This is a genomic window from Verrucomicrobiia bacterium (assembly GCA_035489575.1).
In the GTDB taxonomy this organism is placed as follows: Bacteria; Patescibacteriota; Saccharimonadia; order Saccharimonadales; family JAGQNK01; genus DATHJY01.
This window is the reverse complement of the sequence record DATHJY010000014.1, coordinates 57672-113071: the sequence shown is the minus strand read 5'-3', so window position 1 is coordinate 113071 and position 55400 is coordinate 57672. Positions and strand designations below refer to the sequence as shown.

66 protein-coding genes and 1 tRNA gene (2 of these 67 cut by a window edge) are annotated in these 55400 nt (G+C 51.9%); 43 read left to right on the top strand and 24 right to left on the bottom strand.

Annotated elements, in window-relative coordinates:
* Positions 1–7: the 5' end (the start) of a hypothetical protein gene (locus tag VK694_08215; GenBank protein ID HTE58694.1), read on the bottom strand. The gene continues 359 nt to the left of window position 1, outside the view; the window shows 7 of its 366 coding nt (coding positions 1–7); its start codon is at positions 5–7; its stop codon lies beyond the left edge, outside the window.
* 67 nt (positions 8–74) lie between these two features.
* The gene (locus VK694_08210) at positions 75–761 is read right to left on the bottom strand and encodes an IS1595 family transposase (protein HTE58693.1); all 687 of its coding nucleotides are present in this window, start codon (positions 759–761) and stop codon (positions 75–77) included.
* Positions 762–1886: 1125 nt separating this feature from the next.
* On the opposite strand from VK694_08210, the gene VK694_08205 reads away from it, so the two are divergent.
* Positions 1887–2201, top strand: coding sequence for a hypothetical protein (locus tag VK694_08205; protein HTE58692.1), 315 nt, complete (start codon positions 1887–1889; stop codon positions 2199–2201).
* 165 nt (positions 2202–2366) lie between these two features.
* Here VK694_08205 and VK694_08200 read toward each other — a convergent pair whose 3' ends face one another.
* Positions 2367–3203 carry an LssY C-terminal domain-containing protein gene (locus VK694_08200; GenBank protein HTE58691.1) on the bottom strand — a complete coding sequence of 279 codons (837 nt, stop codon included), beginning with the start codon at positions 3201–3203 and terminating at the stop codon, positions 2367–2369.
* A gap of 197 nt (positions 3204–3400) precedes the next feature.
* On the opposite strand from VK694_08200, the gene VK694_08195 reads away from it, so the two are divergent.
* The 6 genes from VK694_08195 to VK694_08170 all read left to right on the top strand — a co-directional run bounded on the left by VK694_08195 (position 3401) and on the right by VK694_08170 (position 7445).
* Complete coding sequence (locus VK694_08195) at positions 3401–3862, top strand: hypothetical protein (GenBank protein ID HTE58690.1); 462 nt, start codon at positions 3401–3403, stop codon at positions 3860–3862.
* Positions 3863–3897: 35 nt separating this feature from the next.
* The gene (locus tag VK694_08190) at positions 3898–4356 is read left to right on the top strand and encodes a hypothetical protein (GenBank protein HTE58689.1); all 459 of its coding nucleotides are present in this window, start codon (positions 3898–3900) and stop codon (positions 4354–4356) included.
* Positions 4357–4896: 540 nt separating this feature from the next.
* Positions 4897–5115 carry a hypothetical protein gene (locus VK694_08185; GenBank protein HTE58688.1) on the top strand — a complete coding sequence of 73 codons (219 nt, stop codon included), beginning with the start codon at positions 4897–4899 and terminating at the stop codon, positions 5113–5115.
* A gap of 206 nt (positions 5116–5321) precedes the next feature.
* Positions 5322–6128, top strand: coding sequence for an A/G-specific adenine glycosylase (locus VK694_08180; protein ID HTE58687.1), 807 nt, complete (start codon positions 5322–5324; stop codon positions 6126–6128).
* A gap of 37 nt (positions 6129–6165) precedes the next feature.
* Positions 6166–6819: a hypothetical protein gene (locus VK694_08175; GenBank protein ID HTE58686.1), complete on the top strand. Its 654-nt coding sequence runs from the start codon at positions 6166–6168 to the stop codon at positions 6817–6819.
* Between the two features lie 2 nt (positions 6820–6821).
* Positions 6822–7445, top strand: coding sequence for a hypothetical protein (locus VK694_08170; GenBank protein HTE58685.1), 624 nt, complete (start codon positions 6822–6824; stop codon positions 7443–7445).
* Between the two features lie 6 nt (positions 7446–7451).
* Here the strand turns inward: VK694_08170 and VK694_08165 are convergent, their stop codons facing one another.
* A complete protein-coding gene (locus tag VK694_08165; protein ID HTE58684.1) occupies positions 7452–8339 on the bottom strand; it encodes a mechanosensitive ion channel family protein in 888 nt (295 codons plus the stop codon).
* Positions 8340–8522: 183 nt separating this feature from the next.
* On the opposite strand from VK694_08165, the gene VK694_08160 reads away from it, so the two are divergent.
* From VK694_08160 to VK694_08145, 4 genes are read left to right on the top strand one after another with little or no spacing between them, the layout of a single operon-like run.
* Positions 8523–9119, top strand: a complete 597-nt coding sequence (locus VK694_08160) for an L-threonylcarbamoyladenylate synthase (protein HTE58683.1) — start codon at positions 8523–8525, stop codon at positions 9117–9119.
* A gap of 36 nt (positions 9120–9155) precedes the next feature.
* Positions 9156–9488, top strand: coding sequence for a nucleoside triphosphate pyrophosphohydrolase family protein (locus VK694_08155; GenBank protein HTE58682.1), 333 nt, complete (start codon positions 9156–9158; stop codon positions 9486–9488).
* Positions 9485–9925: an NUDIX domain-containing protein gene (locus tag VK694_08150; protein HTE58681.1), complete on the top strand. Its 441-nt coding sequence runs from the start codon at positions 9485–9487 to the stop codon at positions 9923–9925. The genes VK694_08155 and VK694_08150 overlap by 4 nt, the downstream gene beginning before the upstream one ends.
* A 17-nt stretch (positions 9926–9942) precedes the next feature.
* Positions 9943–10305, top strand: a complete 363-nt coding sequence (locus VK694_08145) for a response regulator (protein HTE58680.1) — start codon at positions 9943–9945, stop codon at positions 10303–10305.
* Here the strand turns inward: VK694_08145 and VK694_08140 are convergent.
* Positions 10232–11701: a HAMP domain-containing sensor histidine kinase gene (locus VK694_08140; GenBank protein ID HTE58679.1), complete on the bottom strand. Its 1470-nt coding sequence runs from the start codon at positions 11699–11701 to the stop codon at positions 10232–10234. The two genes, VK694_08145 and VK694_08140, sit on opposite strands and share 74 nt — an antisense overlap.
* A gap of 75 nt (positions 11702–11776) precedes the next feature.
* Entirely contained in the window at positions 11777–13072 is a 1296-nt protein-coding gene (locus VK694_08135; protein ID HTE58678.1) for a Mur ligase domain-containing protein, read from the bottom strand.
* Positions 13073–13357: 285 nt separating this feature from the next.
* Between VK694_08135 and VK694_08130 the strand changes: the two genes are divergently transcribed.
* Positions 13358–13969 (top strand): hypothetical protein, encoded by a 612-nt coding sequence (locus tag VK694_08130; GenBank protein ID HTE58677.1) that lies wholly within the window; start codon positions 13358–13360, stop codon positions 13967–13969.
* Between the two features lie 658 nt (positions 13970–14627).
* Here the strand turns inward: VK694_08130 and VK694_08125 are convergent.
* Positions 14628–15266, bottom strand: a complete 639-nt coding sequence (locus tag VK694_08125; protein HTE58676.1) for a hypothetical protein — start codon at positions 15264–15266, stop codon at positions 14628–14630.
* Between the two features lie 218 nt (positions 15267–15484).
* Here VK694_08125 and VK694_08120 point away from each other — a divergent pair, with 218 nt between their 5' ends.
* The 4 genes from VK694_08120 (at position 15485) to VK694_08105 (ending at position 18304) form a co-directional block, all read left to right on the top strand.
* Positions 15485–15880 carry a hypothetical protein gene (locus tag VK694_08120; protein HTE58675.1) on the top strand — a complete coding sequence of 132 codons (396 nt, stop codon included), beginning with the start codon at positions 15485–15487 and terminating at the stop codon, positions 15878–15880.
* 233 nt (positions 15881–16113) lie between these two features.
* Positions 16114–16320, top strand: a complete 207-nt coding sequence (locus VK694_08115; protein ID HTE58674.1) for a hypothetical protein — start codon at positions 16114–16116, stop codon at positions 16318–16320.
* 98 nt (positions 16321–16418) lie between these two features.
* On the top strand, positions 16419–17186 hold the full coding sequence (locus VK694_08110) for an ABC transporter ATP-binding protein (protein ID HTE58673.1): 768 nt from the start codon (positions 16419–16421) through the stop codon (positions 17184–17186).
* Positions 17187–17188: 2 nt separating this feature from the next.
* Positions 17189–18304, top strand: a complete 1116-nt coding sequence (locus VK694_08105) for an ABC transporter permease (protein HTE58672.1) — start codon at positions 17189–17191, stop codon at positions 18302–18304.
* Positions 18305–18430: 126 nt separating this feature from the next.
* On the opposite strand, the gene crtI is transcribed toward VK694_08105, so the two are convergent.
* A complete protein-coding gene (gene crtI, locus VK694_08100) occupies positions 18431–19897 on the bottom strand; it encodes a phytoene desaturase family protein (GenBank protein ID HTE58671.1) in 1467 nt (488 codons plus the stop codon).
* A gap of 71 nt (positions 19898–19968) precedes the next feature.
* Between crtI and VK694_08095 the strand changes: the two genes are divergently transcribed.
* Together VK694_08095 and VK694_08090 are read left to right on the top strand one after the other, a co-directional pair.
* A complete protein-coding gene (locus VK694_08095; protein ID HTE58670.1) occupies positions 19969–20250 on the top strand; it encodes a hypothetical protein in 282 nt (93 codons plus the stop codon).
* 9 nt (positions 20251–20259) lie between these two features.
* Complete coding sequence (locus tag VK694_08090) at positions 20260–21213, top strand: tRNA-dihydrouridine synthase (protein ID HTE58669.1); 954 nt, start codon at positions 20260–20262, stop codon at positions 21211–21213.
* Positions 21214–21321: 108 nt separating this feature from the next.
* On the opposite strand, the gene VK694_08085 is transcribed toward VK694_08090, so the two are convergent.
* Entirely contained in the window at positions 21322–21978 is a 657-nt protein-coding gene (locus VK694_08085) for a hypothetical protein (GenBank protein HTE58668.1), read from the bottom strand.
* 127 nt (positions 21979–22105) lie between these two features.
* On the opposite strand from VK694_08085, the gene VK694_08080 reads away from it, so the two are divergent.
* The 3 genes from VK694_08080 (at position 22106) to VK694_08070 (ending at position 25669) form a co-directional block, all read left to right on the top strand.
* On the top strand, positions 22106–22684 hold the full coding sequence (locus VK694_08080) for a MauE/DoxX family redox-associated membrane protein (protein HTE58667.1): 579 nt from the start codon (positions 22106–22108) through the stop codon (positions 22682–22684).
* A gap of 545 nt (positions 22685–23229) precedes the next feature.
* A complete protein-coding gene (locus VK694_08075) occupies positions 23230–23814 on the top strand; it encodes a hypothetical protein (GenBank protein ID HTE58666.1) in 585 nt (194 codons plus the stop codon).
* An 88-nt stretch (positions 23815–23902) separates the two neighbouring features.
* Complete coding sequence (locus tag VK694_08070; protein ID HTE58665.1) at positions 23903–25669, top strand: hypothetical protein; 1767 nt, start codon at positions 23903–23905, stop codon at positions 25667–25669.
* Here the strand turns inward: VK694_08070 and VK694_08065 are convergent.
* Together VK694_08065 and VK694_08060 are read right to left on the bottom strand one after the other, a co-directional pair.
* Positions 25663–25842 carry a hypothetical protein gene (locus tag VK694_08065; protein HTE58664.1) on the bottom strand — a complete coding sequence of 60 codons (180 nt, stop codon included), beginning with the start codon at positions 25840–25842 and terminating at the stop codon, positions 25663–25665. The genes VK694_08070 and VK694_08065 overlap by 7 nt on opposite strands.
* Positions 25843–25869: 27 nt before the next feature.
* Positions 25870–26394 (bottom strand): PepSY domain-containing protein, encoded by a 525-nt coding sequence (locus VK694_08060; GenBank protein ID HTE58663.1) that lies wholly within the window; start codon positions 26392–26394, stop codon positions 25870–25872.
* 220 nt (positions 26395–26614) lie between these two features.
* Here VK694_08060 and VK694_08055 point away from each other — a divergent pair, with 220 nt between their 5' ends.
* A complete protein-coding gene (locus tag VK694_08055) occupies positions 26615–26929 on the top strand; it encodes a hypothetical protein (protein HTE58662.1) in 315 nt (104 codons plus the stop codon).
* A 278-nt stretch (positions 26930–27207) separates the two neighbouring features.
* Here the strand turns inward: VK694_08055 and VK694_08050 are convergent, their stop codons facing one another.
* From VK694_08050 to VK694_08030, 5 genes are all read right to left on the bottom strand, one after another.
* A complete protein-coding gene (locus VK694_08050; GenBank protein ID HTE58661.1) occupies positions 27208–27528 on the bottom strand; it encodes a hypothetical protein in 321 nt (106 codons plus the stop codon).
* A gap of 335 nt (positions 27529–27863) precedes the next feature.
* Complete coding sequence (locus tag VK694_08045) at positions 27864–28187, bottom strand: hypothetical protein (GenBank protein ID HTE58660.1); 324 nt, start codon at positions 28185–28187, stop codon at positions 27864–27866.
* Between the two features lie 45 nt (positions 28188–28232).
* On the bottom strand, positions 28233–29540 hold the full coding sequence (locus tag VK694_08040) for an ATP-binding protein (GenBank protein HTE58659.1): 1308 nt from the start codon (positions 29538–29540) through the stop codon (positions 28233–28235).
* Positions 29541–30356: 816 nt separating this feature from the next.
* A complete protein-coding gene (locus VK694_08035) occupies positions 30357–30545 on the bottom strand; it encodes a PLD nuclease N-terminal domain-containing protein (GenBank protein ID HTE58658.1) in 189 nt (62 codons plus the stop codon).
* Between the two features lie 199 nt (positions 30546–30744).
* Positions 30745–31359, bottom strand: a complete 615-nt coding sequence (locus VK694_08030; GenBank protein HTE58657.1) for a hypothetical protein — start codon at positions 31357–31359, stop codon at positions 30745–30747.
* A gap of 25 nt (positions 31360–31384) precedes the next feature.
* On the opposite strand from VK694_08030, the gene VK694_08025 reads away from it, so the two are divergent.
* Entirely contained in the window at positions 31385–31837 is a 453-nt protein-coding gene (locus tag VK694_08025; GenBank protein HTE58656.1) for a septum formation initiator family protein, read from the top strand.
* Positions 31838–31884: 47 nt separating this feature from the next.
* Here the strand turns inward: VK694_08025 and VK694_08020 are convergent, their stop codons facing one another.
* A complete protein-coding gene (locus VK694_08020; protein ID HTE58655.1) occupies positions 31885–32613 on the bottom strand; it encodes a hypothetical protein in 729 nt (242 codons plus the stop codon).
* A 278-nt stretch (positions 32614–32891) separates the two neighbouring features.
* Positions 32892–33233, bottom strand: a complete 342-nt coding sequence (locus tag VK694_08015; GenBank protein ID HTE58654.1) for a hypothetical protein — start codon at positions 33231–33233, stop codon at positions 32892–32894.
* A 263-nt stretch (positions 33234–33496) separates the two neighbouring features.
* Between VK694_08015 and VK694_08010 the strand changes: the two genes are divergently transcribed.
* From VK694_08010 to VK694_07995, 4 genes are all read left to right on the top strand, one after another.
* Positions 33497–33571: transfer RNA gene (locus tag VK694_08010), tRNA-Met, on the top strand.
* Positions 33572–34036: 465 nt separating this feature from the next.
* On the top strand, positions 34037–34297 hold the full coding sequence (locus tag VK694_08005; protein HTE58653.1) for a hypothetical protein: 261 nt from the start codon (positions 34037–34039) through the stop codon (positions 34295–34297).
* Between the two features lie 66 nt (positions 34298–34363).
* Entirely contained in the window at positions 34364–34549 is a 186-nt protein-coding gene (locus VK694_08000) for a methyltransferase domain-containing protein (GenBank protein HTE58652.1), read from the top strand.
* A 25-nt stretch (positions 34550–34574) separates the two neighbouring features.
* Positions 34575–34730 carry a hypothetical protein gene (locus tag VK694_07995; protein ID HTE58651.1) on the top strand — a complete coding sequence of 52 codons (156 nt, stop codon included), beginning with the start codon at positions 34575–34577 and terminating at the stop codon, positions 34728–34730.
* Between the two features lie 230 nt (positions 34731–34960).
* Here VK694_07995 and VK694_07990 read toward each other — a convergent pair whose 3' ends face one another.
* Entirely contained in the window at positions 34961–36199 is a 1239-nt protein-coding gene (locus tag VK694_07990; GenBank protein ID HTE58650.1) for an FAD-binding oxidoreductase, read from the bottom strand.
* Positions 36200–36407: 208 nt separating this feature from the next.
* Between VK694_07990 and VK694_07985 the strand changes: the two genes are divergently transcribed.
* Positions 36408–37301 carry an SDR family oxidoreductase gene (locus VK694_07985; protein HTE58649.1) on the top strand — a complete coding sequence of 298 codons (894 nt, stop codon included), beginning with the start codon at positions 36408–36410 and terminating at the stop codon, positions 37299–37301.
* A gap of 91 nt (positions 37302–37392) precedes the next feature.
* On the opposite strand, the gene VK694_07980 is transcribed toward VK694_07985, so the two are convergent.
* Entirely contained in the window at positions 37393–38088 is a 696-nt protein-coding gene (locus VK694_07980) for an NUDIX domain-containing protein (protein HTE58648.1), read from the bottom strand.
* Positions 38089–38222: 134 nt separating this feature from the next.
* Between VK694_07980 and VK694_07975 the strand changes: the two genes are divergently transcribed.
* The 3 genes from VK694_07975 to VK694_07965 all read left to right on the top strand — a co-directional run bounded on the left by VK694_07975 (position 38223) and on the right by VK694_07965 (position 41068).
* Entirely contained in the window at positions 38223–38651 is a 429-nt protein-coding gene (locus VK694_07975; GenBank protein ID HTE58647.1) for an NUDIX domain-containing protein, read from the top strand.
* Positions 38652–38726: 75 nt separating this feature from the next.
* A complete protein-coding gene (locus tag VK694_07970) occupies positions 38727–40496 on the top strand; it encodes an ABC transporter ATP-binding protein (protein HTE58646.1) in 1770 nt (589 codons plus the stop codon).
* Between the two features lie 239 nt (positions 40497–40735).
* Positions 40736–41068: a hypothetical protein gene (locus tag VK694_07965; GenBank protein ID HTE58645.1), complete on the top strand. Its 333-nt coding sequence runs from the start codon at positions 40736–40738 to the stop codon at positions 41066–41068.
* A 139-nt stretch (positions 41069–41207) separates the two neighbouring features.
* Here VK694_07965 and VK694_07960 read toward each other — a convergent pair whose 3' ends face one another.
* Complete coding sequence (locus VK694_07960; GenBank protein ID HTE58644.1) at positions 41208–43022, bottom strand: VCBS repeat-containing protein; 1815 nt, start codon at positions 43020–43022, stop codon at positions 41208–41210.
* A 237-nt stretch (positions 43023–43259) separates the two neighbouring features.
* Between VK694_07960 and VK694_07955 the strand changes: the two genes are divergently transcribed.
* A complete protein-coding gene (locus tag VK694_07955) occupies positions 43260–44147 on the top strand; it encodes a phosphotransferase (protein HTE58643.1) in 888 nt (295 codons plus the stop codon).
* 107 nt (positions 44148–44254) lie between these two features.
* A complete protein-coding gene (locus VK694_07950; GenBank protein HTE58642.1) occupies positions 44255–45544 on the top strand; it encodes a hypothetical protein in 1290 nt (429 codons plus the stop codon).
* Between the two features lie 5 nt (positions 45545–45549).
* Here VK694_07950 and VK694_07945 read toward each other — a convergent pair whose 3' ends face one another.
* On the bottom strand, positions 45550–46056 hold the full coding sequence (locus VK694_07945; protein ID HTE58641.1) for a hypothetical protein: 507 nt from the start codon (positions 46054–46056) through the stop codon (positions 45550–45552).
* Positions 46057–46366: 310 nt separating this feature from the next.
* Here VK694_07945 and VK694_07940 point away from each other — a divergent pair, with 310 nt between their 5' ends.
* Entirely contained in the window at positions 46367–46585 is a 219-nt protein-coding gene (locus tag VK694_07940; protein HTE58640.1) for a hypothetical protein, read from the top strand.
* Positions 46586–46607: 22 nt separating this feature from the next.
* Here VK694_07940 and VK694_07935 read toward each other — a convergent pair whose 3' ends face one another.
* On the bottom strand, positions 46608–47480 hold the full coding sequence (locus VK694_07935; protein ID HTE58639.1) for a DMT family transporter: 873 nt from the start codon (positions 47478–47480) through the stop codon (positions 46608–46610).
* 219 nt (positions 47481–47699) lie between these two features.
* Between VK694_07935 and VK694_07930 the strand changes: the two genes are divergently transcribed.
* The 5 genes from VK694_07930 (at position 47700) to VK694_07910 (ending at position 51213) form a co-directional block, all read left to right on the top strand.
* The gene (locus VK694_07930) at positions 47700–48266 is read left to right on the top strand and encodes a hypothetical protein (GenBank protein HTE58638.1); all 567 of its coding nucleotides are present in this window, start codon (positions 47700–47702) and stop codon (positions 48264–48266) included.
* Between the two features lie 17 nt (positions 48267–48283).
* Positions 48284–49153 (top strand): DMT family transporter, encoded by an 870-nt coding sequence (locus VK694_07925; protein ID HTE58637.1) that lies wholly within the window; start codon positions 48284–48286, stop codon positions 49151–49153.
* Between the two features lie 66 nt (positions 49154–49219).
* A complete protein-coding gene (locus tag VK694_07920) occupies positions 49220–50131 on the top strand; it encodes a hypothetical protein (GenBank protein ID HTE58636.1) in 912 nt (303 codons plus the stop codon).
* A gap of 144 nt (positions 50132–50275) precedes the next feature.
* Complete coding sequence (locus VK694_07915; protein HTE58635.1) at positions 50276–50704, top strand: DUF4430 domain-containing protein; 429 nt, start codon at positions 50276–50278, stop codon at positions 50702–50704.
* A complete protein-coding gene (locus VK694_07910; GenBank protein HTE58634.1) occupies positions 50704–51213 on the top strand; it encodes a DUF6580 family putative transport protein in 510 nt (169 codons plus the stop codon). Before VK694_07915 ends, VK694_07910 begins: the two co-directional genes overlap by 1 nt.
* An 8-nt stretch (positions 51214–51221) precedes the next feature.
* Here the strand turns inward: VK694_07910 and VK694_07905 are convergent, their stop codons facing one another.
* Positions 51222–52412 carry a hypothetical protein gene (locus tag VK694_07905; protein HTE58633.1) on the bottom strand — a complete coding sequence of 397 codons (1191 nt, stop codon included), beginning with the start codon at positions 52410–52412 and terminating at the stop codon, positions 51222–51224.
* A gap of 293 nt (positions 52413–52705) precedes the next feature.
* Between VK694_07905 and VK694_07900 the strand changes: the two genes are divergently transcribed.
* The 4 genes from VK694_07900 to VK694_07885 form a co-directional block, all read left to right on the top strand.
* Positions 52706–53110 carry a hypothetical protein gene (locus VK694_07900; GenBank protein ID HTE58632.1) on the top strand — a complete coding sequence of 135 codons (405 nt, stop codon included), beginning with the start codon at positions 52706–52708 and terminating at the stop codon, positions 53108–53110.
* A 292-nt stretch (positions 53111–53402) separates the two neighbouring features.
* Entirely contained in the window at positions 53403–54194 is a 792-nt protein-coding gene (locus VK694_07895; protein ID HTE58631.1) for a prephenate dehydrogenase/arogenate dehydrogenase family protein, read from the top strand.
* 67 nt (positions 54195–54261) lie between these two features.
* On the top strand, positions 54262–55236 hold the full coding sequence (locus VK694_07890) for an Ldh family oxidoreductase (protein ID HTE58630.1): 975 nt from the start codon (positions 54262–54264) through the stop codon (positions 55234–55236).
* 111 nt (positions 55237–55347) lie between these two features.
* Positions 55348–55400, top strand: partial view of a site-2 protease family protein gene (locus tag VK694_07885; GenBank protein ID HTE58629.1) — the beginning only. It continues 715 nt past the right edge of the window; only the first 53 of its 768 coding nucleotides appear in the window; it begins with the start codon at positions 55348–55350; the stop codon falls past the right edge of the window.

Sequence of the window (55400 nt, the reverse complement as noted above, 5' to 3'; positions counted from 1 at the left end):
TATTCATCGGTAACTGACCTTGTCATAATTATAGTATATACCAGACTATCCCTAGAAAGCCCATAGAGAACAGCCTATCTTTTGTCAATTCTACACATCAAAGCCCAAAACATATTCGCACGCTTGCGATTCGAATACCGCCAAGCATACTCATTGGCATAAGCCTGTACATACTTCGGCCCAATATGCCGATACACCCCCTTGATGCCCCGCTTAAAATGAGACCACACATTCTCGATATTCTGGGTGTAGCTATCCTCCCGGTAGTATTCACCCTTACCATGCTCAGTCCAGCGGTGCTGATACCCCATACGAGGCAGTGAGCGGTAGGCTATGTAGCCGTCAGTATGAATAAGTGTACCCTGTCTGACGTTGCGAGCGATCAGCGGATGCAACACCCTTGCTCCCGCTGCTTTAACGTGCCACACCTTTACTGCGCCTCCACGCTCCACCATGCCCACGACCACTTCACCTGTACGCCGTGCGTCAAAACCGTATCGCTTGCGAGCCGATGATCTTTTATAGGTATTAGCATGAAGGTATGTTTCGTCTATCTCAACCTCACCCGCCAACTGCTTATCTGGAGGCTGCATCAGACTGCGTATATCGTGCATCATCTTCCAGGCCGTAGGATAGCTGACGCCTACCTCGCGCTCAATCTGCTTAGCGCTTGTACCGGCCTTATTGGTGGCCATCAGGTATATAGCGAGGAACCAGCTCTTAAGTGGGACATGGGTGTTTTCAAAGATCGTGCCCTTCATCGGGCTAACCTGCCATGAGCACCTCTGGCAAGCATAGGTTTTGCGGCCTTTAACCCGAGTGTGCTTAGTTGAGCGATCACACTGTATGCAGAATATTCCGTGAGGGTAAAGGTAGTTAACCAACCAATCCAAACAGGAGTCATCAGTAGGAAAGTCGGACATCAAGTCCGCTATTGTATACTTCATTGGCCTAGACAGCTTTTGTTGTGTATATTCTAACACTTTACAGGGGTGGGTGCAACTCTTTTGAGAGCATTTCTAAAAAACCCTGCTAGAGTAGAAGCAGTTGCAACACTACTAAACCCCCCTCCCATATGGTGCTGGGGGATTTTACTTGCTACACTATTTCACGTAGCACCTGTGCAAGAGACTCTCCGGAGTCTCTTTACCTTTCTAGACCATCCGGAGCTGGTACTCTAGGATTGTTTACTCCCTATAGCAACCACCCCTAGTTATTGATATAATCCCTCTTGTCTAGACGTTCTTAACACATCGGGACTTTTTTTATTCCATAAAAATGGGCAGCCATTTGCTATCAATTGGAATAAACCCCGTTGAGAAGGTCTAGACAGCCAGCGATGGCTGTCCTTTTTATTTAAGGGGTTTATTTTTTATGAAGCGCTTCCCGTTATTTATACGTGTATTGGTATGGATTGGTATCCGGACTCCTTGTTGTGGAGCGGCTTTTGGGCATGGGTATAATCACGACTACTGCTCTAGGTGTGGGGGGCGATTCTTAGCCAATCCTGGCGGGCCCAGATAGGTCCTAATAAAACATTAGCACGGGACACAAGTCCTGTTCGACGTGTTTTGGGATTGAGGGAGGTTTATAGGTGCCAGTGGGAAGTATTGCAATTTTGTGGTTTTTATAGTATAAATATACAGTCTTTTTGGATAGCCAAAGGGACGTTTTTTGACAAACAGACAGGTATTTACTAGGTAAGATATGGGGAATCTACAAACAGATTCTCGATATCTTACCTAGTTCGCACTCGCCCCTCTACAGAGGAGAAGCAGTACGTGCGTTGGACAAAACGCCCGACCACGACCCGTCCGTCCGGAGCTCATCGTCGAGGACCCTCGTGCCGTCGTCGTGATCGAACCTCTCCCATCTGGGGCTTCATCATGTCCCATGACAGCTGGGTTGCGCCCGACCACGACCCCCAGGCCATGACCCTCGTCCAAGGAGAGCTCAAGCGTCGCTTGCTCGAGCTGCCCGAAGTCGCCGGTGTGGCCATGGAAAGCGACCGCATCAACGTCTACTACTACACCCGGATCCGCACCTTCGGTCGTGGCAGGCGCCTCAAGGAGCAGTTCAAGCAGCTGTACCGCGAGGTCGCTCGCCAACACCCAAGTTTCTTCCCGTCCTGTCAGGGTGGCCAGATGGCCTTCGGCTTCAGCATGCTCAACCCGGCCGAGCATCAAGGCGGCTGGTTCTAGCTACGGGGTGGGTCGCCAGGCGATTCTTTTTGTCTGGCGACCCGCCACCCCTTTACCTGCTGTTTGTCATACCACTTCTGTAAATAACTATTTACACTGACGAGTTCTAAAAGAACGAAAAGTGGGGTGGGGTGAGGTGAGAAACCCGCCCTGGCGGGTTTCTCATTACAGTTCTAGAATTTTCATGGTGCCATCGGTGTGCAGGTAGCCGGTCAGCACTCGATTTGTCAGACGGTATGGGTTGCCGATCTTTTCGCTGCGGCTCTTTTTGACCAGCCTGGTTTTTTTGAGTGTTCTGACAATCAACTCTCTTTCGGCGTTGGTGTCCGGATGTATCATGTGCGTGATCTGGGCGTTGTGCCGGATAACTCCCAGCCCGGTATCCAGCGAGGCCGCGCCCACCCACAGCGTGCGTTTGTCGGCTGCCGTAGACCGGTGAAGGCGATGCCAAAAAGACACATGATCTAAATGTCTGGGGTTGCCGGTGTGGCTGGCTGCCCAGAAGCGAACATGGTGGCGATGAGACGGATCATTGGCCAGCGGCAGCTGAAATCCCAGGTCCTGGCTGCGGCCCAGCAGATAGAGGTTACTGAAGGGTGCGGTAGAGTAGGGCCTTTTTAGCACAAAGCTCATAACCAGCCGCAGGATAGTTTTGGGCGTTCGGGTGTCTGCCTCGTGCCACCCTGCCTGCTTCATGGCTCGCCGTACTTGTTTTTCTGTGCCTACAATGCCCACGTTTATGGGGTCGCAGGCAAATCCGTCCGGAGTGGTGGAGTACAGCGGAATGTGGCGGGCCGGAAAAATAGACCGCAGTACACGAATAGCGGTGGGAATGAGCAGATAGGCCGACACAACATAGGCCAGCAGAAAAGCCACAGCCCAAGAGACAGACAACTGGTCATGCAGGAACGGCACCAAGTCTGCTACGGCAAAGTAGACAATAATCAGGCCGGGAATAAGAATCAAAAAGCGCTTTAGAAAACGCACCAGAGCGGTAACCATACCCCTATTGTAACGCCGCTAGGTGTATTGCGTTCTATATAATTTTATACTATAGTATACAAATTCTTTACGGAGGTACCCTCCAAAGATGTTTTTTGACAAACAGATAGATTTATACAAGATAAGACCCTGTTTTTAACAAGAGGCCAGAGCCTTATCTTGTATTTCCCCCATCAGCGTCGTCTGAAAGGACTACCATGACAACTGCTACGAATGATGAGGTCAACCGAAATCACTTCAGGGCCAAGCCCGATTCGGCTGACTTCTTCGGCATCCACGGCACGAAGTGCGAGGTTCGTCACTGGAGGTTCTGGCGTCGGACCGTCTGGCGTAGCAACTTCTACAACGAACTGCTACCCGGCCAATCCGCCACTGATTGGCAGCCCGTGGACTTGCTCCCGCTCATCGACCACCTGTTCGAGTGTTACGAGGCATGGGGCCACGGGGCTTGCATCGCGACGCTGCTGGTCGGTCCTACCGACGCGGTTCAGATGTACCTAGGCGGATTACTTCAGCTACACCATCTCAGGGCTGCCGTGGAACAGGACACCTACGTCGATATCCCGGACGTCCAGCTCGTTGGGCGAAATCTGACAGTACGGGTCGTTCCGAGGATAGCTGCCATGAGCGTGCTCGACATCATGGGAAACCCCATCTGACCAAGGTCAGGTCGTCATCTACCGAAAGGATCGCTATGAAATCTGCCCGTACCGAAATCCACACCACCAACTTCGAGGGCTGGACTACCGGTGTCAGGTTCTTCGACGCCGTTGGTGCCAAGCACAAGGTTCCGTGGTTGCGATTCCTGTTTCGTACCGAGTGGGAGACCAACTTCACCGGGCCCATGTACTCCACTCCTCGCATCAGCCTGATGCAGGGCACCCTCTATTGGTTCATGAAGTACGCCGAGATCCTCGGCAAGGTCGATGAGATTGCGGTTGCACAAGTCTCGTCTCGGGCTGCCGTCCGCATGTTCCTGGAGGGCCTGCTCACCATGGATCACCTCTACATCGCCGTGAACTACGACACCCACGTCGAAATGACTCCTGTCCAGCTGGAAGGCCGGCACATGGTCGTTCGCGTTGTGCCTTCCGGGCCGTCACTGACATTCCTGGACCGCCAGGACAACATCATCGAACTGCCCGAAGAGTAGACCCCGGTCCATCTCGTCTAGTGGCGTAGCGGACTGCCAGATGCAACCTGATCTGGCAGTCCGCCGCTCCCCCAATCTATCTGTTTGTCATTCTTTTTATGAACCTCGGACGATTGCATACAATAGTTGATGTTTTTTATAAAATATGTTAAAATATACTTAATCTTTGTTGAGGTGACTCGCGGAGATGCTTTTTTGACAAACAGATAGATTGATACAAGATAGAACTTTGTTTTTTGGCAAAAAAATAGAGCTCTATCTTGTATCTACTCCCTGCCAGCAGGCGGCGCTTTTGCGACCGACCTGACCCTACTCCAAAGAGGAGGCAATACCTTGGCAACCACGCAATACGGAACCATGGATGTTCAGCTCAGGACGACCTACGCCCACATCCTCGGTGTCGATGGCTCGATGCGCCAGCGCCGTCTGTGGGGTATCGGACCTCGGCGAACCGAGTGGCGCATCAGCCCTCACGACAACTGGGTCCCTCCCTCGAGTCTTCTGCCACGCATCAAGTCGCTGTTCGACCACGACATGCGCATGTACAAGATCGATGACCTAGCCATACTGCAGGTCGACCCCACCATGGCAGTCATGCTGTACCTGGAGGGCATCCTGACCGGTAAGCACATTCGCAGGAAGTACGACGACTACGTCGACTTCTACGATGTCGAGATCGATCGCCGCTTCGTGACCGTCCGGGTCACGACGCATGCGGCCGAGATGGCCACTCTGGACAAGGACGGTAACGTCCTCTGATGGTCCATGGTGGGCAGGCAAGTATGCAGGTGCACGAAGTGTCCCGCAGAACGCCTGCCCACCAGGGCTTCTCCACCCCCAACTATCTGTTTGTCATACTACTTCTGTAAATAACTATTTACACTGACGAGTTCAAGAGTCTACTCACCCCCTTCCGGTAGACTCAGAGAACGAAAAGTGGGAACCTCGGTTACAATAGCCACCATATGGAAATGCGCGACTTCCAGGAGATGGTGTGGCAGTATTACCACCAGTATGGGCGGGCTTTGCCGTGGCGTCTGCCAGAGTCCGATGGTACATTTGACCCCTACAAGATTTTGGTCTCAGAAATCATGCTGCAGCAGACCCAAGCAGCACGAGTGGTCCCGAAATATACTGCATTCTTACAGCAATTTCCGTCTGCTCAAGCCTTGGCCGCGACGCCCCTGGCCAAAGTGCTGGTAGCCTGGAGCGGGCTGGGGTATAACCGTCGAGCCAAGTACCTGCACGAGGCAGCCCAACAACTAGCTCAAGCGTCCCATTCGTGGACTATCCAGGATATGGTGGCTTGCAAGGGCGTTGGCTACAACACGGCTGCGGCCGTGGCTGCCTACGCCTACAATCAGCAGGTGGTTTTTATAGAGACCAACATTCGGACGGTTTTTATCCATCACTTTTTTGCAGACCGTGATGCCATTGATGACAAAGAAATCTTGCCCTTGGTAGAGCAGGCACTAGACGGCGAGCATCCACGGGAATGGTATTGGGCGTTGATGGATTATGGTGTACATCTGAAAACGACGGTAGGAAACGCATCGCGGAGTAGCAAGCACTATGCCAGACAGTCTACTTTTGAAGGGTCTAAGCGACAGGTGAGGGGCCGTGTACTCAAAGCCCTCCATGCACAGCGCTATAGCCGCAAAGAACTAGCCGACCTGGTTGAAGATGATCGGCTCACAGCGGTGCTAACCGACCTTATAAAAGAGAAGCTTATCAGCGAAACGAAAGACGGAATTTCGCTCGGGGTGGACTGAAGTACTTATGGTAGAATTATCAACAAGGAGCTCATTGATGAAAATACGTCTAAAGCTAGTACTCGCCGCGGTCTTATTGGTGCCCGTGATGTCTGTTGGCGTAGTCGGTGCGGTCGAACAGACCGGTGGTGATATCCCACAAACCAGCACCTACACCCCAAAGACCGGCAACGAAGGACTCAGCCTGCAACAACGCCTAGAAAAGCGCAAAACCGAAATAAAAACCAAACTCAGCGCAGTCGAAAAAACCCGGGTAACCACCCGCTGTAAGGCGGCGCAGGGCAAGGTAGCTTCTGCCCAGGCCAGAGCCAAAGTGATCGACACCAGGTATGCAGGCTACGAAAAGGCTCTGACGCACCTGCAGCAACTCAAGGACAAGCTCAAGGCCAAAGGCGTCGACACCACTGTCTACGAGCAACAGCTGGCAGTCCTCACAACCAAGACCCAGACCTACGCCGACGACGCGGCTGCCTACAAGGAATCGTTAAAAGACCTTGCAGAGCTAGACTGTGCGGTCGACCCTGACGCCTTCAAGGCATCACTAGAGACTTCGCGCAAGCTGCGTGCCAAAGTAGAGGCAGATGGCAAGGATATCCGCAGTTATTACACGATGACCATCAAGCCAACACTTTTGAGCTTGCGCCAGCAACTCGTGAACAAAGAAGGCCAAAATACGGAAGGTGGGATGTAGCCATGGCTGACGATACTACTACAGAAGAACCAAAAGACACACCCAAACCAGGACCAGTGCGTCGCGGTGTTATGGATATTCAGCGCCCACGTCCGCAGGCGCCGCTGGCATCTCGTCCAGCTCCAGCATCGGTAAAAGTCGAGACTCCAGCCGCTCCAGCAGACGAAGAGCCGGCTTTCATTCCGGCAGACGAAGAGTCAGCACCAACGCCTGTTGTTGATACGCCCCCTCCAAACAAGCGGCCGAACATCATCGAACAAGCTGCGGCAGCTGATGCTAAGGCGGCAGCAGACAACCCAGCAGCAACTCACGACCCACACCAGCAGATGTTGGCAGCCCATGCTTCCAAGAAAGGTCGTCCAGTGGCAGTTATCGTGGTAGCCGTTCTCATTGCTCTGGTTATGGCCGGGCTAACCGCGTTTGCCTACATGAAGACCAAAGACTCTACTAAAACTACTGGCGACCACCCCAGCCAGCAATCTGCAGCACCCGAAGAGACCCATACACAGGGCGCAACCACGGCCGACGTTGATAGCGCTAGCAAAGAGGTAGACAGTGCAGCTGCCGCCAATGAAGCAGCCGACATACCCGAATCTGACCTGACCGATCAAACCCTAGGGCTCTAAGAGCTACTAGGTTTCGTCTGTGCTCGCTGCTAGCTTGATATGGTGTTTATCAAAAGATTTTTTGAGTAGCTTGTAGAACTCGCTGCGGATTTTCCATTGGGCGGCCGGACTTGTTTTTGCCAATACCCGGACACTGATGCCCTTACCACTCAAGCCTTTGACGTTGGCCAGGTAGGGCGGTTCTATGATCTTGTTTTCTAGCTCTGGCAAGGTAGCCAGCTCCTCGCCCACTTGTTTAATAACTTGGGTGAGTTTTTCTATGTCGGTGCGTATGTCTACCACAATATCTTCATTCATGCGGCTAAAGCCAAGCGTCTGGTTGGTGGTAACCCCAATATTGCCATTGGGCATGTGGTGCACGTTGCCGCTTAGGTCACGCAAGACAGTGGTGCGGATGGTGATATCCTCGACGATACCGCTCACCTCTCCGACACCAGCGCCAGCCACTAGAGTGATCTCGTCGCCAATGCGGTACTGATTTTCTATGATGATAAAGATACCGCTGACCAAGTCCTTGATAAGGTTCTGCGCGCCAAAACCAATGACTGCGCCAATCAGACCGGCACTCGTGAACAAGACCGTTTTGTAGTCGGGGCGTATCTCGCTGATAATCATCAGGCCGGCAACAGAATAGACGGTCAGACGTATAACGCCGTTAGCTAGGCTATAGAGGGTTTTGATTCGCTTTTCGCGGTCAGATTTGGTAGGGTATACATCTGGACGGACAATATGCTTGAGCAGGCGCTTTGAAAGCTCAGTAGCGACTCGCCGAAGAACCAAAGCACCCACCAAAATAACAAGTATATTTATCAGGTGTACTTGCAACCATGTATCGGTTGAACGTACCCAATCGTCAATTCTGAGGACTAGGTCTTCAATGATCGTATCTACCATTAGCTATAGTATATATAAGTTTATGCCTAAAGCTCACCTAAAGTCTCTCTTTCTACTGCAAGACGGCCTGATGGCACGCCTTGCCAGTTTCGCTTCGCACCATATCTACGGATATGCCTTGTCGCGAGAACTGACAAAGCGCGCTCATCAGGTCCGCCTTTCGTACTCAAAAGGAGACTTTAGGTGAGCTTTGTCTTTAAACGCCTCACCGATCCACAGCTTATTACGTGCCTGCAGCAGGGTGCTGTTGGTGTTGTGCCTTCAGATACCCTGTACGGGCTGATGTGTCGTGCAGACAATCCAGAGGCTATAAATAGGCTGTATCAGATCAAGTCGCGTGAACTTAAACCGGGCACGCTCATTGCTGCTAGCGTTGATCAGCTGGTAGACCTGGGTATTCCCAGGCGGTACCTGAAGCCAGTCGAGCATTTCTGGCCCGGCCCGGTGAGTGTAGTAGTGCCTACGACGCCAGCTTTAAAATACCTAGACCATGGTCTGATGAGCTTGCCTGTTCGTATTCCGGCAGACGAGGGGCTTCGTGCGTTGTTAGAAGAAACTGGCCCACTCCAGACTACCAGCGCTAATTTGCCTGACGAGCCACCAGCAACTAACTATGCCGAGGCGCTGGCATACTTTGGCGAGATGGTTGATTTTTATGTAGATGCTGGCGAACTGCCCGGTAAGCCCCCCTCTACCATTATTCGAGTAGTAGACGACGCGATAGAAGTAATACGCCAGGGTGCGGTCAAAATAGACGAAAACGGCCAAATCCAAAAATAAACGGCCAACCCCCGGCTGGCCTGTTAAAATGGGCTTATGACATTTGACGAATACCAAAAGCAAGCACTGACCACGGCCATCAACCACCCCGACCACCTTATGAACCAAACCATATTTGCCATGGGCATTAGTGGCGAGGCCGGCGAGGTGTTGGAAAAATGGAAAAAAATTGTCGCCTACAAAGAAGGCGTTATTAGCGACGAAGATCTGGCAGGACTGAAAAAAGAGCTGGGCGACGTGGTGTGGTATGTGGCGGTGATGGCTGACAGCCTAGGTTTGCCACTCGGTGAGATTATGCAATACAACGTCGAGAAGCTAGCCAGCCGCAAGGCTCGGGGAGTACAAAAGGGCGCAGGAGACGACCGATGAGCAGCAAGGGAACCACCAATATTCCTGGTGTTTGCGTCATCATAAAAAAAGGCGGCAAAATATTGGCGTCTTACCGAAGTAATACGGGCTTCAAGGACAATGAATACTGCGTGCCAGGCGGGCATGTTGATCCCGGTGAGACATTCAAGCAAGCAGCTGCCCGGGAGGCTATGGAAGAAGTTGGCCTGCACATACGCCCCGAAGACTTAGTGTACAAAATGACCGTGCACCGCAACGGTGCCAAAGATATTCGTATAGATATCTGGTTCGAGGCTTTGGCCTGGACAGGTGAGGAAAAGAATGGTGTACCTGATGAGCATGACCATATCAAATGGCTTGATCTGGACGAATTACCTGAAAATTTTGTGGACTACATGTTGTTTGGAATCACCAATATAGCCGAGGGTAACACCTACGGCGAATTTGGCTGGAATTAGTTTGTTATTATGAGTGTATGAGTAAAACAATTTTGTTAGTCGAAGACGATGAACTTATTCGCCAAAGTTTGGCACGAGTATTGACCACCAAAGGTCTAAAAGTTATCCAGGCTACCAATGGCAAAGAGGGTCTAGAATCCGCTGCAAACGCAGACCTGGTAGTTACTGATGTACGCATGCCCGAAATGGATGGCTTGCAAATGGTTGATGCCTTGCGCAAAGATCCCAAAACGAAAGAGTTGCCAATTATCATTCTGAGCAACGATGAAGAAGCCAGTACGCTTAACAAAGCGCTCGAGGCTGGTGTTACGGTGTATTTGTCGAAGTCGAATCAGGACGCTGACTCTTTGGCGGATCAGATTCTGGCTGCGGCTGGTTAGACTCATCGGCAGTTTTGGCACCGGGTATGTAGCTGTGAATGGTGGTGCCCTCGTTTTCCTTAGACTCTAGCACCAGTTTGCCGCCATGTTGTTCGATGATTTTTTTGGTAACCCATAAGCCCATGCCTGTACCATGGGCTTTTACTTTGGTAGCGTTGGCGGCTCGGTAGTAACCCTCGAGCACCTTGGACTGTTCACTGGCCGGAATACCTATGCCGTGGTCACGCACCGATAGGACATGGTTGCCGGCCTCTTTCTTATAAGACAGCTCTATAGTGCTGTCCTTGGGACTGTATTTGACAGCGTTGGACAAGATATTAGAAAAGGCACGCTTGAAGGCACCGGGGTCGCCCTCTGCCGGAATGTGCTCGGGCCAGTCGCCTAGGTATTTGAAGGTCACACCGGCTTCTTGGGCGCTGAGGGTCATGACTTTCTCGACATCGTTCAGTACGTCTTTTAGGTCTACCCGCTCGTGCAGTAGTTTGTTTGCCTTGTTGCGGTCAAAGATAGAAAAGTCCAGAATCTCGTTAACGGTGGCTACCGACGAGGCGGTGTTGTTGTAGACCGAGGTCAGTAGTTTGAGCTGGTCAGACTTGAGGTTGGGCGAAGCACCTGGCTTGATAAGTGACTGCACGGCCCATAGCACGCCGTTGAGCGGTGAGCGCAGCTCGTGGGAAGCGACCGATACAAACTGCGTCTTTAGGTCGGTTATCTCGCGTTCTTTTTCCTCTAGCTTGCGGTTACGATACAGGACGGTCAGGGGAATAGCCGCCAAAATGAGCGGAATAATAGAGTAAATGGCAATCTGAACAAAGTAGTCCTTGGCAGGCTCGTCTACCCCCAGAACGGCTACCGTCTTGCCGGTGGACTGGTCTATCACCGGAGCGAGGGCAGAGATCCAGGTGCCAAAGCTATCGCGCGAGGGACCTTCCAGAAAAGGGGCGTCGTCACTAAAAGATGCCTTTAGCCGCAGGGAAGCTTCGGGGTATATCTCTCCGGGTGGCGAATAGCTGTCACTGTCTTCCTGTTCTGAATCGGCATAAAAGAACACGTCGTTGCTCTCTTTTACGCCCAGCAGGTAGACAAATCGGGTACCAGGATTGGCCTCGCGCATGCGGGTCATGCGTTTTTTCAGATCCTGATATGTTTTGTTCTCTAGGTCTTTGTCGCTGCCGTCTAGCAGAGATATCTCGTCAGCAGAGATAGCGTCGGCTGCCACGCGGGCTTGGCTCATCATTTGGTCGCGGTTGAGCAGCATGGCATTCATGCCGGCCATGGCAGACCCGGCCACCCCTACGGCAATAACCAACAATATAACCGATGATGTATACCGTCGTCGCTTAGGTTGTGCCCCAGCAGGTGGCGCGGCAGCGCTACGATCCAGCTTAAGCTTCATACATCCATGATACCACTCTAAGAAGGCGAAGTTCAGACACCACAAGTGTTATTTAATGTAGACGTAATTATTCGGTTACTTCTTGAACTCTTTGCGAATCCATTCGTCCAGGCTGTCGCCACCACCACCGGCCATGGCTACTACCATGTCGCCCTGGTCTAGGTGATGCTGGATGGTGTGTTTGAGTGCGATGTCACGGGCAGCGGGCTCGGCAATGAGCGGGTCCGTCAGGTGCGATATAAGTTCTTCTGGCGGGATGATGCGCTGCGAGGTGTCTTCGCGGGCCAGGTAGCTGGGTATCCAGTACACTTTTTTGGCACCGTCAAAGCTATCGCCATACTCTTTTAGCATGTAGTGCTGGCGACGGTTGGTCAGGGGCTCGTAGACAACTACCAGGTCTTTGCCTTTTTCTGCGGCTATTTCTGTGGCGACACTCATGCCGCCCCGGACTTTTTCTGGCGTATGGGCATAGTCGCTGTACAGGTTTGGAATTATTTCTTCCATACGACGTTGCAGGCCGGGGAACTTATTCATATGGGCTATAAGAGTGTCGAGTGGTTCGTTCAAGGCTTTGTGGACCGCCCTGGCTGCAAGCCAGGCATCCAGCCGGGTGTAGTGTCCGGCCAATTTTATGTCGTGTATCTTTGGGTTGCCAGAGTCCTCCGTCTGCATGGTGCCGTTCTGCTGCAAGCCAAGGTAGTCTGCGTCTTCTTGCCAGATAATGGTGTGGTCGGTCTGGCCGATAAATTCCTGAAAGGCCTGCTGGTAGTCTTCGCGGGTGGGAAATATCTCATGGTGATCCCAGGTTACCCCGGTAATGACGCTGGTGTGCGGCTCGAATGCCAGGAAGTTACGATCAAACTCATCACACTCGTACACAAAGTATTTGCTATTCGGGTCAAACTCGCCCATGTCACCAAAGCTGATCTTTGCCCCCACGGAATAACTGACTGGTTGTTTGAGCTGCTTGAAGAGCCAGATAACCATAGCCGTGGTTGTAGACTTGCCATGAGTGCCGGCAATGGCAATGAGCTTGAGCTTGTTCTTGTCCAAGATTAGGTTGATCATTTCGTCGCGCTTGCTAATGGCGATGCCTTGCTGTTTGCAAAACTCAAGCTCTGGAGAGTTGGGGTTCTCCATAGCAACGGCAGATGAGTAAACGTACCAGTCTATGGGCAGCTTGGCGTGTACGGCCTCTATCTGCCTGCGCGTTTGACCGATGTGAATATCCGTTATGCCATGTGACTTGAGGTAGTCGATATACTGCGAGTCTTGTTTGTCAGATCCAGACACAACAAAGCCAGCTTGCTGGGCAATGTGGGCTAGAGGTCCAATGGCGGTTCCGCCGATGCCACTAAAGAAAATATGCATATGACAAGTGTGGCATCACTATGGCGCCCTGTCCAGCAATGACAAGTGTCGTTATAATGTCATCAATGAATAGAAGCCACCACAGAATACTTTTCAAACTCGAAAGCCATTCTAGTGAGCATGATTGGTCAGTTCTTGTGACAAGGCGTAGCCGTAGTTACGTTGACATGGTCTCTTTTTGGCTAGCAGGCAGGCTAAGCCTGCTGCTTAGCCAAAAAGCCACGATCTCGAAGCAAAACTGGCCAAGCATGCCGCTAGAATGGGTTGCAGTAGAAAGGGTATTCTGTGGTGGCTTCTAAGCGCCATCTTCATCACTGGCTTGTGCGGCTCCGTCCTTACGGTGTTGGGTACTTTGTGGCTGCCTTCTTGGTTTTGGGGGTGGTCGCGCTGTTTGCGCTTCGGCAGAATAACTTGGGCGCCGTGCGTCTGCGCGACCAGTTGCTAGAGGTAGACAAGCAAAATGGCGATGTCGAGGCCGCTCTGGGCAAGTTGCGCGAGTATATGTATTCGCACATGAATGCTCAGTTGTCTAACGACACGGGCATCTACCCGCCGATCCAGCTCAAGTACACCTACGAGCGCCTGTCTGCGGCCGAAAAGCAGCGGGTGCAGACTGCTAACCAAAAGATTTATAACGATGCCCAGAAGACGTGCGAGGCCTTGGTACCCAATGGGCTGTCTGGCAGTGGACGCATCCCGTGTATTCAGCAATACGTGGACACCAAGGGGCAAAAGGAGCAATCTGTGCCAGACGCCTTGTACAAGTTCGACTTTGTATCGCCAGCCTGGTCGCCTGACCTGGCAGGGTTTTTAGTAGTCCTGGCCTTTATGGCACTCATATTGCTAATAGCTCGTATAGCTGCCGCCCTCTGGCTCAGAGCCAGCCTCTCCGACTAACCGTTAGCCTCATTTTGTGCCCAGGCTCCCTATAGCCTACCCTGCTAGGGATTGCATACCACCCCCAGACAAGCTCCTCTATTCCCGTGCTTCCCCCTCCGCCCTCCGCCAGGCGGTTACGAAAAACAGGACTGGCCAGGCAGTGCGATGCCGTCCGGTTCCTGTGGAACTTGTTCTGCTTCTTGTTGATTAATTTCAACGGATAGCAGAACTTCACACAGTCCTCGGAACGCGGGCAGCCCCGCACTGCCTGGACCAATCCGTTTTTGCAAAGCCTGATCGGAGCAGCAGAGGGGAAAGCCGCCCACCACCAAATTGGGATTGCATACCTACTCACAGATCAGGCTTTGAAAAACTGATTGAACAAATAGCCCAGAATTAACCGCGATACGAGGACTAGCCCTTCATGGGCCGACCAAAGGGAGTCCCGAGATCGTGGCCTTTTCTGCAGCGCAGCAGGCTGAGCCTGCTGGCAGGCAGAAAAGAGACCATGTCAGTAGCCGGTATTCTGGGCTATTTGGGCAGTCACGCTTTTTCAACCGCCTGTCTGGGGGGTGGTATGCAATCCCTAGCAGAAGAACCTAACGGGGTTTACCTGGGTGATACTAAAATCACCTCCGATTGCCCGGAGGTGATTTTTGGCTTCTCGGCCTTATTACTAAGGCTTTTTGGTTGTGTTGGGTGTTGTGTTTGTGGTCGGAGTACTAGTGCTCGTGTCTTGAGTCTTAGCGTCACACTTCTGACCGTCTGGGTTTTGTTTTACGTATTCAGCTACGGCTTTGGCAACTTGTCCGTCATCTTTTAGGTTTTCCCAGAAGATGACTTGGTCACGGTTGATCAGCATTTGGTCTTGTGGACCATGTAGCTCACAGCCTAGCTTCACAAGTGATATGTCTTGTTGCTGGTTGCTGTTGGCATTCTGCTGGTTCGGCTGCACCTGTTGGTTAACGCGCAGGTAGTAGATATCGGTCATGCCGACGTAGCTACTATTTAGTGCGCGAATTTTACCAAAATATACTTGGCCACCGGTTAGAAAGACTGCCTGCAAGCGGTCTTTGTGAACATAACGACTCTCAGGACGTAGCTTGGAGAAAGCTATCAAGCCCGTAACTGCTATGATCAGTATGGTTACTGAAAACAACAGGACTGTTATGCCTATGCGTCCAACACTAAAGCTTTCTGAGCGTTTCTTTTTGCCACCGCCACCGTGGTGCGCGGTGGGAGCACTACCTGCTGGTGCAGCTGGGGTGCTGGCTGGTTGTGCTGCGCGGGGGGCGGCACGATTCATCCATTCCATATGAACAATTCCACCTTCTTTTTCTTTACATACATTGATTAGTTACAAGCGTTAGTGTAAAGCATAAGCAACGAGTTTGGCAACCGCCGCCAGCCGTCTGTTGTGGAAAGAGTGTAATCATCTAGGTGAGTTGACTGAACACTACTTTAACGGTATAATATGTTCGTTCCAAGTGCACCTCGCGTCATTACGACGCTCGTCTCTAATGGAGGTAAGTCATGATCGTTGCTGTTGTGGTCTTGGCAGTAGCCTTCCTGGCCTTGTGGTTCGTCAATGACCGGCAAACCCAAACCATCAAGCAACTCAAGTCCTCAGTGGACTGGTTCGGCCAGAACTATCTGACCCGTCAGGGTTCGCACTCGGAGTTCGGTGACTACCACTTGGTGTCGCTGGATGCCGGCCGGAACTGGTTCAGCGCCACGCTGGTGGGCCGTGGGACCGAGGATCGTCAGGTCATCATCGATGGTCCGGCCGATCCTGAGCTCCTCAGGCGTCTGCGCGGCGAGGACGCGCTCACAGCGCACATCAACCAGCATGGGCCAATCGACCCAAGCGACCCTGCGCAAGTTAGGCTGCTCAGAGAAGCTGGCTTCGAGGTCAGGCCGAAGCGATAGCTTTGCCCGTGGAATCCCCGGAGGGGTAGTGTCTCAGACACCAACCCCTCCGGGAACGGACCCTAGATAGACGCCGCGGCTCTTATGTAGCTGCAATTTTCGCCCCAAAGCGATCAAGTCTTACCTAGGGTTCTTTTCAATTCTGCCCGGTAGAAAGTTGTTGACAAGCAGATTCACCCCAGAGTATGTTAGGAGTACCATTACTAATTACAAGAGAGGGAGAGATTGTAGCAATGGCTTACAAGCACACAAACTCTAAAGGGGTGACCTACTACCTAAATTCAAAGAAGGTTACACTCCGCGGCGGCAAAGAACAGACCATCTACTACTTCAGCAAAGACGAACGCCCAGAGGCTGTCGAAAACATTCCAGAGGGCATGGTTGTGAACGAGAACCCACGCAATGGCTTCTTGACAGTCAAGCGCGCTGACAAAGTATAGAACGAGAAAAAGCAAAATTTTGACACCCCCGTATTTCGGGGGTGTTTTTATTATCAGAAAGTTGCGGGTGCAATGACGGAATTGTTACACTGACACCTATGACACGAAAAAATTCGAATATCCTTGAAGTAAAAGGCCTTACCAAAAAGTATGGCAAAAAGAAGGTGGTGGACAACATCAGCTTCGAGGTGCGAGAGGGCGAAATCTTTGGCATCTTGGGGCCAAACGGAGCTGGCAAGACCACAACGCTCGAGATGCTAGAGGCCCTCCGGCCTATAGATGGCGGTAGCGCTATGCTGGCCGGACTGGATGTTGCCAGCAGCGGCGACAAGATCAAGGCACTCATTGGAGTACAACCCCAGACGCCTTCTTTTGAGGAAAAGACTAAGCTGACCGAACTGATCGAGTTCTTTGCATCCTGCTACGGTGAAAAGGTTAACCCAAAGGCCTTCCTGAAAGATGTCCAGCTAGAAGATAAGGCCAATAGCTTCCCAGAGCAACTATCTGGTGGCCAACGCCAGCGCTTTAGCATTGCGGCAGCCCTTGTGCACGGACCAAGAGTGTTTTTCTTGGACGAACCCACCACCGGTCTAGACCCTCAGGCCCGTCGCAACCTATGGGACCTGGTGCGTCAGACGCGTGACCGTGGCGTGACGGTTGTGATGACCACCCACTACATGGACGAGGCCGAGCTACTCTGCGACCGCGTAGCAGTGATGGACAAGGGTCATATCATAGCTCTTGATACACCCAACAACCTCATCAAGGCTTTGCTAAAGAAAGGCTTCACAAAACACCAGCATGTGGAGCAGGCCAACCTAGAGGATGTATTTATTGACCTAACCGGAAAGGCCCTGAGGGACTAACTATGTCTAAGTTAAAAAAATCATTTTTGCCCGTTACAACCTTTGCCAAGATAGATATCAAGCGGCTGTTTCGCGACAAGCTGGCTATTTTCTTTGTGTTCATCTTTCCGCTCATCTTCCTGCTTATCTTTGGCACTATTTTCAAGGGTGGCGGCGATGTCAGCTTCCGGGTGGCCCTACTCAGCCAGTCAGAGACCGAATTTTCTAAAAAGTTCGTCGAAGAGGTCAAGAAAAACGAAGTTTTTAAGATAGACGAAAAGATCACCACCCTGGACCAAGCCAAAGAACGCATGAATCGTGGCCAGTTAGAGGCGACCATCATCTTGCCCCCAGACTTTGGCAAGGAAGGCAGTGCGGCCTATCCAACAGGAGAGGCGCAGATTTTGTATGACCAAAGCAACGAACAAGCCGGCCAAACACTAGGTTCGGTCATGGAGAGTGTTTTTGCTGATATTAACAAACAGTTTGTGACCAACCAGACGCCGTTCACGGTCAAGCTAGAATCTACGGCCACCAAGGGGCTGTCGCGTTTTGACTACACTTTCTCTGGGCTGTTGGGCTTCACGCTGTTGTCGCTGGGTATTTTTGGCCCCACCAATGTCTTTCCACGGCTGAAGCAAAAGGGTGTGCTGCGGCGCTACCATACCACTACCCTACAGGTCTGGCAGTACTTTACAGCCAACGTTATCTCGAACGCGGTTGTTGGCCTGATGGCCGTGGCCATCATGTTTGCTGCCGCCTTTTTGTTCTTTGACCTCAATATGAGGGGTGACTACCTGAACTTGTTGATTGTGGTGATCTTGGGCGTAACCATCATGTTCGGGATTGGTCTGTCCATTGGTGGCTGGGCCAAGAACGAGAACCAAGCAGCACCGTTGGCGCAGCTGACAACGCTGCCCATGATGTTCCTCAGCGGTGTGTTCTTCCCGACATTCCTGATGCCCGAGTTTTTGCAGAACATTACTAAGTTCATTCCACTGACCCCTGTGGTCGAGTCTGTGCGGCTGGTAATCACCGAGGGCAAGACAGTCCTAGAACTTGGTCCCCAGATGGCTATCATGCTGGTCTGGCTGGTGGTGATCTACCTGATCGCTTTCAAAGTCTTCCGTTGGGAGTAGCCCTAATGAGGAAACCGGGATAGGTTTCCTCATCGCGCGGCGAAAATGTGCTCCATTTTCTCCGGCTGCTCCTTCCTGAAAGCAGATAAAATGTAGCCGAAGTAAATTCGGACTACATTTTGTTGGTTAGATTAAGCGGGCGGCGACCAATTGGGCGCTGATGAGGCAGGTGGGCAGGCCTATACCGGGGTGGACATTGGCACCTACGTAGTACAGGTCTTGGACTTTCTTGCTCTTGTTGCTGGGGCGGAAGGGGCCGGTTTGGCGCAGGGTGTGGGCTAACCCCAGGCTGGTGCCGCCTAAGCTGTTGAACCGTGCCTCGAAATCTTTGACTGCGAACAGGCGCTTGAAGACGATGCTTTTGTGCAGGCCCGGCAGGTTCATCTGGTTTTGCATAGTGTGCAGGATCATGTCGGCGTACTCTTCTAACTCTACTTCTGCATAATCTAAGGCTGCTGCTACGGGCACTATGACAAACAAGTTTTCCATGCCTTTTGGAGCAACGGTAGGGTCGGTGCGGCTGGGTGCGCACACGTAAAACGACGGGTCGGTCGGCCACTGGGGGTCGTTATACAGCTGTCGGAAGTTGCTGTACCAGTGTTTGCTAAAGACCAAGCTATGGTGTTGCAGGTTGTCATAGCGGCGGTTGACCCCCAGGTACATCAACAGGGCAGATGGGGCCAGGGTGCGCGACGCCCAGTAGGCTTCGGAGTGGTCGCGGTTGTCGGGCTGCAGCAGGCTGTGTTCTGTGTGGTGCGGGTCGGCGTTGCTGATAACCACGTCGGCGTGCAGTTTTTTTCCGTCCACTATCACACCACTGGCTTTGCCGTCGGTCACGATTATTTTTTCGACCGGACTCTTGAGGTGGATGACAGTGCCATGTTTCTTGGCCAGTTTTTCCAGACTGCGAATGACCTGATATAGACCGCCCTCTGGGTAATATACCCCTTGCTTGTAATCTATGTGACTCATGAGGCTGTAGAGAGCAGGGGCGTTGTAGGGGCTGGCCCCTAGGAAAGCGAGCTGATACTGCATAAGCTGCTGCAGGCGGGGGTCTTTGAAGTACTTGTGCACGTAGCGATTCATGCTAGAGAACAATGACAACTTGCTGGCACGCAGGGCCAGCTGGGGGCTGAGGAAGTCCACTACCCGGTCGGTGTTTTTGTACAGGATATGGTCCATGGCAGTCTTGTAGATGTAGCTAGAGCGCGCCAGGTACTTGTCCAGCTGCTTGCCGGCTCCAGGCTGGATAGACTCAAATGTTTGGCGATCTTTGGCTGCGTCGCCCCACATATCTACCTGTAGGTCCTGATCCTTGAAGAACACGCGGTAGCTGGGGGATAGCTTGTGCAGTGTCAGGTGGTCGTGGACGTCTTCTCCAATAAGGGCAAAGAATTTCTGGAATACCTCTGGCATCAAATACCACGAGGGGCCGGTGTCAAAGGTAAAACCTTGGGCTGTAAATTTACCAGCTCGGCCCCCGACTTGTTCGTTTTTTTCGAGCACCGTCACACGCCAGCCCGCCTTTGCTAGCAGACAGGCGGTACCTAGCCCGCCTATTCCGGCGCCGATGATGATTGCGTGCTTGGTCACACCTCTATTGTACGTGATGCGGTAGGGATGATGAGTTGCTTTTAGCACCTATGCATGGTATAATATAGATCATGCCGATCCTAGGATCGCACCCTTGGTACACCGAGGACCGCTTATCTGGTATTGTTACCGATGAACCACCTCGAGTTGACACCGCTGCTGCGGCCCGCTTTATCGGGGCACATGCGGCGCTTCGTTCCTACGAAGTCCGCACTTCAGAGCAGGCTGCCGACCAAGGCTGGATCCCTGAGGCTACGGATGCTGAACGAGCGCTTGATTATATCCAGGCGTCCAGAGTAGCACTCGACGAGGCGGTAGTACAAAAGCCTACCCGTTGGGACAAACAAGCTTAGAATAGACATATGAATATTTGGGAAGAACTAACACCGCCATTTTTTGTATTGGCACCTATGGACGATGTCACAGACACCGTGTTTCGTCAGGTGGTAGCCGACTGCGCGGCACCTGATCTGTTTTTTACTGAGTTTGTGAATGTCGACGCTCTGCAGAGCCAGGGTAGGGAGGCAACGCTACGCCGCCTACGCTTTACCCAGAAAGAGCGACCCCTTATTGCCCAAGTGTGGGGACTCAACCCGGAGAATTTCAAGAGGTCAGCGGCCGATATCGCGGCTATGGGCTTTGACGGCCTAGACCTCAACTTTGGCTGCCCGGTCAAAGACGTCGTGCAAAACGGTGCCTGCAGCGCGCTTATAAATAATAGACAACTGGCAGGGGAGATCATCCAGGCTTGCAGGGAAGGGGCGCCTACCCTGCCCTTGTCGGTCAAAACCCGGCTGGGCTTTAACGAGGTGGACCTGACGTGGCATGAGTTCTTGCTGAGGCATAAACTTAACGCGTTAACTATTCATGGCCGAACTCGTAAAGAAATGTCTAAAGTCCCGGCTGACTGGGATATGATCGGCAAAGTTGCCGCACTCCGCCCTGCCCTTTCCCCCGCCACCAAAATTATTGGCAATGGCGACGTACTCAGCCGAGCCCAGGGTGAGCAGCTGGCAAAACAACATGGGGTAGATGGCATTATGGTTGGTCGTGGTATATTTCAGGATCCGTTTTTGTTTGCCAAAAACAGTCCGTGGGAGGAGTACAGTAAGGAACAAAAAATTCAGCTGTACCAAAACCATGTAGAACTGTTTGCCAAAACATGGGCTGACTCGGCTCATGCTCCGCGCGTGCATACGCTCAACAAGTTCTGCAAAGTGTATATCAATGGCTTTGACGGTGCCAAAGAGTTGCGCGAAAAGCTCATGGCCGCCCAGTCTACGGACGAATTACTGACACAACTAAAAAACACCTAGCAGGCCCTCGAGGGGCTCATTTTAGGTGTAATTGAGCGGGGGCTTCTCCGGATGGAGATGGGGAAGCCCCCGCTCGTGTTTTCCTCTCGCTAGTTGGTGACTAGCTTGCTAGTTCTTGACGAGCGGTAGCGACCAGGTGGCCAGGTGTTGTGCGCCGGCGGTGCTCAGGTGGAACTCATCCTTGAACCACTCCGGGTGGGTTGTGCTGTTGAACTCGGTCGGGTAGTCCCAGATCTCCGAGTTGGGTCGCCCGGCCAGAGCCGTCGTCCACAGGCTGTTGACCGTCTCGGCACAGTTCACTACTTCGGCACCTGTCATGTGTCTGACCTTGACGAAGTTGACGCGGACCGATGCCGGCACCGCGCTCAGGAAGTTGGCGATGTCAGCACCGTAGGTAGTCATCACTCCGTGCTGCGCGTTGCAGTCGTTGATCCCGAAGTTCACTACCAGTTCGGGGTTCTTGCTGAGGTCCATCAGCCCGAAGGTGCTGCTGACTCGGTCCGACCACTCCTGTCGCACGGTCTGGCCTGGCACGTCCACGCCCGGACTGAAGGTGAGTCCCCAGCCTTCGTGGGTGGAGTCCACGACCGTGATGCCTTGCTTCATCCACTCCTGGTGCACCGGCCCCATGGACCAGTCCCACACACTGTCAGAGAAGAAGATGGCAGCTTTGTCCTGGTGTGCCTGTCCGGCTGCTGCTGGCTCGCAGGCTGTGGCTGCAATGCCAAGCATAACTGCGATAAGCACTATCCCTACATGCTTCATTGGAATGCTACCCTCCAAGGTTCGCTTGCCCATGTGGCAAGAGGTGGAGTATTACAGTAACAGTTTGTTGCTTTACTGGCAATAATTCATTATGCTTATGTTTCTGTGTTAGTGTTAGAATACATACATGAAGGTCGACGAAAAAGAGATAGAACATATCTATTTAGACGAAGAAGAAGACCAATCGCCTCATCGTCCCGCGGCTCATGCTCACGCTGGTGGACATGCCGTGGAGTCCAAGGCAGAGTATCGCAAATTTTATAAGGTTATCTTTGCGATCTTTGCTGTTGCCACCATTCTATCCCTGATCCGGGGCTGGGACATTAATCGTGCCATGGCAGACTTTATGGCTGTGTTTTTCATCACCTTTGCAGCTTTCAAGTTCCAGAACTTAGAGGAGTTTGCGCATACTTACCGGACCTATGACCTGCTGGCGGCACGCATCCGGCCGTGGGGCTATATCTTTCCTTTTGTAGAGGCCTTTCTGGGTTTTTGGTACCTGCTGTCTTCGGGCCCGATGTGGCTGAATATTTTGACGATGTTTTTTACGGGTACAGCGGCATATGGGGTGTACAAGACGTTGCAGCAAAAACGCCAGTTTCACTGCGCTTGCTTGGGTACGTTTATCAAGCTGCCATTGTCAAGAGTGAGCTTGGTCGAAGACGCGACCATGTTTATCATGGCTGGCGTCATGCTGTTTTTGTAGAATTCACTACGACATACCAGATAAAGTAGTGCACTTTATGAATCATCACCCTTATGGTTTGTTAGATAATTCACAGTACAAGGTAACCACTAGGCCTATTCTAGATAGTGCTAAAGCTTAGAGTTATGAAGTTTTTGACACTTTAGGAGGGTACATGGGGCTCGGGACGAGCGTTGTGGTATACGCAACTGAGAACCTGTTCCAAATCTCCAATTTTGCGCCAAAACCGTCCATTCCGGCGCCAATCCGCCCTGATTCACCAACCGTACTACGGGTACGCTTGGCAAACCAGAACGAATTGTCGCTCGAAATGCATCGATTTTGGCATCAAAAGCGAGATCTGGAACAGGCTCTAACATATGGGTTCCGGTTCTTGCTGTGTCAAAAATCTCTACATCTGAAACTTTGGTCCGCGGTCAGCAGCAATGCTGACTTTTTTTGTATAGCGTCGTCGTTCAGTCTTATGACAGCTTTAGAGGTGGAGTTGTCATAAGGCTGGGTGATGAGCCTAGGGGATATTAACTACATAAAGGAGGGAAGGCAGTATGAAGAAAAAACTGCTACGACTTATGGCTGTGTCTGTGATGGCACTTAGTGTCAGCACGGGTGTTGCAGCGGCCAACTCGGGCTCCATTGATGGGACAGGACGTGACTCGATCAACAAAGTCACCTTTGCCGATCAGACAGAGAGCAAGCTACGCAACAATACTAACGCAGATGTAAAACACAACAACGAGCAGAACGCTAGCTCGGGTGAAGCGCGAGTACGCAACAACGAGACCGGCGGTACGGCCGTGAGCGGTGAGGTACACAACGACAGCCTGGTACTGGTAGATGGCGAAGTGAACAACAGCGTTTCGTCTGCTGCAGCGTTTGCTGCAAATGGCGTTAGTAGCCACACTGGCACGGTCAGTAATACTGGACAGGACTCTTACAACAACGTCTCGTTCAGGAGTACTGACACGACACGTGTGAGCAACAACACGGGCTTTAACGTCACTAACAACAGCACCCAGAACTCCAACTCTGGCAATGCTTCTGTGTCTAACAATACAAAAGGTGGCGACGCTACCAGCGGTGCGGTAACAAACCTGAACAGCACCGAGCTAAAAATAAAGGTTACAAACTAACCTCGTTCTTTCTTGGTAGGGCCGCCCGAATACGCATGGGCCCTGCCCTACCTCCACGTATTAACTTTATTCACCTAGGGAAGTAACAGTGTCCAGAAATAACCAGCTACGCAGAACGATCGTCGGCATTCATATAGTGGTGCTCACTTTGTTTTACCCGCTCGGTGCGTACGTATTTGCTGAGGGCACAGAGCCTCCAGCGTCACCCCAGACCGCAGCCAAGCCCGTCCAGGACCCACCTGTTGCTCCAGTGACGGTGCCGGCTGATACAACTGAAACTTTGGAAAGCCCAGAGCCCCTTGTGCCAGAGTCGCCGGTCGTTGTCAGCGATGCTATCGAGTTAGTAAATCCCGACAGCGATTCTGCTACTTATACGTTTGATACAATCCAGGCTGTCACGGTTACAAACACTATCACCTCGACAGCGCAGTCGGGTGATGCGGTGGTGGCGCACAACACAACTGCCGGCAACGCTCAGACTGGCGATGCCCTGGCCATGGCTACGGTGTTGAACCTACTGCAGTCTTCTACCAGCCTGACGGGCCAGGCAAGTGTTGCGACCTTTCACTCGGATATTGTTGGCGATGTGTTTGGTGACCTGCTAATAGACCCTAGTGTGCTTGCTACCGTACAAGGTGCTGGCGGAGTTGAACAAAGTAGCGCTGATTTCACCGTGCATACTGATATAAGCGGGCAGATCACTAACGACATCTCACTGGACGTTGGCAGTGGTGATGCGGCAGTTCTGGGCAACGGCACTGCCGGTAATGCTACCTCTGGTACAGCCACGGCCGTTGCCAATGTGGTGAATATCATGAATTCTGCCATTAGCAGTGGCAAGTCGTTCCTGGGGTTTATGAATATCTATGGCAACCTGAACGGTGATATTTTGCTGCCACCGGGTGCGTTGGATACGCTGCTGGCGAGTAACGCGCCGGCGAGCAGTCCAGGTGCCAAGAATGTGCAGACACAGACTAACGATACTCAGAACGTCACCAACAACGTGACCGCCACAGCTCGTAGCGGTGACGCGGCAGTAGACAGCAACACCACGGCCGGCAACGCAACGACGGGTACTGCCGAGACTAAAGTGACCATCCTGAACCTCACCAACAAGCAGGTGGTAGCTGCTAATTCCCTGCTTGTGTTTGTGAACGTAGCGGGCAAGTGGGTTGGGGCTATCATGGACGCGCCGCAGGGGAGCACCTCGGCAGTACTGGCCAGCAGCGTGTCACAGAATACCTGCCAGGCTTGTAATACCGACGACACAACCAACACCACGCAGAACATCACCAACAATATCAATGTGAATGCCCACAGTGGTGACGCTACGGTACAGGGAAATGACACCGCGGGTACTGCTCGTTCGGGTAGCGCCAAGGCTAGTGTCAGCGTGGCCAATATCATGAATAGTACTTTTAGCTTGGCCGACTGGTTCGGTGTCTTATTTGTGAATGTCTTTGGCACCTGGAATGGCAGCTTTGGAATAGACACTGCAGCTGGTGAGTTGCCAGATGTTCCAAGTGGTGGCAGTTCCACAGCGGGTACAGATACACCCCAAGTGCAAGTTTTTCGGTTTGTCTCTACCACTGACGGGTCGTATCAGCTCAACCGCGTAGCGGGCACGGGCGGTGGCACGCCGGACGAGCAGCCACCCCAGCCACAAGTACTGGCCACTAGCGACGAACAGACTCCCCCACTCGGAGAAGTCGAGCAATCTCAGGCTCGAGCACTCTCTTCTCTACTGCTGTTTCCTGCCTTGGGTTTACTGATAGGTTCACTGTTACTAGGTCTGGAGCGGCTGATAGCCAGCCGCCAACGTCGCCGTACAGCTAGGATGCCTGTTGGCTATTGACACTGCCCGGGGTGGGTGGCTTGTTCGGCGTAATCCAGGTTGCTACATGCCGGACTGGGATCCGTCTTGACGCCACGGGTCTCGAACCATACCCCTATACTTACTAGAAATACAAATGCAACCAGCCCGGCGATAGCTAGGAGGCGTTTTGTGGGTGACTTGAGGTTCTTCATGAGTGATAAGTATACGCTTTTAGTAGCTTACTGGTTAGTCTCTGGTGGGGGAAGTGGGTCTTGGTTCTCGGGTGGTGGCGTTTCGTCTGGCTGGTCTGTTGGTTCGGTGGGGGTGTCGCCCGGAGTGGGAGTTGGTTCGGTGGGGGTGGTGGGGCTGGTTGTGGACGTGTCAGTGTTCTCGCTGGAAGTTGCTGGGCCGCCCTCTTTGACGATAGCGCCATCGGTGGCGTTGACGTCTACCTTGGTGCCATCAGTAAAATGGATGCTGTAGGTAGTGACGCCATTTACGGGCGCAGAATCGATACGGGACACAGCCACGCCAGGTTTTTGGGCCTGAGCTATTTCGCGGGCACCGTCTACGTCTACTGGCTGATTCAAGTTGTCCGGCAGCGTGGGTTTTTTGGTCTCGGTGGTAGCGTTAGACAGTTTGCTGTCTCCGTCAGATATTTTGCCAAAGGTATAGGCGTACGTGCCAACAATACCCAAGAGCAAAAGGGCAGATAGAGCATACAGATGTTTGGTCCTATGTTGTGTGATCCGCCTAGTCTTCATGATCCCCACTCATGCTTATGCTTCTACCCTACACAAAAAAAGTTGTTTCGTAAAGGAGCCGGTCAGATGAATCCTTCAGTTCCCTAAACACATCCCTAATAAAGGGGGTGGACTTGGGGAACTGCAGGAGAGAGGGACAAAGTGGATAAAGGGGGCAAAAAGCCATCCAATACGTGTCCACTCGTCCCTCTCTTCTGATATATCAGCTGTCTGTAGGGGGATGGGTCGGCGGCGATTCATGGTAGCGCTCTATGGCGTGGTTACCCTCGGGGTGTTACGGCCACAGGTGAGGGGCGATCGTGGTACCACCGGCGAGGCCAACGCCGCCAACGCCAATGACTGTGTACCAGCCTGGGTCGTTGACACTGATGCAGAACGCGATGAGAAGCCCGAGGGCCGTCAAGACGAGCAGCACCAAGGCCGCGATACGCGCCTTTATGCACCTCGCTTCCCGCTCATTGTATGCGCCGTCGAGGTCGAAGAATCGCATTTGCTTCTCTCTTCTTATCCCTCTGGGATAGTTGTTTGTGGTTAGGAACGGGGGCACCACATAAGCGATACACACATTTCTAACCGCAAACAGAGATGGCAAAGCTACAGAAAGCTTGATCGGTAAAGTACTTCGGAAACGATGTCTCGACGAAGATGCGTATAATTATAAAATAAAATACTAATTGAGTCAATATTCTGAATAGGTGAAGGGCCAGAAGAGAAGAGACGAAGAGGGGGTAAAGGGGCCAGAGTGGCGTCCTATACGTGATTCTCTCGTCTCTTCTCTGTCTGGTGTAGCTTCTCTGCTGGGGGTCTACTGGGCTAGCAGTTGCAGTCTCCCTCCCAGAAGATGCGGTCGGCCACCTTGACCCAGATCACGCTTGCGACGAGGCCGCTAGCGGCGATGCCGAGTCCGATCAGGCCCTGCTGGGTGAGTGTCGCGAAGACGCCGCCTGCGGCGATCATGACGATGGCGAACATCACGGGCAGGACACGGTCTTCGAGCCACTCGCTCGTGTCGAAGTGACGGGTCTCGAGCCAGACGGTCATGACGAGGGCGACCACGCCGAGCACGATGATGGTCGCTGTGGCACCGGTCTGCCATGCCTGGATGGCCAGCAGGAAACTTGTGGGTGTGGACATATTTATGATCCCTCCGCCGGGATGGTAGTTGGCTTGGTTCGAACGAACCGAAGAGGATGTAGACGGTGGCCATAAAGAAAACCAGCACAGTCGCGACGTAGATACGACGTGAAGGCACTTTTTGATCCCTCATTAGAGGAAAACGGTTAACTTATGGCTAGGAATACAGACACCAACTGGGGACGTCCATGTTCCTGGCCATAAGTGCCGGGAAAGCGCTTTTTTGCAGAGAAGCTAAAAAGTTAAGGTACTCCGGAGTAAAAACTCCACGAAGTAGATAAGATTCTGCCATAAAAAGTAACAAAAGTCAATGACTGGTATTGCTCAAGTGGCTGCTATGCAGAGTGGTCTTTGAAGGTGGTAAAGCGAGCAGTAGCTTGCAGGGGTGGACGGGGATTATTGCCAGCCACGGTGCGTAGCTCGCTGGTTACAAAGCTAAGCGCTGGGCCTTCTTGAAGCCCCAAATCTCGATTGCTCGTAGAGTGTGCCAGACCGGCTTTGCCAAGCGCGTTCACGACGTCACAAAACTGGGTCGTTTGGTTTGTTCTGACGTCTACGAATGGGATACTCTCGCCTTCTCCAGGAACGGGGCTTACTACTGCTGGAATATCTGCTTCTGTAAGGGCGTCTACAATTTGTTGATAGCCTTCGGGTGTCATGGGTAGATTCCTTGGTTTAAGTAATAAATAATAAAATATTTAGTGCTATTTTGTCAATTTATTGGGGTGTTTTGGCAAGCTAACAGAAAAGACGGTTTTTTGTTCTACCGTTTCTAGGCTGATGCTGCCGCCGAATATGTCCTCTATAAATCGTTTAGTCAGGTATAGCCCCATGCCCATGCCGTCTTTTTTGGTGCTGTAGAAAGGCTCAAAGATATGCTCGCGGTGACGTGCCTGGATACCTCTGCCAGCGTCGGCTACTGTCAGCACTATGACACCCTTTGCGCTAGACAGTGTGATACGCACACTGCGTTCTTGTACCCCTGTCCGGCGCGTCACTGGATAGCTGTCGATGGCATTTTTTACGAGAATGGTCACCGCCTGCTGGAACAGGATTTTTTCACCACTATAGGGTATGGGTGAGCGTGGTGGATTCCACTCTAGGGTGACGCGGGCGACTCTAGCAACCATTTGCAGGCCGCTGACTACTTCGGTGATCTCTTGGGCAACGTCGAACTTTTCGCGGCTGCGACGGCCTTTCATCTGCTGGCGGGCGGTGTCTAGTGTTTGGTTGAGTTGGTTGACCTTTTGCTTGGCCCGGGCCACCGTACGGCCAGCGGCTTGGGACTGTATATTGTCCAGCTCAAAGGTCAAAGACGACAGCTTGTTGGCCATGTCGTGCATGAGGGCAGTACTGATTTCGCCAATCTCGGCCAATCGGTAGAGCTGGCGAATCCTTTCGGCCTCGGCTGCCTGTACGCGTTGGCTGGCTTGCACCAGGTAGTGGTGCACAATGCTGCAAGCAATCAGGAGGGCGTGGATCATAAATATAACAGCTACCACGGTGTCAAAATTGTGCGGCACGGGGGCAAAGACGTACACAGGGTGTATGCCGCCTTGTAACTCGCTCGCTCGGAACCAAAGGGCCGTAGCTGTGATGAGTTCTGTGGCTAGCAGCGCCAGCCAAAAACCATAGACGGCGCTGGCAAGTATGACCGCCAACGAGAATAGCAGCGCTGCACCGGCCCCTAGTCCCACCCGACACATCATGGCGGTGCCAAGTCCAAAGTAGGTCAAAATTAGCAGTATGCCGCCAAAGGTGTTTGGCTTTTTTCTACCTAATATATACAGGCCGCTACTGGTGACGAAAGCCGCAGTAACATAGGGCCAGGTAACGCAGGCAAAAGCGTTGTCGGTGATTGTACGCGCACCTAATAAGATGATGGACAGTAGTCCAAATGTGACCATTGTGCCCAAAGTATTGATCCGGACCAAATCCTGCTGCCAGCTGCTGGTAGTATGGCTTCTAAAGAACCTGAAAAATTGTCGGAGACGACGTTGCAATACTGTCATGTTGAAACCATAGGGTTCGATGTTTTTGGTGGGCCCGGCTGGATTTGAACCAGCGACCAATCGGTTATGCTTACCACTACAACTTTCGTTGCCTCTTTTGAGTTTGTAGTCCGGACTGTCTCTTCATCCACGTGGGATGCCTGCCGTTCAGTCTCTACACCTTTCCTAAAAGGGATACTTTTAGGACTTGGCTCGGGATTACCATGCCTTAAGGTTTAGGCTTCCCCGAGTTTGACAGGATATACTTACTGGTTGCCCAGTAAGCAGCCCCTTAACTTTCTGGCTTATCTACGGTATTATTGCGGTTATGAATAACAGGTCTATCTGCATAGTTTGCGATAGCGATCTGATTGGCAAGCAAACGCTTTTTTGTTCCTTGGTATGCAAAAATTCACACCATCAGTCTTACCCGGCGCAGAAACGAAGAGGGCTTGAACGCAAACTCTATCTCGTTAAATCGCTCGGCGGAAAGTGCTCGCAATGTGGATACTGCGCAAACCTAGCCGGTCTTGCTTTTCACCATAAAGGAGGCAAGGAATTTCAACTCGATGCACGTTCGCTTTCAAACAGAAAGCTCGATCCCATACTTGAAGAAATCGCTAAATGTGTACTCTTATGCCACAATTGTCATGCTGAAACGCATAACCCTACCCTAGACTTAGCCAAATTGTCAATTGAGCCGACTGCTCTAACCACTGAGCTACGGGCCCGCTTTGGCGACGTTGCGCCTTCTGCAACGTAACAGAGAAGAGTATACCATTCCAAACAGCATTTACTCCAGTGGTACCTAATAAAGTATGTTTTAGACGCTGTCTGTTATCGTCGGCCGGCTATAAAATAAAAGATAGACGCAAAGGGCGAGAGGAACAACATGGCGAGCGCCCATGCGATTTTTGCGGTCACTGGGCGATCACTGGTGACCATGTCAATAAACATCACTACCTCGAACACCAGGATACCGATAATGCCGATGACAATGCCAATTTCTGGAATTCCAAAACCCATAATGGTCTACTTTATCATGTATTTTTCTTCTTGATAAAAATCGAGTGTGGGCGGGAAAAGGTGCAGGCTGGTGCCTACAATGTTCTTTTCCCGCCCATGCTACTCACGGTTGATATGTCCGCTTAGGACACTTTGACGGATGTGATGAAGCCGGCTACGCCGAGCGGGTCATGTCAGCTGGAGCCGACGGACGGTGCGGTTACTTCTTGATGCCGACGCAGCGCTGGCCACTGAAGTTCTCCCAGTTGTTCTCGTAGAACTTGGTACACACCTGGGTACCGGCCGGGAAGCTGCGGTTGATGGCCTTGGTGAAGTAGGCACGCCCGGTGTACACGCAGCCAGCGCGGTACATGGTGCCGAGGCTGACGGCGGGCTTGCCGGGTTGGTAGTAGAAGAAGTAGGCGCTGGTGTTGCACATGCTGATCGGGCGGACGGGGGGACCGACGGTGAACTTGATGCGGCTGGACGACAGGTTGTTGACGCGGAGGCCGCTGCCGGTGGTGGCAGTGCACATGCTCCCCTGGGGGGCACTGGTGCAGGTCTGCGCGGCGGCGTGGGCGGGCTCGGGGTTGGCGGCGGTGTCGAAGGCGGTCAGGCCGACGGCCAAGACCATAGCAGCCAGGAACAGTCCTAGGCGCTTCATCGTGGTTGTCAAAGGACTTCCTCCTAAAAAGGCACCATTACGGTGCGCTGGCGGGGGTGTATCTGCCGGTGAGGCATAGCAAGTGTATAACAGCTTTAGTTCGTGTACAAAACCTTTTCCACAGTAAAAATAACAATGATTTAATAATTGCAATTTACAGAGGTGCTCCATGTGCGTTGTATAATGGGTTTTAGTAATGCTCGAAAAAATCAAAAACTACGCAAAACATCCTTATCTGCACGAGCTCCGAGACGTTCGGGTATTGGGGCTGTTAGTTTTTGGCATCATTGTATTGTTGGTAAGCTGGAGCGGTGTGCGGGTAATAGAAACCAACTACAAATTGCAGCAACAAATTGCCCGTATGGAAGAACAAACCAAGCTGTTAGAACTAGAAAACGCCAACAAAAAGCTCGAGAACAAATACTACGACACTAATGACTATGTAGAACTGCAGGCCCGCAAGCAGTTTGGCAAGGGTGCGCCGGGCGAGAAGCTGCTGTTAGTGCCCAAAAACGTTGCCCTGGCGCATACGGTGGATATCAAGCAAGACAAGGAAGAGCAGGCAGACCAGCCCCAGGCCGAAAAGCCCACGTATCAAAAGAACTTTGAAAGCTGGATGAACTTCTTCCTGCACCGCAGTCAAACCTAGGTACGATGACGTATTACTGACAGTAAATACAGTTGATGATATAACGACTATATCGAGAGAATTCTCTCTTGAAGAACCTGTCGCTTAGTGGAAGGATCCTTCCCGTGAGTACTGAATTGTCCCTCAGAGCTTGCACCTGCAAGCTGGCTCCCCGCTGGGGAGTCGTGTTCGCAATGATCAGTGCGGTCATCGTGGTCATCCTGGCGCTCAAGAACCAGTCCATCCCCATGATGGGCGAGCTGGTGATGAGCCCCGGCCAGGATGGTGCCGTGAACACCGTGCGGCTGCCCATTGCACTGCCACGCCTCATCGATCCGGTCGTGGTCATGGTGCCTGCCACGCTCCTGGCCGGCGTGCTCTACGAGGTTGACGACCTCACCAGCCGGTGGGTCGACGACGATCAGCTGGCCGTCCTCGGCGGAGTATTCATCGGAGTGGTCGGTGGCCTTCTGGTCGCCTACCCAGGCTTCTCGACGGCGATCGGCGGATCGGTCCTGGCCGGAGTGCTCGTGCTGGCTGGTAGCTATACCGAGAGAGCCACACTGCTGCAGGCTTACACCGCCTTGCCGATTGCGGCCACCACCCTGTGGCTGGTCTGCTCGCTGTTCACCGGGAGCGTTCCCGCGCTGATCTTCGCGGTTGTTGGACTGGGCGTTGCTAGTGGGACCTACTTTGGTCTGTGGCTGATCCTCAGCAGCGCGCACCGCCTGATCACTGGCCCGGTTCGCCGAGCCCTGACCTGCGACTGCTAGCTGTCGGCGTTCTGCTGACATCATCAAGACGGGAACACTATGTTCCAACCCGGCGTCGAGCCTTCTCCGCTGGGACACCCGGGACCTGACTGGTCGTAGATATTTCTACGAATGAGTACGGGTCCTTTTTTCTTTGTCTGCTTTCGCCGTCTTCGGCTCATCAGCATGAATACACATTCATGGAGCAGTGGGGGCGAGAGTGAAGGGAGGCTAGGGGTAGACGGTTGTCCCGGGGGACTTTGTTTCGTCTAGGGCCTCGACCCTCGCTCTCGCTAAGAAAAAGGAGACAGGATTGCCATGGGCTAGGAATCCCTGTCTTCTGCGTCACGCATCATCTGTTCCCAGCGGACCTCGCCTTGGCGGTTGGTTGTTCCGCCAGGCGGCTTTCGCGGCTCTTCGCTGATGGAGTTGCCAAGCTCGAAGGCAATCCACCAGACGATGCGCGCCACAAAGCCGGTTGCCAGAAAGCGTGCGATGCCAAGCACGACGAGGTCGGTATTTCCGTCGGGCTCGGCGTTGAGGCCATCCAGGATGTTGGCGATGCCCATATAGAAGCACAGGTAGCCAGCGACGTAGACGGTCAGGGCGCACCCGACCAGGAACAAGATGATTCCGGCGATGATTCGCACGGTCACCCCTTTCATTGAGAACGGTTGCGGTTGCACCGCAAGTATCACGGACTGTGACCAGGGCACTACACAATTGGTCAATATGTTGGTATGACGGAGGTTTGACATACTCACCTCTGTTTGGTATTATTACCCGAGCAAAAGTTTCCTTGGCGGCCTGCCAAATTTGCGAGAGGATTCGCAAATTTGAAGAGGAGACGGCTTTCCGGGGTTGGCACATTTGCCGGGCAAACTTGTTTTGCCGGCGAATTGACAACGACGGAATCACACGTTGACGACGCGGGGTAGAGCAGTGGCAGCTCGTGTGGCTCATAACCACAAGGTCGGAGGTTCGAGTCCTCCCCCCGCTACCAAAACAAGAGCCCATCCATCGGATGGGTTTTTGTTTTGGCGTTGGAGAACTCGAATCTCCGACGCTAAAGGTCGGAGGTGAGACATGCCTGTGGCATGTCGCAAGGGAACTTTCCGAGGGCAACTGGTTGCCCATCGTGAAATTCCGGGGTCGCGGAATGTGACCGAGTCCTCCCCCCGCTACCAAGAAAAAAGTCCCAGCAAAGCTGGGGCTTTTTTCTTGGTCCTGAGGCAGACCCGGCTCTCCGACTCGGATTTGCTTTAGCAAATACGAAAGTCGGAGGTTCGGTCATCCAGCGCCACGCACAGGAACTTGTTCCGAGCATGCCTGCAGATGTGCTTTGCCCTCCCCCCGCTACTCACCCGGCACAAGTTATGCTTGCCGCTGTGAAGTTGCGGGTGAGATGAGCCAGTGGCTCATCGCAAGGACATGTGACTGAGTCTTCGTTATTGGTATAATTTTTACTATGAACGCGTTAAGCCAACTAGCAACCCTCTACGCCGATCCAGCCCCAGGTTGCTATTACACATGGCACACCGACCCAGCTACGGGGGTAATAGCGGATGTAGATAAACTGGTGTGCGACACGGCGCCCTCGGGAAATACCTCTGCGCTTCTGGTCGCGGCTGGGGTAGCCGTAGCCACATTTCTTTTACTTATGGCTATTATTTTTTATAGAAAGCAAAAACGTACACCTCGGAAAACTCCAAAAAAACACAAACGCTAGATTAAGAGAAACAACCCCGACGCAGACAGTCCACTGCCTTATCCATCCTATGAGGCGCAAGCCGATATGAAACGGTTGCCTTTTGCGGATGGATCGATTGATGTCGCGGTGTCGGATTACACGCTCAATTTTGCCGAAAATAGCGAGGAGGTCGACCAGACTTTCTCGGAGATTGCTCGCGTGCTATCTGCCGACGGTTTTTTTGTTTATGTCTGTCAGGGGCAACCCGAATTTTCCTTGTGGTCCCGATGACGAGCTAACTCCAGATAATAACGAGATGACACAACAGGAGTTGCTGGGTGGCTTGTTCATAAAACAATTACCGCTTGCGACATATCTTGGACTAGCTCAAAAGCATGGCCTGCGGCTTGTCGCAGATGACAATACACCTAACCACTCAGAGATATTGTGTGGTGTTTTAAAGAAAGCTTAGGTTCGAATCCTGACAGGTGTTTTTGGCTCGATATCTGAAGTATGCTCAGGAGATATAAAAAAAGAGGCACTTTCGTGCCTCTTTAATCTGGGGAAGACTTGCACCCACAGATGTAGCCTACTAACTAACAAACTATCTAAAACTGACTATCTAACTTACTAACTCGAACGGCTACATATATAAACGTACTGTTTCACTTTGTCTTCCACAAATAAGTTACCAAGTCTTACTTACGTCGTCAAGTATTTTTTGACCCCATTACCTATGACTCCTGGGATGGATGCTACTGGACGGAAACGTGTAGATTTAAATAAGTCGGCGTAGGGGTTGGGTTTATCTAGAATCATGTCATGCAAAATGGTGGCAGCGACCATGCTCGTGCTCAGGCCCCATTTTTTGAAACCGGTTGCGGTATAGAGGTGCTTAGACCACGGATAGACTTTACCAACCAGGGGCATCTTGTCGTAGGCTAAGTAGTCCATAGCTTTCCAGCGATAGGTTATGGGTGACACGCCAAAGTGCTTCTGGGCATAGGTGGCTAGTTTTTGGTGCCGCCTGAAAGGCAGGCCCAGACCTGGTATATGATTTTCACCTCCGACAAAAAGTAAGTTTTTGCCACCTTCTTGAACTGGCAAAATAGAATACTGCCCCTTGTCTGGTGATACATACATGCCTCTTAGCGTACCCTCGTATTCGCCCGCAACTAGGTATGAAGTGTGCGGGTACTCTAGGGCGCCATAACCGAAGCGTGCCAGTAAAGGGAAGGCCGGGATTTTGGTAGCGACAACTATATATCGAGCAGTCACTGTGCTTGTGCCGACGCCTACTGTTGCTGGGTTGCCATCACGAAAACTTGTTACATTGCTGTGCTCAAATACAGAGCTGCCCTGGCCATGAACTGCTTGGCTCAGGCCCACGGTATATTTCTTGGCGTTAAAGTAAGCTTGATTAGTAAATTTTACGGCCGCTTCTACATGAAATGGCAAGGCCAGCTGGGTCTCGAAACTGGCGGGCAAACCCAGCGACTTAGCTACATGTGCTTCCTTTTTGAACTGCTTTACCTTTTTAGGGTCGGTTGTGTAGACGTAGTTATCTTGCCGCTGCCAGCCGCAGTCTATCTTTTCCTTTTTAATGATTTCCTGAATGCGTTCAATGGCTGATTGATTGGCTGTAGCGTACAAACGGGCAGACTCTTTGCCTAAGTGCTTTTGTATGTCGGCGTATATAAGGTTATGTTGGGAGGTTACCTTGCCTGTAGTGCTGCCCGTAGTACCGCTGCCGATAGTGTTTTTCTCTAGTACAGCAACCTGTAAGCCTGACTGCTTTAATAAATAGGCTGTAGTGAGACCCGTAATCCCCCCACCGACAATTGCTACATCAACGGTAATATCTTTGTTTACAGGTTTGTATGTATGTTTAGGCGTGCTTTCTTTCCAGTAGGATTGCTGTTGTTTTGGCAGTGAGTTCATATCCCAACTGTAGGGTAGGAGACACAAAGGGCAACGATTTATTTAACAAATCTGGCGCAAATATTCAGGCGGAGCTTTGCTCTTGCTCCTGATGAGCAGTTAAAGCTTCTGAAAAGTTCCAAGGCTTCAAAGTAAAGGATTGTAGGCTATATTACTGTCGATAGTCTCATGGTATTGGTAGACTCTAGTAATCTAAAGGGAGGTAGCCATGACCAATCAATTTGCTATGCAGGATCCAGTGACTCAGTACCCGAAACTTACCATACCAAAGCAGCGGCAAGACGAACCAGGACTTGACGCCAAACTGCGACCCAAGGCAGATCATGGCGAAGACACATATGCAGGAAACGATAGGTTGAAGGGGCGCAAGGCGCTGATCACGGGTGCAGATTCAGGCATAGGTGCTGCTGTAGCCATTGCCTTTGCGCGTGAAGGCGCTGACATTGTACTGAATTATCTGCCTCCTGAAGAGGAAGATGCACAGGCGGTTATAAAACTAGTAGAGCAGGCCGGTCGCAAGGCCATCGCTTGTCCAGGTGATATTAGTGATACCGCGTTTTGTAAACGGCTTGTAGATTTCGCCCAAAAGGCTATGGGTGGTTTGGACATTCTGGTAAACAATGCGGGTAGGCAGCTTTACTGCAAAGATATTTTGGAGCTGACTGACCAGCAAATTGAATCAACATTTAGAACCAATATCATGGCTATGTTCTGGCTGGTAAAGGCGGCTCTGCCACATATGCCAAAAGGTGCGAGCATCATTAACACTACTTCGATTCAAGCCTATCAACCATCCGAGGATCTACTGGATTATGCCAGTACCAAAGCAGCAATTGCTAATTTTACCCACGGTCTAGGCAAGCAGCTCGCGCCTAAGGGCATACGAGTGAATGGTGTCGCTCCTGGTCCGGTTTGGACACCTCTTCAGCCCAGTTATGGGCAGCCTATGGAGAAGTTGGTCAAGTTTGGCGAGCAGAGTCCCATGGGACGTGCGGGACAGCCGGCCGAGCTTGCGCCGGCCTATGTATTCTTGGCCTCGCAAGAGTCAAGCTATGTTACAGGAGAAATCATTGGGGTTACAGGAGGACATCACTTACCATAATGTCCGACCAGTCCTGGGGTGATACTGTGCAGCGTGAGCCTGGGCTGCCTAAAGAAAGCCACTGCAGGTCTGGATGCTTGCTGCGGCAGTATTAGTACTCGTCTACGGCAAACGTGTCTTCTCTGTATGTAAAGCTTGTGCCTTCGGCTATCTCTAGCAGTTCGGGGACGCCCTGGTGAAGGGGACCTGTCTTGATTTCATCCAAAGTAAGCCAGAAGTTATCGCCTGTCAGACCGACCCCTTTCAGAGTTCCTTTGGGGTTAGAGGCTTGGGCAACAAAAAAATACTTGTCTTGTACTAGCTCGTCTTTGTAGGTATCCCGGTAGTGGGCAAGGCCACGAATGGTGATATCGCAGTCCAATCCAGTTTCTGCCAGCATGTTGCGTTTGGCTGCCATGGGCACGTCCTCGCCCAGCAGCACTTTGCCGCCAGGCTCGCCTATGTACCCCATGTAGGGCACCCGCGTACGCTTTTGTACTAGGTATTTGGTTTGGCCGTCTTCTGTTTTGCTCAGTACCACACGGACTGCTACGAATCCTTGGTCGATAAACTTATTGGTCTGGCTGTCCATCAGCACTGCTTGGCTGCGTCCCATAACAGATAATTTATAATGCCCGGCTTGGTCTTTTTCTACCAGGTTGTATTTTATGAGTCGCCGCAGGTGGTACGAAAACTGATCGCTCGATACGTCGGTGTCGTTGATCTCCGAAAACCGGAGCGTCTCATGCAAAAATAGCCGCCTGATGATGCCGGCCTGGATGTCGTTTATGTCTGTCTGATTTCTCACTACACCATATTTAAGCACATCTGTCTTCGATATCTAGTGAAGAGGCCTTCACTAGATATGGCTTAGATATATCAGTATGGTACCCCTTGGCGACATGTCGCTTTCACTAAATGCCAAAAAATTGGAGTGAAAGCATGAACGTAACCAAGCAACGAATCGCCTGTAAGGCGCTTATTGAGCATGGCGGAAAAATCCTTATTCTTAGAGAGGCACCTACTTATACAGAAGGTACTAACATTGGTCGGTACCATTTACCGGGTGGTAGGATCGAGATGGGCGAAAAGTTTTTGGTGGGCCTAAAGAGGGAAATATTGGAAGAAACCGGCCTGACAATCTCTGTAGGCAAACCGCTGTTTGTTGGCGAGTGGTTTCCTACGATCCACGGTGAAACCAACCAGATAGTGGCCATATTCTTTGCCTGCAAAGCCAGAACCACACAGGTAAAACTGAGTGCCGAGCATGACGAATATGTATGGATAAAACCCACTGACGTTACCGCTTATGACATCATGGGGCCAGAAGAACAGGTCATAGCCAGCTACCTAAAAGAAACTAGTGTGTAGAGTTAGAGCTTTAGCTCTGAATCTTACTGAGTGACCGCTGTATTTCCGCCAGAGTTTACTCTATGCTAAGGATAAATGAAAAAGAAGTATCTGGATTCTCTGCTCTGGATCGCTAAGCTACAGTGGCAGACCTCTCGGCTGTCCTTTGGCTGGAGTATTTTTGCCAGTGCTATAAATGGTCTGCGCCCTATTGCCCAAACCTTTGCCTTGGCAAAGCTATTGTCCAGTGTCAGTGCAGCGGCCTTGCAGCATGCAGACGCTCACCCAGTGTATGTCTGGCTAGCGGTCTTGCTTGCACTTGAAATTATTGGTCAGTTGGTCAGTGGCATAGACCGGCTAGCCAAGGCGCGGTTTCAGCAAAAAATGGATCTGGTTATTAACGAGCGGTTTTTCTTGAAGACATATGAACTCAGCCAGGAGCAATTTGATGACCAAGAATTTAATACCAAGCTGGATAGGGCACGAGACAGCCTGTCGCAGATGTGGCGGGCGTTGGACGAGATATTTTGGGCAGCCTCTGCGCTGATCGGATTTGTGGGGTCGGTTGCTGCCATCCTGGTGGCTGCGCCGTGGATAGGCATGATCATCATAGCAACCGTCATACCCGTTGCTTTGCTGCAGATGAAGCAAAACAAGTTGCGGGAGGCGGTGTATAAAAAGATCGAACCATATGATCGTATAGCTTACCGGAGCCGTTGGATGCTCATCGACCCGGCCTTTATGCCCGAAATACGACTGATGAACGCCTTTAAAAAGATGATTGCCTCATGGCGGACACACCTCAAAAAATCCCAAGACATGATGTATGCCAGTGACAAACGGCTGGTAAAACTCGATATGGGAGCAGAAGCGGTGCAGCCCCTGGTAAGCTTTGGCGCCAGCATTTATTTCTTTAGATTATTGCTTGCCGGTTCGATTGGCCTGGACCGGTTTATCTTCTTGCGCGGCATGCTAGAGCAGGCCAGTAGCGGCGCAACGCAAATGGCCAGTTCGGTGCAGCGGCTGCACGAGCTGTCCATTGGTCTGCAAAATTTCAGCGAAGTGTATGACACGCCTCCGGCTATTCCGAATGGGCACATAAAGATCCAGCGTCCGCTGACCATCGAGTTTAAGAACGTCAGTTTTGCCTATCCAGGCACTAAGCAGCCGGTGCTGGATGATGTCTCGTTCCTGATGGTGCCTGGCAGCAAGCTGGCACTTGTTGGTGAAAACGGTGCCGGCAAGACGACGCTTATAAAGTTGCTCTTGCGGCAGTACTTGCCCACTGCAGGCACCATAACAATTAATGGCACAGATATTCGTGATATCGAACAAGAAAGCTACTACCAGACCATCAGTAACCTCAGCCAAGAGTTCTTGATTGTGCAGCACTTGTCCATTAAAGATAACTTGGTTATGGGACTTACCACTGAACCGCCCGACGAAGAGATATACAAGACAACTGACCTGGTGGATGCTACGGGATTTGTGCAGAAGCTACCCAATAAGCTGAAGACTCGGCTGGATTCGTCATTCGACGACGGTACTAATTTATCAGGTGGACAAAAACAACGACTTGGAGTGGCTCGAGCCTTGCTGCGCCACGGCGATATTATGATTCTGGACGAGCCCACTAGCGCCATCGATGCCAAAGCCGAGTATGCCATCTTTAACAATATCTATAAGTCGCACGCAGGCAAGACCACTCTGATTGTCAGCCACCGTTTCAGCACAGTCCGCAAGGCTGACAAAATTATTGTCATGGAGAAGGGCAAGATTACCGAATATGGATCGCATGAAGAATTGCTGAAATACGGTGGGCTTTACAAAGAAATGTTCGAGGCCCAAGCTGAGGGTTATAAGTAGGCATCACCTGGCTTGTCGTCGCTTGACGTATATCACGGTTAGTGAGTAAATAGTACTGTAGTAGGTTCAGCGGGAAGAGCTTCTGGCTCTTCCGTCCAATGCGGTTGCTACATAAAGATATCTAATCTAGGAGTCTTTATGTGCAGCTTTTTTTGTACCATAGAACCCATCCCAAAACCCACTTTCGCATTTGAAAAGGGGTTTTGGGATGGGTTCTGGGCTCCGGCAAGGAGTACGGCATGAGAAAACAAATAGAAGAGGGGCCAAACCCAGCCATCTGCCAAAAGTGGGAAGAAACGGAGAGAGGGTGGGGCGAGCGCCCCGACGGGTTTTCGCTGCACCTTTCACTGGATGGCCTGAGGCGGTATATCAAAGCGTACTGGGACCGCATGCCAGACCAGGCGCCGAGCGAGTACTCACGGCCCAACGGCACGCCCTATTCTGTGGGAGTGAGTGACGAGGTTGCTGCCCAGATAGAGGCCAGCAACGACGGCCTGCGGTTCTATGAAAGCCACGACTATCCAGGCTCTGGCGGCATAGATGGCTGGATGCGAAAAAACTCTGAAGATTAGTTGGTAGCCATAGATCCTGTTGCGGTTAATAAAGTTGGAGAGTGAGTAGGGATTCGGTTATCCAGGCAATAGCCCGGCGAATCCCTACTCACTCCGTGATCAGATCAGTGCGACTCGCACGCGAGTCTGACCTGCATACCTACATGTGGTACCAATTCCAGTCGCCTACCCCGGAGTCCCAGATTTCGGTCTGTCCCTGCGGACCACTTGCCGAACCGTAGAACGCCCATAGTCGCGTACGACTGCTGGGATAATTGTAGAAAGCGCCGATGTCGTCGTACTGGCCACCGTCGAAGTTGCCAGTGACGTACTTGGCGTTGGAGCTGAGCCAGTTGCCCACACCAGAGTCCCAAGCTGGGGTCTGGCTCATCGAGCTGGAAGCCGAACCATAGAACACCCACAACCGGGTTCGGTTGCTGGCGTACTGGAAGAAAGCCCCGACGTCGTCATAGCTGTCACCGTCGAAGTTGCCGGCCACCAACGTGGTGTTGCCAAGTGCCCAGTTGCCTGCGCCCGAGTCCCAGGCAGTGACAGGGTCGTTCAGGCCATCCACGGCATTGCCGTAGAAAAGACGGATACGAGTGAGGCTATTGCCGTAGTCGTACATGGCAACCACATCGTCATAGCTGTCACCGTCGAAATTGCCACTCACCAGCTTTGTGTTGGCGAGAATCCAGTTTCCGGCACCCGAACTCCACGCGTGCGACTGACTACTCAGACCATTGTTACCAGCGAACAGCCAAGCCTGTGTCAGGTTGCCGCCGTACTGGTAGAATGCCATGAGGTCGTCATGATCGTCGCCATCGAAGTTGCCGGCCACCAGCTTGGTCTTGCTCAGAGCCCAGTTGCCTGCGCCCGAACCCCACGTGATGACCGGAGCATCAACCTCGCCGTTGACGTTGCCGTAAAAGACGAGGATCTGCGTCAGGTTGCCGCCGTAGTCGTACATGGCAGCGATGTCGTCGCGGTCGTCGTTGTTGAAGTCACCCGCTACATACTGTGCTCTGTCGGCGTTCCAGTTTCCGGGCCCGGAGTCCCAGATGTCAACGGGATCCTGCGGACCACTTGCCGAACCATAGAACACCCACAGCATGGAACGGCTGTTGGCATAGCTGTAAAAGGCGCCGATATCGTCCCATCCATCGTTGTTGAAGTCGCCGACCGCGGTGTGCTGGGTCTCGACTGCCGGCGGCGTGGACGGAGGATCTTCGATGCCTGGCTGAGCGCCGCTGCACTCCTGCTGTGCCGCGGTCCCATTGGCTCCCAGAAGGCCAATATCTGTGCCTAAACTCAGCGTCATGCCGGCCTTGTGGCTGGTATTGCTGTGGTTGTAGTAGCACGAGTAGCCGGTGCTCGGGCTGATGTTCTTGACACCAATATGAGCATGCGGCCAAGAGTTTTGTGCATTAAAGTGGCACTCAATGTCCACCTTGCCAATGATCTGATTCCCGCTCATGGCAGTGTTGAGCGCAGCCTGGCTGCTCACTTCGTTCTTCAGATGATCGAAGTACACTTGGCCAACCCATGTCGAGTCAACCTTGATGTTGATCACGAGCCGGTGCCCGCATCCACCATCCGGGAACGACACATACTGGTAGGTCAGTCCGCCAGTGGCGTTGCTAAACTTCAGCCGGACATCGGTGCCGTCAGGCGCATAGACGTCTGTAGCCCAGTGGTAGCCGTAGGGCTCGTGGCATGACGGATGAGCCGTCTGTGTGTCCCCCGGCCCACACAAGGCGTTGGTTGGCGCGTCGTAGGCCCACTGGCCCTCGAATGGCATGCCGATCTGCACGCTTTCGCCATTGGCCGCCGCAGCTGGCTGCTGGGTCGAGACCACCCCGGCCGTGGTGAGGCCAAGGGTGCCCGCCAGAAAAGCCAGGATCACCAAGAGATGTCGAGAACGTGCTGTTCTCGACCGAACTGTTATCAGCGACAACAAGATCACCTCTTTCAAGGTTTTGGTAGTTTGTAGGTATGAAGTACAAGTGGCCGCTACTTAGGGTTCGCGGTCAAGCAACGCTGCTAGATGATTTCCACTTAGGGGGTATTTTAAAGGCATAAACCACTCTTTTACAAATAGAAGAGAGGGTGGTGGCTTGGGGGTGACTCCCATCACGCCCTCCCATCTAGTACATCGAGTGATTCGGCTACCGTAACTACTTTGCTATAGTTGTTCCATAAAGGAATTACTATGCCAAACCCAATTGACTGGAATCAGATAGAAGCAAACCTGCACACCATGACCCATGCAACTGGTGGCTTTAGCCAGGCTCAAAGAGGGTTGGTAGGCCTTCCAGGTGGCGGTCAAGTGTTTGTCAAAATTGGGACCGAGGAAAACTCTAAGGCCTGGGCCAAAAAAGAAGTAGCAGTTTATCGTTACTTGCAGGACCAGTCCTACACTGCTATCCCAGCACTTTTAGCTGCAAGCCCTGACCAAACAGCCTTTTCGCTGGAGGCTCTGAAGCCAGAAGATGGCTGGGACTGGTCAGAGACGTGGACGGCCGAGCGACTGGCCGCAACCCTACAAGCCATGGATGATCTAGCCGCGCTGCAGCCCAAGCATGAAGACTGGATGTCTCTGGGCCAGGTAGCTCTAGACGAAGGCCGCGATGGGTGGGGTCCGTTGGCACAATCAACCGAACTACAGCAGGAGTTGCGGGAAAAGCTGAAGACGGCAGGGCAGTCCCAGATTGCCGAGGCCCTCGACTTTACAGCCCAGGCTGAGCGCACTGCATCCTTTGTTTTTAGGACTGACACACTTGTTCATTACGACGTGAGGGCTGATAACTGTGCCTGGAACCCGGTCCAGAAACAAGTCAAACTAGTGGACTGGAACTGGACTCAACTGGGTGATACGCGTGTAGATAGTTCTGCCATGTTGGCTCACGTACAGCGGACAGGGCTGGATGTGTACCCGCTCTATGCAGACAGGCTAGACGCAGATGCCCTGCACTGGCTGGCTGGTTTTTGGCTGCGGGCAGCAATTACACCCATATGGCCCGACGGCCCCGCGCACCTGCGCGACATGCAGCTGCAAGTTGGTATCACGGCACTTGGGCTAGCACATAGCATAGAGTAGTAACGTCCCAAAGGGGTTAATGGAAAAGTTATCCACTGGTCTTTCGGGGTGTCTGTACGGCAGGGTGATATACTTTAAGACAACTAATATAAGGAAACAAAAACAAAATGATGGGCATACATAAAAATGAGCGTGGTTCGCACGTAGTAGCTCTTGTGCTGCTCGTAGTAGTCATTGGGGCGGTGGGGTTTGCGGGTTATCGGGTCATGAATAAAGACAAGAACAAGCCAGATACCAACAGTGCTCAGTTTGCCGGCGATGCCGTAACGCGTGGCAAATACTTGTCACACGATCAGTGCGAAGGCGAAGGCAGTAAAAAGCTCGGGTCTGCGCCCATGAAGATGGCCGACGTCAGTACCATTTTGCCCTACGGCCTGATGGTGGGCGGACACGTGACACCCGTTGATCACCAATATTACTATGGCAAAAATCAAAAAGCTGCCGCCAATACCTATGACGTCATGGCACCCGGCGACGGCACATTGGTAAATGTCGAAGTACGCCCTAAGGCTACGGGCCCGGCAGATGTCCGCGGTGTCATTAGCTATTCGTGTACTTTCTTTAGCTACTTTGACCTAACTAATTCTCTCAGCCCAGAGATTGCTAACAGCATGCCAGCAGGCTGGGAAACAAAGAACGGTCCGCAGAAGATCAAGATTGCGGTCAAAGAAGGCCAGGTGATTGCCAAGGTTGGCGGCCAATCTTTGGACTTTGCCGTATGGGACACCACTAAAAACCTCAAGGGATTGCTAGTGCCTGCAGCCTACAACAACTACGAACCATGGAAGATCAATACTGCCCAGCCACTGGACTACTACACAGACGCCGTAAAGAACGAGGTGCTTCCTTACTATGTCCGCAAGGCAGAACCACGTGACGGCCGGCTAGACTATGATGTCGATGGTAAGGCAGTTGGTAGCTGGTTCAAGCAGGGAACCAACGGTTACATTGGTGCATTCAAAGAGGCAGAGTTTAACTCTATGTCTTACGCTGACGGACACTTGTCACTTGCCCCCGATTACCTCGACCCAAGTGGCTGGGTGTTCTCTACGGGTGCCGTTAGCCATGGCAGCCAGTACACCATCAAATCACCGTCGGTTGCACCAGACAAATTGGACGAAAAAAGCGGTGTCGTCAAGTACGAGCTAGCACCACTAGAGCACAACGATCAAACAGGCTCTAGGTGGATGGGTACCAGCGTGCCGGCCAGCGTAAAGCTGAGCACCACTGGCCAAACCATGGGCACCGTGCTTGTAGAGCTAAAGGGCAAGCGTGAACTAAAAGTAGAGGTGTTCTTGGGCAAAAACCCAAGCCAGGTCAGCAGCTTTACCAGCGCAGCTATCACCTACGATCGTGGCGACAAGGCCACTACTATGATGGGTCCCGACCAAAGATAATCAGGCTAGCTAAGAAGTGTCCGAAGTTCGGGCACTTCTACTGGTATTGAGTCATGCTGCAATTCTTCGTCAGTGAAAATTCGAATGCCGGCGTTGGGCTGCAGTGCGTAGAGCGTGATATGAGCAGGCTGCGAGGGTAGGTCTATCTGAAACTTTTGCCGCAAGGTATCAAAGAAATCAGATAGCCCAGGCACCTCGGTCATAACAACCAGCGTTTTTTTGTGCTCGCGTTGCGCAAATCGAAATTCTGGCAGGAGTTTGTAGGCGGCCAGAGACTGATTGCCTACAAATTTCTTAAATTCATCCACAATTTCTTTTTCTACTCGTTGCTTATTTTTTAGGTCAATCAGTTGCGCTAATTTGTAGGCGCATACTAACGAGATATGGAATTCTGGTTTTCGCAAAAGCTCAAATCCTTGCACGGTAACCTGTTCGGGTAGTGTCCCTAAGCCCAGGTGCCACAAAATGATGAAGCCAAGCTCGTAGTTGTATTCTTTTGGTAGTTCGTTCATGAGCTAAGGATACCAGTTCTGATATGATGAGGTTATGAAAAATGCTGTTATTGTCGCTGATTATCTGGACCACGATGAATGAAAATTAAACGATGTCATAATATGAGATTAGGAATATGTCAACTTTTGCAGTATAATTTTAAGTAATCTATGTTGTCCAATTACCGCCTATTCAGCAGGGCTGCATAAAGAGTGCTAGAAGAGATAAGAAGGGAGGGAACATGTCGAAAGATAAGGGTCGTAAAGAGACCAAAAAACCTAAGAAAGCCAAAGAATAACCATGCCGACACTAAGAAGAAGAGTAGACTTTTTGAATTCCGAAGAAGGGCTAGAATCTAAGCGCGTACTCCGGCAAATGGATGCGGACACCGCTTATAATACGCAACCCACCTACTCCTCCAACACCAAGCTGTATCCCGACAACCTCATTCCATTTGTTGATAAACATATGGACTACTTGTGTAGCCATCCGGCCACTGACCCCCAGCATTATATCTCTAACTTGCGACTTATCTCACGGCTCAAGTAGTCTAGGCAATACTCGCCAAGCACTAGGCAGATCTGAGTAGTGCGATACCAATGACGCCGGCAAAAGTGATAACGACCCCAAGGTATTTACGCGCAGACAACCTTTCGCGTAAAAGCATGCGAGCAAACATGACAGTGAGGGCGCCGCTTGCGCCCGTTACAGGCGAGGCAATCGAGGCTGGAGCGTATGAAAAACTCAGCCACAAAAACCCGGTGCCTATAATGTTAAGCAGACCACCCAGCAAGGCGTTCTTATAGGTGGCAAATCTGCGGACGGTTCCTTGTATGGCATGCCTCACTGATTCTTTCTCGAGACGCAAGTATGCAATAGCAACTGGCACCTGGACAAAGCCCAGCATGAACAGCAGGCTAAAATCTCCGGATCGATTTATATAGCCCTTCGACAGAGTATCTGATAGGCCGATACAAACTGCGGCTACAAAAGGCCACACCACTTCTTTGCGCAGCCTTAGCTCATGCTTCTCTAGCTTGCTGGGCAGGCTGGCGATGATGCTCCCCACAATGGTGACAGCTACAAATATCATAAGCGGCTTCGAGAGTACCTCGTTATTAATAACTCTAGAGAACAGCACAGTATAGACCGGGTAGGTTGCCAGGACGGTTGCGGTAACGCCCAGCTCGCCGCGACTCAGCGCAAAAAAGACAATAGCTTCGGAGAGTATGGCAGAGATAAACGCAAACAAGATTGCTTGCTCTAGATTGATGTCTAGGGATACTCCCATAACAAGTGCAAGAGGCACCCACAGTAGCAACCCAAAAATAGCATCAAAGAAAAAGGCTACGGACGGTTTGAGCTCTTTATAACTCTTGCGCAGAGTTACCTGCGATAGGCCGATAAACAGGGCACACAGGAGCGCGAGAGTAATTCCGGTCATTTCCCCTAGTATACCTATGGCTTCGTGGTCGGCCTATTTTGGGGTATGCTGAAGATAGCCACTCTAACACAAAACGCTCCCATCTAGCCAGCGTCCGAGCGGCCAGAAACCTCCAATCCTCAGTCAACATATATCCGATATGCTTCCTTCGGCCTGAAGTTTTCTGGCTCACTCGGAGCATCTGGCTAAAAGGCAGGTTTTGTATTACGCTGGCTATGTATGAAACTTGTATCAAAACAGTCAGTTCTGGCTATGGCAATTTTAGTGGTGACGTTCTTTTTTGGGGTGATTTTTGTGTCGGTGCAGCAGGCGCTCCGGCTGGGCGCTAACGAACCGCAGGGCTCTATGGCCCAGGACGTGGCCAAAGAACTTAATTTGGGTCGTAAACCACAGGATCTGTTCAAGGATCAAGTAGATATTGGATCTAACATGGCGCCGTTTGTGATTGTGTACGACAAATACGGCAAGGTAGTGGCTGGCAGTGGTTACCTGGATGGCACTATCCCAGAAGTGCCCGTAGGTGTACTAGCGGCCGCCAAGGGTAACAAGGTCAACAAAGTTACTTGGCAACCAAACGAGAGAGTGCGTATAGCCTCGGTAAGCCGAGAGGCCGATAACTACTACGTCCTGGGCGGACGCTCACTGGCTGTGGTAGAGCGCAAGATCACTTCGTTTACTCGGTGGTTGATCGCTGCCTGGCTGCTCAGCCTGGCAGCAGCAGTCGGTATATATAGACTCAGCACCAAACCAGCTCAGAAAAAATCTAAGCCCACAATCACAGAATAATTTAAGGAGTAGCGCGTATGTTTGGGGCGATTATTGGAGCTGTTGTAGCAAGCCTGTCTTTTGCTTTTGCAGACAATGCCAACGGTATTGCGGTTCAGAAAAATTCGACATACAAAGTGGCGGTCTGGGCGGTGCTGTTTAGTAGTGTGCTGTTCTTTGTGCCCATGCTGCTGTTCTTTGGCCACGAAATAGAAAAACTGAACTTAGTAAACGTACTGCTTATTTTTGGTACAGGTATTTTGGTGGCGCTGGGGTATTTGTCTTTCCTGACAGGAATGAATAAAGGTAGCGTGACGCTGACTGGCGTTATTGGTGGGGCCTATCCGGCCATGACTACCCTCACGGCACTCCTGTTTTTTGGCGAGCGGCTATCGCTGGCTCAGGGCTTTGCTATTGCGATCATTCTGATAGGCATCGCCCTGTCCTCGCTGGAGGGCAACGCGCGATCACTCATCAGCGGCATTAGAGGCAGTGCCTTGGTGTACGCTCTGGGGGCTTTTTTCCTGTGGGGGGTTTACTTTGCGGTGGTCCGGATTCCGATAGAAAGAGTAGGCTGGTTTTTGCCCCAGTACGGGTCTAATATTATTGCCCTGCCACTGTATCTGTTCATTGCCTGGCGCATGGGCGAGAAGGCGGTGTTGAGCCGACCAAAACTGCCGGGGCTGATTGCTCTTATTAGCGTGTTGCAGATAGTTGGTGGGGTGGCCTTTAACTATGCTATTAGCAAGGGCGATACATCTATTGTGGCGCCCATTGCTGGCAGTTCGCCGGCGGTCTTCGTGGTCTTGGCGTATTTTATCTTCAAAGAAAAGATCAAGCCCATACAGATAGTAGGAATCGTAAGTGTCATTGTGGGCATAATCGGCTTGTCTATCCTGAGTAGCTAAGAGCAAGAATGGCTCTTCTATGACGGGAAGGTTTGCATCAGAAACAAATTTGTCGTAAGAATAGGTATGGCCTATACGGATTCACCCCAAGAAATGAAAAAAATCTCTTCAATAAAAGAAGAGTGCTTTGAGTTGTTGGAGCAATACCGATGTGGCCGGCGTGATCCTTATGTTACGTTTTTGCTATTAGAAGAAAAGAGAGTTGTTGGTGCTTACTTTGCTGGCGAGTTCGCCCTGGAGCTGGCCGGGACTGTGCCCATGCCAGAAGCTGAAGAGTGGGTGGACAAGGCAGAACACAAGCTCCAGCCGAGAAACTTCAACAAGCAATCAAGAGACCTGAATGTCTACTCTTCATTTGCAGCCCGAGCGGCTGTTCGCCGGGCGCAGCTGCCGCTGCATAGACATATGCTGACCACCCAGACACTGCCGCCTTTGGATTTGGTCGAGGAAACCTATATGCGAACCCTGGAAGACTCCAAGCAGGTAACAGAAGTGTTACGGGCAAAAGTGGGGAGTGCTCCAGAGATAGGCAGACAGGCGTTGGTGGGGCTCTTAGGTGAAGTGAGTGTTTTGCTATTAGGGCAACGCGCTGCAAAAACAATAGGTACCCATGAGTGGTTTCCCTTGCAGTCAACCCTGTTCGAGGACAATGCAAACCGCTTCCAGGGCCCCGGTCATGGCTGGGACGTGTCCTTCTTTACGCATATGAGCGTAGAGGATCCAATTGACCTGGCTTATAAAGTGCAGGTAAAGACAAGAGACGGTCCTTATGGAGGGGAAAAGGACGAGCCTGGTATCGCTCGGCTGAATATTACCCCAGACTTGGTAGTGGACAAGCGCGAACAGCCTCATTTACTGGCAGCTGTTATTATCGAAGAATGTTACCTGGAAGCAACCTATCCCGAAGCGGCTGTCCAGCGCGTGATGCCCTCGCTCGGCAAGCGTACCGGAAGACTGCTGGACAAGATCGAGCAGTAACTGGTGCATCTGGCCACTTGGGCCGTCTAGTGTTGTTCTTTTTATGCTTACCTAGCTATATAGCGTTTTGGGTGGTAGGCTAGACATACAAGCTGTGAGAGGCTATGTAATAAACAAAAAACCTAAAAAACGTGGGGGTATTCCATGCGTAATCATAAATCTAAAATCATTGTCACGGGCGCCACGCTTGTAGTGGGTGTCGTTGCTGTCTTGGGCTTTACTTTCTTGGGTAAAGATAAGCCAAAAGACAACTCGCAGCAAACCACACAAACGACGCAGGACACTCAAAGCACGCCGGCTCCGCAGGCACCAGCGGCAGAAGTAAAAGAAATAAAATATGATGGTGTCGAGGGCAAGAACGCCCTAGAACTGTTGCGCCAGAGCCACAAGGTAGAGACCAAAGTCTACCAGGGTATGGGCGAGCTGGTGACCAGCATAGATGGCAAGCCTGCTGATTTTGACCACTTTTGGGCGCTGTATGTGAACGACCAGCAGTCGCAGGTCGGGGCTGACGCCTACATAACCAAGACTGCCGATAAGTTAGAGTGGAAGTTCGAGGAGATTAAGGACTAATGTTGGCACTGCTGTTGGTAGTGTTGGGGGCGGGTATGCGGCTGTTGCCGCACCTGCCCAACTTTACGCCTATTGCAGCTATTGCGTTGTTTGGCGGGGTATACCTAAAGCGCGAGTATGCACTGGCGCTGCCGCTGGCCGCATTGTTTTTGTCTGATTTTGCACTGGGGTTTGACTCGTGGCAGGGACGGCTCACCGTCTATGGGTCGTTTGTGCTGATTGGGTTATTGGGGCTGGTTATACGGCGCAAGAAAAATCTGGGCACAGTAGTGGCCGGCAGCCTGGGCGGCTCGCTCGTGTTCTATCTTATTACCAACTTTGCTTATTTCTACGCGCCTACCATGTACCCACATACCCTTGCGGGTGCCATGAGCTCTTACTATAACGCTCTGCCGTTTTTCAGAAACACACTCATGGGAGACTTGTTCTACACCGGCCTGCTATTTGGGGCCTACGAGCTAGTGCACCTGCTGGTCAAACAAAAGACCAGGGTACCAGTAGCGGCATAGGGTTTGGTCTATTCTGTGGGTATTAGCTGGGACGCCTCTAGGGCGTCGCGTGCAGCCTTGACGGCTGCGACAGCAGCCCGGAGTTGGCCGATTGCCTCTGGCGTCTCGACGTCTAAGAAGCGTAGTGGGCGCACCTCTAGTGTGTCGAGCTCGATCCGTGCCCATTTTCCTTGCTGGGCAGCTGCTGCTTCGGCCTGCTCTACCACCTCGCGCCCAGGAATATAGACGCCGCCAATAACCAGCGGCAGATTTCCTGCGTCATCTTGAACGGTGCGCAAGGCCAGCATCGAGTGGTTATCTGTCAGTTTGATAGAGCCAACAAGTTGCCCCTGGACTGACACGAGCGCCACATTCCCATGAGCACTAGGTTCGCTGGTGCTCTCCTCTAAAAGAGTTTTCCTATGCCCCCGGTCCATAACAGGGCAGTCGCCAGCAAAGTAATTAACATGTCGCACTTGTCGTATGGCATTTGAACGGTGTATTTCTTTATCTGGAATTTCGTCCCAAATTTCTAAGCTTTCGGGCGCATCTAGGCCAAGTTCTCCGAAAAGCGGTAGCCTTGCATCGGGTTCAACAAATGCGAGTAGTTGGCGCAATGTTTCGGGATCGTCAGATAGTGCGTGGCTGAGCTTGCTGCTATAGAGTGCTATATCCTGTGCTCCTCCGGCCTCAAATGAGATTTGAGTGGTCCGGAGTAAAATCTCGGCGCGGGCCTGGACTGATACAGTGTCTTGCCAGGTATCCATCCACCGTAACGTTGATTGTGTCAGCTCCCAGCCTTCGGGTACTTGTATGACATCCAACAACCACTCTTCGGTATTGAATTCATAGGGCGCAACGTGTGGCAAAAAGCCAGCAATAGCCAGCGCTTCGTACGGCGCAATAGTGCGGGTTTGATCTCTGCTGTCTTGCAGTCCAGCCCCGTTCGGTACGTCAGCTACTCTTGTAATAAGCTCTGCCTGCGAATGTGCTGAATGGGCGAAAGAGGCAGCTGCCTGAATATGCAGTCCGACAAGCTCCACTGCTTCTTCGTAAGTGAACTCGTCCTGCAGCAACACCTCTACTGCGGTGTCGGCGGTTTGCTCGAGCTCTGGTGTATGAGGAATCGATATTTCGTGATAGAAAATAGGACTATCCAAAGAGCCGGGGCGCCTTCGTGAGCCACCTCGTTGGTAATCCGCTAAGTCAACCTCGATCATAAATATATTATAACATCTTAATATAAAAAAGCTAGGACGACATCTTGCCCAAAGCTAGAAGATAACTTTTGGTTGTTAGTAGGTGAGGAACCCTTCTCTACTGGCGTGTTTTTGGCTATGAGTTGTGAAATAAAGGGTGAATGTGAAGGAGTGAAAATAGAGGCCGGGGTCGTTTAGTGGTGCTGCACGGGCAGGTGACGCCAATGAGGCATCTACGCTGCCCGCGGCAGGCACTAGGTGACGGCTAGCAGGCTATCGGCCGGCACGGTTGCTGCACCGCAGCTCTCGCAGGCATGGAGCTTGAGGAGCAGTCTGCTCACAAGATCCAGGAACTGCTGGCGGCGGGGCGAGTCACTCGAGCCGTGGGCGACGGTGTTGGCATCGCTGCCACCCATGAAGGTGATCTCGATCGTCTTGGGGCTGACCTGGCGGATGTTGCCGTAGCGGTGCGTACCCACCGTCTGCAGCTCACCGAGCCATCTGTGGGCTTCGGTCTTGACGCAGCGCTCGATGGGAGCGGTGGGCAGGCAGGCCTCGATGGCTTTGTACAGCGGCATGCTCACGGGCTGATCGAACGTCATGGTGACGCCCCATACCCGGTTGTCGTTGCAGTAACTGCTGTTGTGCTGCGGTGGCCAGGTGTGGTCGACGTCTCCGCGTACCCAGGTATCAATGGTGTAGTCCAACGGTACTCCTAGGGTCTCGGCCTCTATTAAAGCTGCTCAGAACAGAGCAACTTACTTTAACATATATTATAGCATTTAGCAATAATATTCATTGACTTAATGCATGCATGATATTATATTTTCACTTATGAATCGTTTATCTTATCGATCACTCTCCGGGTGCAAAGCGCCCTATTATGACACCGTATACCGGTGGTATTGATACCTCGTTGCCAAAATATACAATCCTTAGACACTACTTGCCGCCTGATTGTATAGGCACTGACACAGGCACATTCAAAAATACTAGAGGAGTTTTAGAAAGATGAGTAACCGCATTGAGACGGTGGGTTTCGTTGGCTTTGGCGCCATGGGACAGTTCATGGCTGACAAAATGTTTGAGGGGTGTGAGGTCGTAGCCCATGACCCCAGCATCTCAGAAAAAAGGGTAGGGCAAGTGGCTTTGGTAGACTTTGACACAGCACTGGCCAACGATGCTGTGGTGCTGGCGGTGCCAGCTGCTGTTCTGCACGAGGTAGCAGACGGCATACTTCGTAGTCCACAATCTGGAGTAGATGAAGCGCTGTTGGTAGATATCTGCTCTGTCAAAAAGTACCCAACACAGGTCTTTGGCAGATTTTTACCCAGTCACGATGACTTACTTTTGTGCCATCCACTGTTTGGGCCAGAAAGTGCCAAGGAAACGCTGGAAGGGCACAAGGTGATCGTCACGGGATCCGCTGGTGAACGGGCTACCGAGTTGGTGGAAGGGTTCCGTGATCGTGGACTGACTATTGTTGAAATGACCGCCGATGAACACGACCGGCACATGGCGGCAACGCTGGCCATGCCTTTTATCCTGGGCCGGCTCGCGAATCAACTGGGGCTGGATAGTTCCGCTGATTTACAGACTCCGTCCAGTCAAGCTGTCGGGCATCTGCGAAAGCTGGACGATGTTCAGAGCGAAGAACTCTTCCGGACCGCCACAGAATTTAACCCGTATGCTTCTGAAATACTGGAAAGGCTTGAAGAGGGCGTAGCCGCACTCCGCCAAGGTCAAGCCAGCGGTATGGCTGCCCAGCTAATAGCAGAAACAGAGAGAATCCTGGCATTGTAACTCTTGCAGAAAAATACCTTTGCTATACTGCTGATATACAGAGCCTAACGAATCAGGAGCCATAGTCATGAAGGTAAGTGTTGACGAGCTACAATCCAAAGTATTGGCAGGCGTAAAGAAACTGGGATATGAGGGCGGAGATGCCCAAACTATTGCAGAAGTGCTTCTGTATGCGCAGCTGCGTGGTAACAATCAAGGTATCACCAAGATTGCTACGGGCGGCGTTCCAAATGTTGCAGATATCAAACCATACCAAGTAGTGACCAAGAATAAGTGTGCTGCACTAATATCTGGTGGTCACGGAATGGTAGCAACCGGCAATGCGGTGAAGCTGGCAACTGAGCTTGCTAACGAGCATGGTGTGGGTATTGTGGGGTCTAATCACGTCTTTTCTTCGTCTGGGGCTATTGGCTACTTTGCCCGAAAGATTGCAGACGCAGGGTATATCGGACTTGTCTGCGTGGGCACCATTCCGTTTGTAGCACCAACTGGATCTGCCGAACCAAAGCTGGGTACCAACCCGCTTAGTTATGCTTTTCCAACCAGCAGTGGGTCGGTTGTTTTTGATACTGCCACGGCCGCAATGGCCTATTTTGGTGTGGTCGAGGCCAAGCTGAACGGGGAGGTCTTGCCAGAAGGCGTCGCTTTTGATTCGGATGGCAACCCTACCACCGATGCCGCCAAAGCCCTGGATGGTTCGGTAACTACCTTTGCTCGGCATAAAGGCTTTGGTCTATCGCTCTTGGTGCAACTGCTGGGCGGTCCATTTGTGGCAGCCGGTTTCGCGGGCCTGCACGCTGATAATGGTTCTGGTACTTTTGTGCTAGCTATTGATCCAGGTTTGCTGGTGGGCACAGATGCTTTTGCAAAGACAGCCGATGAATTGACTCAAGAGATCTTGGCCGCCAAGCCTCTGCCAGGCCAAGAGGTTCAGCTGCCGGGTGCTCGTGGTGACCAGCTGACCCAGCAGGCCAAGGACAGCGGCCAGATCGAGATAGCTGACGCCATTTGGGCCGAGCTGACAGCCTTCGTCGAGAAATAGACGACTCCTAAATATTGGGTAATTCAGCATTTTTTGTGGTATTACTAGTTTGCTGCATTTGTGGCAACATACCTTAAAAAGCAGACACCGACAACGAGAGGAAAGTCCTAAGTGCTCGTCGCTATCGTTATCGCCATCATGGTTTTGGCGGCCTGTGTGACCTT

Excerpts from the sequence above, each read along its gene's own strand:
- VK694_08185 (HTE58688.1), top strand. The coding sequence starts at position 4,897 with ATGTACAAGATCGATGACCTAGCCATACTGCAGGTCGACCCCACCATG.
- VK694_08205 (HTE58692.1), top strand. The coding sequence starts at position 1,887 with ATGTCCCATGACAGCTGGGTTGCGCCCGACCACGACCCCCAGGCCATG.
- VK694_08115 (HTE58674.1), top strand. The coding sequence starts at position 16,114 with ATGGCTTACAAGCACACAAACTCTAAAGGGGTGACCTACTACCTAAAT.
- VK694_08030 (HTE58657.1), bottom strand. The coding sequence starts at position 31,359 with ATGGAGCACCTCTGTAAATTGCAATTATTAAATCATTGTTATTTTTAC.
- VK694_07985 (HTE58649.1), top strand. The coding sequence starts at position 36,408 with ATGACCAATCAATTTGCTATGCAGGATCCAGTGACTCAGTACCCGAAA.
- VK694_07895 (HTE58631.1), top strand. The coding sequence starts at position 53,403 with ATGAGTAACCGCATTGAGACGGTGGGTTTCGTTGGCTTTGGCGCCATG.
- VK694_08050 (HTE58661.1), bottom strand. The coding sequence starts at position 27,528 with ATGTCCACACCCACAAGTTTCCTGCTGGCCATCCAGGCATGGCAGACC.
- VK694_08085 (HTE58668.1), bottom strand. The coding sequence starts at position 21,978 with ATGAAGCATGTAGGGATAGTGCTTATCGCAGTTATGCTTGGCATTGCA.
- VK694_07970 (HTE58646.1), top strand. The coding sequence starts at position 38,727 with ATGAAAAAGAAGTATCTGGATTCTCTGCTCTGGATCGCTAAGCTACAG.
- VK694_07910 (HTE58634.1), top strand. The coding sequence starts at position 50,704 with ATGTTGGCACTGCTGTTGGTAGTGTTGGGGGCGGGTATGCGGCTGTTG.
- VK694_07900 (HTE58632.1), top strand. The coding sequence starts at position 52,706 with ATGGAGCTTGAGGAGCAGTCTGCTCACAAGATCCAGGAACTGCTGGCG.
- VK694_08165 (HTE58684.1), bottom strand. The coding sequence starts at position 8,339 with ATGGTAGATACGATCATTGAAGACCTAGTCCTCAGAATTGACGATTGG.
- VK694_08045 (HTE58660.1), bottom strand. The coding sequence starts at position 28,187 with ATGACACCCGAAGGCTATCAACAAATTGTAGACGCCCTTACAGAAGCA.
- VK694_08090 (HTE58669.1), top strand. The coding sequence starts at position 20,260 with ATGAATATTTGGGAAGAACTAACACCGCCATTTTTTGTATTGGCACCT.
- VK694_08125 (HTE58676.1), bottom strand. The coding sequence starts at position 15,266 with ATGGAATGGATGAATCGTGCCGCCCCCCGCGCAGCACAACCAGCCAGC.
- VK694_08135 (HTE58678.1), bottom strand. The coding sequence starts at position 13,072 with ATGCATATTTTCTTTAGTGGCATCGGCGGAACCGCCATTGGACCTCTA.
- VK694_07955 (HTE58643.1), top strand. The coding sequence starts at position 43,260 with ATGCCAAACCCAATTGACTGGAATCAGATAGAAGCAAACCTGCACACC.
- VK694_08075 (HTE58666.1), top strand. The coding sequence starts at position 23,230 with ATGAAGAAAAAACTGCTACGACTTATGGCTGTGTCTGTGATGGCACTT.
- VK694_07990 (HTE58650.1), bottom strand. The coding sequence starts at position 36,199 with ATGAACTCACTGCCAAAACAACAGCAATCCTACTGGAAAGAAAGCACG.
- VK694_08195 (HTE58690.1), top strand. The coding sequence starts at position 3,401 with ATGACAACTGCTACGAATGATGAGGTCAACCGAAATCACTTCAGGGCC.
- VK694_07995 (HTE58651.1), top strand. The coding sequence starts at position 34,575 with ATGACACAACAGGAGTTGCTGGGTGGCTTGTTCATAAAACAATTACCG.
- VK694_07920 (HTE58636.1), top strand. The coding sequence starts at position 49,220 with ATGGCCTATACGGATTCACCCCAAGAAATGAAAAAAATCTCTTCAATA.
- VK694_07975 (HTE58647.1), top strand. The coding sequence starts at position 38,223 with ATGAACGTAACCAAGCAACGAATCGCCTGTAAGGCGCTTATTGAGCAT.
- VK694_08145 (HTE58680.1), top strand. The coding sequence starts at position 9,943 with ATGAGTAAAACAATTTTGTTAGTCGAAGACGATGAACTTATTCGCCAA.
- VK694_08020 (HTE58655.1), bottom strand. The coding sequence starts at position 32,613 with ATGATGTCAGCAGAACGCCGACAGCTAGCAGTCGCAGGTCAGGGCTCG.
- VK694_08110 (HTE58673.1), top strand. The coding sequence starts at position 16,419 with ATGACACGAAAAAATTCGAATATCCTTGAAGTAAAAGGCCTTACCAAA.
- VK694_07915 (HTE58635.1), top strand. The coding sequence starts at position 50,276 with ATGCGTAATCATAAATCTAAAATCATTGTCACGGGCGCCACGCTTGTA.
- VK694_07935 (HTE58639.1), bottom strand. The coding sequence starts at position 47,480 with ATGACCGGAATTACTCTCGCGCTCCTGTGTGCCCTGTTTATCGGCCTA.
- VK694_08000 (HTE58652.1), top strand. The coding sequence starts at position 34,364 with ATGAAACGGTTGCCTTTTGCGGATGGATCGATTGATGTCGCGGTGTCG.
- VK694_08120 (HTE58675.1), top strand. The coding sequence starts at position 15,485 with ATGATCGTTGCTGTTGTGGTCTTGGCAGTAGCCTTCCTGGCCTTGTGG.
- VK694_08095 (HTE58670.1), top strand. The coding sequence starts at position 19,969 with ATGCCGATCCTAGGATCGCACCCTTGGTACACCGAGGACCGCTTATCT.
- VK694_07890 (HTE58630.1), top strand. The coding sequence starts at position 54,262 with ATGAAGGTAAGTGTTGACGAGCTACAATCCAAAGTATTGGCAGGCGTA.
- VK694_08015 (HTE58654.1), bottom strand. The coding sequence starts at position 33,233 with ATGAAAGGGGTGACCGTGCGAATCATCGCCGGAATCATCTTGTTCCTG.
- VK694_08080 (HTE58667.1), top strand. The coding sequence starts at position 22,106 with ATGAAGGTCGACGAAAAAGAGATAGAACATATCTATTTAGACGAAGAA.
- VK694_07945 (HTE58641.1), bottom strand. The coding sequence starts at position 46,056 with ATGAACGAACTACCAAAAGAATACAACTACGAGCTTGGCTTCATCATT.
- VK694_07930 (HTE58638.1), top strand. The coding sequence starts at position 47,700 with ATGAAACTTGTATCAAAACAGTCAGTTCTGGCTATGGCAATTTTAGTG.
- VK694_08200 (HTE58691.1), bottom strand. The coding sequence starts at position 3,203 with ATGGTTACCGCTCTGGTGCGTTTTCTAAAGCGCTTTTTGATTCTTATT.
- VK694_07905 (HTE58633.1), bottom strand. The coding sequence starts at position 52,412 with ATGATCGAGGTTGACTTAGCGGATTACCAACGAGGTGGCTCACGAAGG.
- VK694_07965 (HTE58645.1), top strand. The coding sequence starts at position 40,736 with ATGAGAAAACAAATAGAAGAGGGGCCAAACCCAGCCATCTGCCAAAAG.
- VK694_08005 (HTE58653.1), top strand. The coding sequence starts at position 34,037 with ATGAACGCGTTAAGCCAACTAGCAACCCTCTACGCCGATCCAGCCCCA.
- VK694_08065 (HTE58664.1), bottom strand. The coding sequence starts at position 25,842 with ATGAAGAACCTCAAGTCACCCACAAAACGCCTCCTAGCTATCGCCGGG.
- VK694_08105 (HTE58672.1), top strand. The coding sequence starts at position 17,189 with ATGTCTAAGTTAAAAAAATCATTTTTGCCCGTTACAACCTTTGCCAAG.
- VK694_08060 (HTE58663.1), bottom strand. The coding sequence starts at position 26,394 with ATGAAGACTAGGCGGATCACACAACATAGGACCAAACATCTGTATGCT.
- VK694_08170 (HTE58685.1), top strand. The coding sequence starts at position 6,822 with ATGGCTGACGATACTACTACAGAAGAACCAAAAGACACACCCAAACCA.
- VK694_08035 (HTE58658.1), bottom strand. The coding sequence starts at position 30,545 with ATGGGTTTTGGAATTCCAGAAATTGGCATTGTCATCGGCATTATCGGT.
- VK694_08180 (HTE58687.1), top strand. The coding sequence starts at position 5,322 with ATGGAAATGCGCGACTTCCAGGAGATGGTGTGGCAGTATTACCACCAG.
- VK694_08055 (HTE58662.1), top strand. The coding sequence starts at position 26,615 with ATGGGTCGGCGGCGATTCATGGTAGCGCTCTATGGCGTGGTTACCCTC.
- VK694_08025 (HTE58656.1), top strand. The coding sequence starts at position 31,385 with ATGCTCGAAAAAATCAAAAACTACGCAAAACATCCTTATCTGCACGAG.
- VK694_08190 (HTE58689.1), top strand. The coding sequence starts at position 3,898 with ATGAAATCTGCCCGTACCGAAATCCACACCACCAACTTCGAGGGCTGG.
- VK694_08140 (HTE58679.1), bottom strand. The coding sequence starts at position 11,701 with ATGAAGCTTAAGCTGGATCGTAGCGCTGCCGCGCCACCTGCTGGGGCA.
- VK694_08150 (HTE58681.1), top strand. The coding sequence starts at position 9,485 with ATGAGCAGCAAGGGAACCACCAATATTCCTGGTGTTTGCGTCATCATA.
- VK694_08175 (HTE58686.1), top strand. The coding sequence starts at position 6,166 with ATGAAAATACGTCTAAAGCTAGTACTCGCCGCGGTCTTATTGGTGCCC.
- VK694_08155 (HTE58682.1), top strand. The coding sequence starts at position 9,156 with ATGACATTTGACGAATACCAAAAGCAAGCACTGACCACGGCCATCAAC.
- VK694_07925 (HTE58637.1), top strand. The coding sequence starts at position 48,284 with ATGTTTGGGGCGATTATTGGAGCTGTTGTAGCAAGCCTGTCTTTTGCT.
- VK694_08040 (HTE58659.1), bottom strand. The coding sequence starts at position 29,540 with ATGACAGTATTGCAACGTCGTCTCCGACAATTTTTCAGGTTCTTTAGA.
- VK694_07950 (HTE58642.1), top strand. The coding sequence starts at position 44,255 with ATGATGGGCATACATAAAAATGAGCGTGGTTCGCACGTAGTAGCTCTT.
- VK694_08210 (HTE58693.1), bottom strand. The coding sequence starts at position 761 with ATGAAGGGCACGATCTTTGAAAACACCCATGTCCCACTTAAGAGCTGG.